The 56,302-nt window shown below is 54.3% G+C and carries 60 protein-coding genes (1 of these 60 cut by a window edge); 30 read left to right on the forward strand and 30 right to left on the reverse strand.

Translation table 11 applies throughout. The annotated features are described in order from the left end of the window. Positions 1-557: 557 nt before the first annotated feature. The 3 genes from E0L13_RS04020 to E0L13_RS04030 form a co-directional block, all read right to left on the reverse strand. Complete coding sequence (locus E0L13_RS04020; RefSeq protein WP_168060496.1) at positions 558-1,163, reverse strand: recombinase family protein; 606 nt, start codon at positions 1,161-1,163, stop codon at positions 558-560. 1,984 nt (positions 1,164-3,147) lie between these two features. Beyond that, the gene (locus E0L13_RS04025; RefSeq protein WP_087477251.1) at positions 3,148-4,515 is read right to left on the reverse strand and encodes a sodium/glutamate symporter; all 1,368 of its coding nucleotides are present in this window, start codon (positions 4,513-4,515) and stop codon (positions 3,148-3,150) included. 110 nt (positions 4,516-4,625) lie between these two features. Further along, complete coding sequence (locus E0L13_RS04030; protein WP_087477250.1) at positions 4,626-5,789, reverse strand: alanine dehydrogenase; 1,164 nt, start codon at positions 5,787-5,789, stop codon at positions 4,626-4,628. 535 nt (positions 5,790-6,324) lie between these two features. Here E0L13_RS04030 and thiS point away from each other — a divergent pair. The 5 genes from thiS (at position 6,325) to E0L13_RS04055 (ending at position 10,007) form a co-directional block, all read left to right on the forward strand. Next, on the forward strand, positions 6,325-6,519 hold the full coding sequence (gene thiS / locus E0L13_RS04035; RefSeq protein WP_087477249.1) for a sulfur carrier protein ThiS: 195 nt from the start codon (positions 6,325-6,327) through the stop codon (positions 6,517-6,519). A 65-nt stretch (positions 6,520-6,584) separates the two neighbouring features. Continuing rightward, positions 6,585-7,355, forward strand: a complete 771-nt coding sequence (locus tag E0L13_RS04040; protein WP_087477248.1) for a thiazole synthase — start codon at positions 6,585-6,587, stop codon at positions 7,353-7,355. Positions 7,356-7,367: 12 nt separating this feature from the next. After that, complete coding sequence (thiH, locus tag E0L13_RS04045; RefSeq protein ID WP_168060498.1) at positions 7,368-8,531, forward strand: 2-iminoacetate synthase ThiH; 1,164 nt, start codon at positions 7,368-7,370, stop codon at positions 8,529-8,531. 340 nt (positions 8,532-8,871) lie between these two features. Then, positions 8,872-9,468: a thiamine phosphate synthase gene (locus E0L13_RS04050; RefSeq protein ID WP_087477246.1), complete on the forward strand. Its 597-nt coding sequence runs from the start codon at positions 8,872-8,874 to the stop codon at positions 9,466-9,468. 17 nt (positions 9,469-9,485) lie between these two features. Next, positions 9,486-10,007: an isochorismatase family cysteine hydrolase gene (locus tag E0L13_RS04055; protein ID WP_087477245.1), complete on the forward strand. Its 522-nt coding sequence runs from the start codon at positions 9,486-9,488 to the stop codon at positions 10,005-10,007. A 743-nt stretch (positions 10,008-10,750) separates the two neighbouring features. On the opposite strand, the gene E0L13_RS04060 is transcribed toward E0L13_RS04055, so the two are convergent. The 3 genes from E0L13_RS04060 to E0L13_RS04070 form a co-directional block, all read right to left on the reverse strand. After that, positions 10,751-11,839, reverse strand: a complete 1,089-nt coding sequence (locus E0L13_RS04060; protein ID WP_168060500.1) for a glycerol dehydrogenase — start codon at positions 11,837-11,839, stop codon at positions 10,751-10,753. 187 nt (positions 11,840-12,026) lie between these two features. Next, a complete protein-coding gene (locus E0L13_RS04065; protein ID WP_107195329.1) occupies positions 12,027-13,478 on the reverse strand; it encodes a 4-hydroxyphenylacetate 3-hydroxylase family protein in 1,452 nt (483 codons plus the stop codon). Positions 13,479-13,822: 344 nt separating this feature from the next. Continuing rightward, the gene (locus E0L13_RS04070; protein WP_168060502.1) at positions 13,823-14,002 is read right to left on the reverse strand and encodes a hypothetical protein; all 180 of its coding nucleotides are present in this window, start codon (positions 14,000-14,002) and stop codon (positions 13,823-13,825) included. Positions 14,003-14,061: 59 nt separating this feature from the next. Here E0L13_RS04070 and E0L13_RS04075 point away from each other — a divergent pair, with 59 nt between their 5' ends. From E0L13_RS04075 to E0L13_RS04125, 11 genes are all read left to right on the forward strand, one after another. Further along, positions 14,062-14,355 (forward strand): NifU family protein, encoded by a 294-nt coding sequence (locus E0L13_RS04075; RefSeq protein ID WP_095629113.1) that lies wholly within the window; start codon positions 14,062-14,064, stop codon positions 14,353-14,355. Positions 14,356-14,364: 9 nt separating this feature from the next. Further along, positions 14,365-15,069, forward strand: a complete 705-nt coding sequence (locus E0L13_RS04080) for a MaoC family dehydratase (protein ID WP_168060504.1) — start codon at positions 14,365-14,367, stop codon at positions 15,067-15,069. Between the two features lie 23 nt (positions 15,070-15,092). Continuing rightward, on the forward strand, positions 15,093-15,329 hold the full coding sequence (locus tag E0L13_RS04085) for an acyl carrier protein (protein WP_107195332.1): 237 nt from the start codon (positions 15,093-15,095) through the stop codon (positions 15,327-15,329). Beyond that, the gene (locus E0L13_RS04090; RefSeq protein WP_168060506.1) at positions 15,313-15,993 is read left to right on the forward strand and encodes an MBL fold metallo-hydrolase; all 681 of its coding nucleotides are present in this window, start codon (positions 15,313-15,315) and stop codon (positions 15,991-15,993) included. Before E0L13_RS04085 ends, E0L13_RS04090 begins: the two co-directional genes overlap by 17 nt. Continuing rightward, the gene (locus E0L13_RS04095) at positions 15,983-17,044 is read left to right on the forward strand and encodes an acyl-protein synthetase (RefSeq protein WP_168060508.1); all 1,062 of its coding nucleotides are present in this window, start codon (positions 15,983-15,985) and stop codon (positions 17,042-17,044) included. Before E0L13_RS04090 ends, E0L13_RS04095 begins: the two co-directional genes overlap by 11 nt. Beyond that, on the forward strand, positions 17,037-18,221 hold the full coding sequence (locus E0L13_RS04100) for an acyl-CoA reductase (RefSeq protein WP_168060510.1): 1,185 nt from the start codon (positions 17,037-17,039) through the stop codon (positions 18,219-18,221). The genes E0L13_RS04095 and E0L13_RS04100 overlap by 8 nt, the downstream gene beginning before the upstream one ends. 12 nt (positions 18,222-18,233) lie before the next feature. Then, on the forward strand, positions 18,234-19,640 hold the full coding sequence (locus E0L13_RS04105; RefSeq protein WP_168060512.1) for an AMP-binding protein: 1,407 nt from the start codon (positions 18,234-18,236) through the stop codon (positions 19,638-19,640). 22 nt (positions 19,641-19,662) lie between these two features. Further along, a complete protein-coding gene (rpoN, locus tag E0L13_RS04110; protein WP_240924655.1) occupies positions 19,663-20,919 on the forward strand; it encodes an RNA polymerase factor sigma-54 in 1,257 nt (418 codons plus the stop codon). Between the two features lie 40 nt (positions 20,920-20,959). Beyond that, positions 20,960-22,411: a sigma 54-interacting transcriptional regulator gene (locus tag E0L13_RS04115; protein WP_168060516.1), complete on the forward strand. Its 1,452-nt coding sequence runs from the start codon at positions 20,960-20,962 to the stop codon at positions 22,409-22,411. Positions 22,412-22,479: 68 nt separating this feature from the next. Next, complete coding sequence (locus E0L13_RS04120; protein ID WP_095629104.1) at positions 22,480-22,848, forward strand: DUF134 domain-containing protein; 369 nt, start codon at positions 22,480-22,482, stop codon at positions 22,846-22,848. Then, a complete protein-coding gene (locus E0L13_RS04125) occupies positions 22,841-23,677 on the forward strand; it encodes an Mrp/NBP35 family ATP-binding protein (protein WP_087477232.1) in 837 nt (278 codons plus the stop codon). The genes E0L13_RS04120 and E0L13_RS04125 overlap by 8 nt, the downstream gene beginning before the upstream one ends. Positions 23,678-23,744: 67 nt before the next feature. On the opposite strand, the gene E0L13_RS04130 is transcribed toward E0L13_RS04125, so the two are convergent. Continuing rightward, on the reverse strand, positions 23,745-24,164 hold the full coding sequence (locus E0L13_RS04130; protein ID WP_168060518.1) for a SoxR reducing system RseC family protein: 420 nt from the start codon (positions 24,162-24,164) through the stop codon (positions 23,745-23,747). Positions 24,165-24,391: 227 nt separating this feature from the next. Between E0L13_RS04130 and E0L13_RS04135 the strand changes: the two genes are divergently transcribed. Then, positions 24,392-24,964 carry a biotin transporter BioY gene (locus tag E0L13_RS04135; protein WP_168060521.1) on the forward strand — a complete coding sequence of 191 codons (573 nt, stop codon included), beginning with the start codon at positions 24,392-24,394 and terminating at the stop codon, positions 24,962-24,964. A gap of 12 nt (positions 24,965-24,976) precedes the next feature. Beyond that, positions 24,977-25,645 carry a dethiobiotin synthase gene (bioD, locus tag E0L13_RS04140; protein ID WP_168060523.1) on the forward strand — a complete coding sequence of 223 codons (669 nt, stop codon included), beginning with the start codon at positions 24,977-24,979 and terminating at the stop codon, positions 25,643-25,645. Positions 25,646-25,693: 48 nt separating this feature from the next. Here the strand turns inward: bioD and E0L13_RS04145 are convergent, their stop codons facing one another. The 5 genes from E0L13_RS04145 to E0L13_RS04165 all read right to left on the reverse strand — a co-directional run bounded on the left by E0L13_RS04145 (position 25,694) and on the right by E0L13_RS04165 (position 30,354). After that, the gene (locus tag E0L13_RS04145) at positions 25,694-25,972 is read right to left on the reverse strand and encodes a glutaredoxin (RefSeq protein ID WP_168060525.1); all 279 of its coding nucleotides are present in this window, start codon (positions 25,970-25,972) and stop codon (positions 25,694-25,696) included. A 46-nt stretch (positions 25,973-26,018) separates the two neighbouring features. Further along, positions 26,019-26,438, reverse strand: coding sequence for a NifB/NifX family molybdenum-iron cluster-binding protein (locus E0L13_RS04150; protein WP_087477227.1), 420 nt, complete (start codon positions 26,436-26,438; stop codon positions 26,019-26,021). Between the two features lie 192 nt (positions 26,439-26,630). Continuing rightward, positions 26,631-27,944 (reverse strand): L,D-transpeptidase, encoded by a 1,314-nt coding sequence (locus tag E0L13_RS04155; protein WP_168060527.1) that lies wholly within the window; start codon positions 27,942-27,944, stop codon positions 26,631-26,633. Positions 27,945-27,972: 28 nt separating this feature from the next. Further along, entirely contained in the window at positions 27,973-29,313 is a 1,341-nt protein-coding gene (locus tag E0L13_RS04160) for a nucleobase:cation symporter-2 family protein (protein ID WP_168060529.1), read from the reverse strand. An 87-nt stretch (positions 29,314-29,400) separates the two neighbouring features. Beyond that, positions 29,401-30,354, reverse strand: a complete 954-nt coding sequence (locus tag E0L13_RS04165; protein ID WP_168060531.1) for an L-lactate dehydrogenase — start codon at positions 30,352-30,354, stop codon at positions 29,401-29,403. A 211-nt stretch (positions 30,355-30,565) separates the two neighbouring features. Between E0L13_RS04165 and E0L13_RS04170 the strand changes: the two genes are divergently transcribed. The 3 genes from E0L13_RS04170 to E0L13_RS04180 all read left to right on the forward strand — a co-directional run bounded on the left by E0L13_RS04170 (position 30,566) and on the right by E0L13_RS04180 (position 33,386). Further along, complete coding sequence (locus E0L13_RS04170) at positions 30,566-31,192, forward strand: DUF47 family protein (RefSeq protein ID WP_095629099.1); 627 nt, start codon at positions 30,566-30,568, stop codon at positions 31,190-31,192. Next, the gene (locus tag E0L13_RS04175; RefSeq protein ID WP_168060534.1) at positions 31,185-32,198 is read left to right on the forward strand and encodes an inorganic phosphate transporter; all 1,014 of its coding nucleotides are present in this window, start codon (positions 31,185-31,187) and stop codon (positions 32,196-32,198) included. The genes E0L13_RS04170 and E0L13_RS04175 overlap by 8 nt, the downstream gene beginning before the upstream one ends. Before the next feature lie 171 nt (positions 32,199-32,369). Beyond that, a complete protein-coding gene (locus E0L13_RS04180) occupies positions 32,370-33,386 on the forward strand; it encodes a pyridoxal-phosphate dependent enzyme (protein ID WP_168060536.1) in 1,017 nt (338 codons plus the stop codon). Positions 33,387-33,449: 63 nt separating this feature from the next. On the opposite strand, the gene folE is transcribed toward E0L13_RS04180, so the two are convergent. From folE to E0L13_RS04200, 4 genes are all read right to left on the reverse strand, one after another. Further along, positions 33,450-34,007: a GTP cyclohydrolase I gene (gene folE, locus E0L13_RS04185; protein ID WP_168060538.1), complete on the reverse strand. Its 558-nt coding sequence runs from the start codon at positions 34,005-34,007 to the stop codon at positions 33,450-33,452. Further along, a complete protein-coding gene (locus E0L13_RS04190; protein WP_168060541.1) occupies positions 34,007-34,669 on the reverse strand; it encodes a radical SAM protein in 663 nt (220 codons plus the stop codon). Before E0L13_RS04190 ends, folE begins: the two co-directional genes overlap by 1 nt. Then, complete coding sequence (gene queD / locus E0L13_RS04195; protein ID WP_168060543.1) at positions 34,659-34,988, reverse strand: 6-carboxytetrahydropterin synthase QueD; 330 nt, start codon at positions 34,986-34,988, stop codon at positions 34,659-34,661. The genes E0L13_RS04190 and queD overlap by 11 nt, the downstream gene beginning before the upstream one ends. Positions 34,989-35,237: 249 nt before the next feature. Then, complete coding sequence (locus tag E0L13_RS04200; protein ID WP_168060545.1) at positions 35,238-36,455, reverse strand: PatB family C-S lyase; 1,218 nt, start codon at positions 36,453-36,455, stop codon at positions 35,238-35,240. A gap of 212 nt (positions 36,456-36,667) precedes the next feature. On the opposite strand from E0L13_RS04200, the gene E0L13_RS04205 reads away from it, so the two are divergent. Together E0L13_RS04205 and E0L13_RS04210 are read left to right on the forward strand one after the other, a co-directional pair. Continuing rightward, positions 36,668-37,375: a helix-turn-helix transcriptional regulator gene (locus tag E0L13_RS04205; protein WP_206081514.1), complete on the forward strand. Its 708-nt coding sequence runs from the start codon at positions 36,668-36,670 to the stop codon at positions 37,373-37,375. 9 nt (positions 37,376-37,384) lie between these two features. Next, positions 37,385-37,870: a GNAT family N-acetyltransferase gene (locus E0L13_RS04210; RefSeq protein WP_168060547.1), complete on the forward strand. Its 486-nt coding sequence runs from the start codon at positions 37,385-37,387 to the stop codon at positions 37,868-37,870. 58 nt (positions 37,871-37,928) lie between these two features. Here the strand turns inward: E0L13_RS04210 and E0L13_RS04215 are convergent, their stop codons facing one another. Next, entirely contained in the window at positions 37,929-38,690 is a 762-nt protein-coding gene (locus E0L13_RS04215) for a hypothetical protein (RefSeq protein WP_168060549.1), read from the reverse strand. Positions 38,691-38,902: 212 nt separating this feature from the next. Here E0L13_RS04215 and E0L13_RS04220 point away from each other — a divergent pair, with 212 nt between their 5' ends. Continuing rightward, the gene (locus tag E0L13_RS04220) at positions 38,903-39,436 is read left to right on the forward strand and encodes a TIGR00730 family Rossman fold protein (protein ID WP_168060551.1); all 534 of its coding nucleotides are present in this window, start codon (positions 38,903-38,905) and stop codon (positions 39,434-39,436) included. Here E0L13_RS04220 and E0L13_RS04225 read toward each other — a convergent pair. From E0L13_RS04225 to E0L13_RS04245, 5 genes are all read right to left on the reverse strand, one after another. Further along, positions 39,433-40,143: a sulfite exporter TauE/SafE family protein gene (locus tag E0L13_RS04225; RefSeq protein ID WP_239386287.1), complete on the reverse strand. Its 711-nt coding sequence runs from the start codon at positions 40,141-40,143 to the stop codon at positions 39,433-39,435. The genes E0L13_RS04220 and E0L13_RS04225 overlap by 4 nt on opposite strands. Positions 40,144-40,283: 140 nt before the next feature. Then, positions 40,284-40,514 (reverse strand): 30S ribosomal protein S18, encoded by a 231-nt coding sequence (rpsR, locus tag E0L13_RS04230; protein ID WP_087477212.1) that lies wholly within the window; start codon positions 40,512-40,514, stop codon positions 40,284-40,286. Between the two features lie 43 nt (positions 40,515-40,557). Then, on the reverse strand, positions 40,558-41,001 hold the full coding sequence (locus E0L13_RS04235; RefSeq protein WP_087477211.1) for a single-stranded DNA-binding protein: 444 nt from the start codon (positions 40,999-41,001) through the stop codon (positions 40,558-40,560). A gap of 16 nt (positions 41,002-41,017) precedes the next feature. Then, the gene (rpsF, locus tag E0L13_RS04240; protein WP_087477210.1) at positions 41,018-41,302 is read right to left on the reverse strand and encodes a 30S ribosomal protein S6; all 285 of its coding nucleotides are present in this window, start codon (positions 41,300-41,302) and stop codon (positions 41,018-41,020) included. Positions 41,303-41,414: 112 nt separating this feature from the next. Next, a complete protein-coding gene (locus tag E0L13_RS04245) occupies positions 41,415-41,951 on the reverse strand; it encodes a flavodoxin family protein (protein WP_168060553.1) in 537 nt (178 codons plus the stop codon). Positions 41,952-42,156: 205 nt separating this feature from the next. Here E0L13_RS04245 and E0L13_RS04250 point away from each other — a divergent pair, with 205 nt between their 5' ends. Further along, on the forward strand, positions 42,157-43,026 hold the full coding sequence (locus tag E0L13_RS04250; protein ID WP_168060555.1) for a DMT family transporter: 870 nt from the start codon (positions 42,157-42,159) through the stop codon (positions 43,024-43,026). Positions 43,027-43,154: 128 nt separating this feature from the next. On the opposite strand, the gene E0L13_RS04255 is transcribed toward E0L13_RS04250, so the two are convergent. From E0L13_RS04255 to E0L13_RS04270, 4 genes are all read right to left on the reverse strand, one after another. Continuing rightward, positions 43,155-44,663: an RNA-binding domain-containing protein gene (locus tag E0L13_RS04255; RefSeq protein ID WP_206081520.1), complete on the reverse strand. Its 1,509-nt coding sequence runs from the start codon at positions 44,661-44,663 to the stop codon at positions 43,155-43,157. Positions 44,664-44,937: 274 nt separating this feature from the next. Beyond that, a complete protein-coding gene (locus E0L13_RS04260; protein WP_168060559.1) occupies positions 44,938-45,735 on the reverse strand; it encodes an MBL fold metallo-hydrolase in 798 nt (265 codons plus the stop codon). Next, the gene (locus tag E0L13_RS04265) at positions 45,653-47,632 is read right to left on the reverse strand and encodes a heavy metal translocating P-type ATPase (protein WP_168060562.1); all 1,980 of its coding nucleotides are present in this window, start codon (positions 47,630-47,632) and stop codon (positions 45,653-45,655) included. Before E0L13_RS04265 ends, E0L13_RS04260 begins: the two co-directional genes overlap by 83 nt. A 53-nt stretch (positions 47,633-47,685) precedes the next feature. Beyond that, the gene (locus tag E0L13_RS04270; RefSeq protein ID WP_095629083.1) at positions 47,686-47,904 is read right to left on the reverse strand and encodes a cation transporter; all 219 of its coding nucleotides are present in this window, start codon (positions 47,902-47,904) and stop codon (positions 47,686-47,688) included. Positions 47,905-48,145: 241 nt separating this feature from the next. Here E0L13_RS04270 and E0L13_RS04275 point away from each other — a divergent pair, with 241 nt between their 5' ends. Together E0L13_RS04275 and E0L13_RS04280 are read left to right on the forward strand one after the other, a co-directional pair. Beyond that, on the forward strand, positions 48,146-48,529 hold the full coding sequence (locus E0L13_RS04275; RefSeq protein WP_168060564.1) for a metalloregulator ArsR/SmtB family transcription factor: 384 nt from the start codon (positions 48,146-48,148) through the stop codon (positions 48,527-48,529). Then, complete coding sequence (locus E0L13_RS04280) at positions 48,522-49,508, forward strand: helix-turn-helix transcriptional regulator (protein WP_168060566.1); 987 nt, start codon at positions 48,522-48,524, stop codon at positions 49,506-49,508. The genes E0L13_RS04275 and E0L13_RS04280 overlap by 8 nt, the downstream gene beginning before the upstream one ends. A 90-nt stretch (positions 49,509-49,598) precedes the next feature. Here E0L13_RS04280 and nagZ read toward each other — a convergent pair whose 3' ends face one another. From nagZ to E0L13_RS04300, 4 genes are all read right to left on the reverse strand, one after another. After that, complete coding sequence (nagZ, locus tag E0L13_RS04285; protein WP_346766161.1) at positions 49,599-50,621, reverse strand: beta-N-acetylhexosaminidase; 1,023 nt, start codon at positions 50,619-50,621, stop codon at positions 49,599-49,601. Positions 50,622-50,730: 109 nt separating this feature from the next. Further along, on the reverse strand, positions 50,731-51,885 hold the full coding sequence (gene nagA / locus E0L13_RS04290) for an N-acetylglucosamine-6-phosphate deacetylase (RefSeq protein WP_168060570.1): 1,155 nt from the start codon (positions 51,883-51,885) through the stop codon (positions 50,731-50,733). Positions 51,886-52,303: 418 nt separating this feature from the next. Then, a complete protein-coding gene (locus E0L13_RS04295) occupies positions 52,304-52,591 on the reverse strand; it encodes a hypothetical protein (protein WP_168060572.1) in 288 nt (95 codons plus the stop codon). 33 nt (positions 52,592-52,624) lie between these two features. Then, a complete protein-coding gene (locus E0L13_RS04300) occupies positions 52,625-53,800 on the reverse strand; it encodes a DNA polymerase IV (protein WP_168060574.1) in 1,176 nt (391 codons plus the stop codon). A 239-nt stretch (positions 53,801-54,039) separates the two neighbouring features. Between E0L13_RS04300 and E0L13_RS04305 the strand changes: the two genes are divergently transcribed. The 3 genes from E0L13_RS04305 to E0L13_RS04315 all read left to right on the forward strand — a co-directional run. Further along, positions 54,040-54,948, forward strand: a complete 909-nt coding sequence (locus E0L13_RS04305; RefSeq protein WP_168060576.1) for a LysR substrate-binding domain-containing protein — start codon at positions 54,040-54,042, stop codon at positions 54,946-54,948. 26 nt (positions 54,949-54,974) lie between these two features. Continuing rightward, the gene (locus E0L13_RS04310; protein ID WP_168060578.1) at positions 54,975-55,760 is read left to right on the forward strand and encodes a hypothetical protein; all 786 of its coding nucleotides are present in this window, start codon (positions 54,975-54,977) and stop codon (positions 55,758-55,760) included. Positions 55,761-55,968: 208 nt separating this feature from the next. After that, on the forward strand, positions 55,969-56,302 hold the beginning of the coding sequence (locus tag E0L13_RS04315) for an MFS transporter (RefSeq protein WP_095629077.1). 1,016 nt of this gene lie beyond the right edge of the window; only the first 334 of its 1,350 coding nucleotides appear in the window; its start codon is at positions 55,969-55,971; its stop codon lies beyond the right edge, outside the window.

Genomic DNA, 56,302 nt, shown 5'->3' on the forward strand with positions numbered 1-56,302 from the left:
CTTCCCTCATATCATGTGACAAACCTTCTTTCTTCAATTAGTTCAACCTACTGGCGACACCTCCCTCATTAATTTAATTTAAAAAGAAAGAGGAAACCCCTTAATAAAAAATATGTTGTTCTCCCTTCTATTATTGCCACGGACTAAAATTTTATGGTGTAATCCCCTTTTTCGCTTAAAATCAACACAAGGAAGAAATAGGGTGTCTTTGCGTCCCTGCATTCTTCATATAGTTGCCACAACTACTTTTCTTCAATTATTTCAACCAACTCAAAGAATAGGGGTGTCCCATGCGGTGCCAGTATGTCTCCATATCATAAACTTGCTTGTGTGTCAAGGCTTTATATGCCCCTTACAGATGTGTAACAAATAAAATTATTATGCGTAAATAATGAATAATTAATATATTCAATGTGTTGAATAAGCCATTTTAGCACACAATAATATTTTATTTATACAAAACGTAAAAGGGAATACTGTCATATTGGTATGCCCGTACACGCAACAAAAGAGCCAACACGCTATATGCTGGCTCTCTTTCTGTGTGTCTGTAAAGGTTATTCGTGGTGTTCCTGCTGATACTGTTTTACCAGCTTATAGAAGGTAGAGCGTTTCAATCCCAATAGCTCCATAGCTTTTAGAGCTGTTATGTCTTTCGCCTGCCATTGGCTATAGACCTCACCCCATTGTGCAGGATATGCTGCTCTAGGCCGTCCTAGGTGCCTGCCGTGCGCCTTAGCCTGCTCTATTCCTTCCTGTTGTCTCTGCCTAATATTCCGTCGTTCCTGCTCGGCTATCATACCGTACACCTCAATAAGTATATTCGTTATGGTGTCTAGTATCAAATCATTGTCGGTGTCTATCATCGTTGTAGGCAGGTCAAGGCAACGGATGCGGACACTTTTATTCTTGAAGTAGGCAAGTTCGTTCTTGATCGCTTCTTTATTACGTCCCAGTCGGTCTAGGCTCTTGATATAGATTGTGTCGCCTGCCGTGCTCAGTTGCCGCAATGCCTGATAGTTCGGCCTGTTGAAGTCCTTACCGCTGGCCTTGTCGATGATGATACATTGCTCATTGTCTACGTATTGCCTAAGCTCTGCCGTCTGCCTGTCTGTGTTCTGCTCTCTGGTTGATACTCGTACATATGCGAATCGTCTGCCCATATTATCACGCTCCTATGTGTGTCTGTAAATGTTTGATTGTCTTTATAGACACCATATCATAAATATCCGTAAAGGTCAATACGTTTATGGATATATCCGTAAATTCGTTTTTAAAGATTTACGGATGCCAAAACAGGCCATTTTCGTATGTCCATAAAGGTATACCTTTACAGACATAAGGAAGACACATAGACAAGCAGGAGCAACACACTAGGAGAGAAGACCAAAGGGAATACATGTACGTCCATTCCCTGCCGCTTCCTGCTCCTGCTCTGGGTGTCTGCTTACCCTTCTTAGTGGTGAATCAGAAAAGAGAATCGAAAGAATTGCATTGCCTGCTGTGTTCTCTGCTGTATATCTCAGCCCGTCCGCACGGGGGAAAAGCGTTCGTGTCAATATAATATATATGGCCGCACGGATTTTTCATAAATTTAGGAGTCCCTTCTTATACTGGCCTATAGTAAAGGAGTCCCTTTTTCCTGTGTGCGCTTATATATAGCCACCCCTAAAGACATGTATGTACTATTGACATATCATCAGTAGGTCGTGTATTATTTTCCCGTAGGCATTACACATACACAACGGCAGGCGGTTATATCGCCCCTATCCATTTTTGAATGAATGGGGGTGATGCCCATGAACGAGACAAACGTAACACTATTACTTTTGATTCTCTTAGTGGTTCTCTTGCAAAAGAAATAACCGCCCGTAGCGTCCAAACTTTAGGCGGTTAAATCTCGTCAAGTATAGGGGCTATAACCGTTTGTCGGTGTAATGCCTCATTTTTATTTCACTTTCATTATATCCAGTATTGAAACAGGAGTCAAGCAGGAAAAAATCCCTTTATGCATAAAATAGCAAGCACTTCCTGTCTGGGTGCTCTTTCAAATTTCCGTTCTAAGCGATTTTTAAGAGGTAACACGATAAAAGCGTCATGCACCGCATAAAAATTCCTTACAGCGAAAATTAGAGCATTTTTAAATTTCGAGATATTTTCTATGCTGTGTCGTCGAACAAACATTTGAGCCAAAGCTTCGTAATGAGAGGGTCGTAGGTTCGAATCCTATTAGTGGCTCCAGAAAACATGCGGGTTCCCGGAATCGGGAACCCGTTTTTTTGTGCAAAATGTACTTGGAATGTACCTTGTAATAACTTTATAGGTATAATGTCGTATCATGTTTTTGTTAAATAATCGGATACTACTGCTGTTGCCGGGAACAGCCATTACTATAAATGAATTGATTATTTATTAATTGTATTCTATTTATATACCATTTACTTTATCCCTTATTTTTCAACGGTGAATTGTCAAGCTAAGTACAATGTTTTAATGGCAGACTTCATAAGGTGTTTTATATCCCCAGCATGTTTGCAGCCGAAGATTGAGCTCTGTAAAGACAGGCTGCATATAGGTTCCTGAAATAGTCGTGATATCCATCCCTTTTGTAAAATACTCCCGCACCATCCCTTTGTATTTTCATCGCTGTCATGGCTGACACGGCAGCGTAAAACTGCGAAGAGGCTGGCCTTTCCATACCCGAAGCATTGCGTCATTGATAGCTCGCGCCATTTTGTTTGCTGCTTTGCCGCCTGACAAATACCGGTTTTTCCCGGCTGTCAACGTTACCAGACATGCGTAAGCCTTGCCCTTAGCTTGTATCTTCATCCTTCGTTTTATCCGGTTATGGCTCGGTCATATCCAGCCGCGGTATGTAACATTGAGAATTTGCGTCCTTCCGTTCCTTTACATTTGCACCTGCCAAATGCAGGTTCGATGCATTCCTTTCTATAAACAGAATTAAAATATCAAGGGGCTGCCGCACGGTAACAGTGCGGCAGCCCCTCATGTTGCTACAATTTATATTGATTTCAAATACAGTTCATACGCTGTTGCGCAGGATTTAACAAGAATAGCATATCCAACGCAGTTAAATCATACCCCATGGGCAATACTCTTTTTTTGATGAAATTCCGGCTTGCAGTATCAGAACTCATTCTCCGCAGGGCGGTTCAGAGGCATCTTGAGCCACCACCACTTAAAGACGCGGTTGAGAAGGATACAAGCCGCAAAGATCACAATATAGAGGATAATAAACTGCCAGTGCTGGCCGCAGAGAAGCATACTGGGGGCCATGGACCAAGCAAACATTTCAAAGGGAGTAGTCAGCGGCCCGGCCAAGGCAGTATCGTTTAGGGTCTTGGACTTGTTTTCCGGGTCCACGATGCGCAGCAGGATAAAGCCGATGGCAAACACACCAGTGGAATAGCCCCACACGAAGAGGGAGCGCTCAAACCAGCTGCCTTTATTCATAGCAGCGCCAAAGTACATCAGGGTGAGCACCACCAGCACCATGCCGAACAGCAACAGCAACAGCAGCGGTATAGCGTACGCCACAATAACGGAGATCTTGATAGAGGCGATACCGAAAAACACCAAATAGTCAGTGGCAGTGCCGGAGATACGGCTGATGACCGTATTGTCCATGTAATGCCCTACTCCAGTTTTTTGGAAGCACAGGAACATAGCCATGCCAATGAGGAAGGCCAGCAAATAGCTGGGCAGGTCCAATCCTATGGCGTCCTTAATCCACCCGTTGGCCAAGAAGCCTGCGCCGGAAGCTATCAAAAGCAGGGCCAAATGCCAGGCCAGGGGATCCAGCACTACGGAGGCGACGGTCTCCTTACCCATAGAGCCCCGATTCTTCTCATCCTTGATCAGGCCGGTCTTCAAGTCTCCGGAGATGTACTGGAAGCTCTCAATATACTTGGTCCAGCCTCGCTTGGTTCCGATCTTGATAAAGAACAGCCCGCCGAAGATGCCGGACAGGATGCCCACCGTGGCGCAGGTCATCCCAATGTCGGTGGCGTCAGTAAAGCCCAGCTCCGCCATGGCAGATCCCACTGCAGCGGCGGTGCCGTGGCCGCCGGAGAATCCGGAAGCCAGCAGAAATCCAAAGCCGTAGTTGATCTCCGGGAACAACTCGGAAATCACCAGCACCCCAAATAAAGGCGCAAAGGCAAACTGAATGGCCTGGGCCAGCACTTTATAAGAGAAATAGGAGCCAACCCGCTCCACCTCAGACTTGAATTTGGTCTTGGAAAAGGAAAATCCCCCCATGCCCACGGCCGCAAAAATCAGGATGATCAGCACGCCGGGATAACTGCCAATGGAGTTGGAGAAGGGCAGCACGTTCAACCCCTGATTCCCCAGGACCAAAGCGATAAAACCGGCAATCATGCTGGCCGGCACAAAAAATTTCTGAACCAGAGGCACCTTGGCCCGGATTAACTGTCCAATCACAATAAACAGCGAGGCAAAGGCAAAGTCCAGTAAAAAGTCGTTGACGCTCATAAAATTCCTCCCATGAAATAAAATAAAGGGAAAGTCCCGCCGGGGTGGTTCTCCTCAGCAGGACTTTCCCAAACTCGCCAAGCTCTCCACACAGAGGGCTGCGAGTATGCTTAGAGCTGAATGAAGTTTTCCGAACGGGTATTCGTAGTGCGGGGAGCGGGATCCAGTTCCCGATCCGCTATCCCCAGAATATCTTCAGGGCGAATCCAGGGCCGGTTTTGGATAGCGCTGGTTTCCTCATGGGTGAGGTATCCCTGATAGGTAGTCAAGCTGCGCCGAAGGAATCCGTCCCGGGCGCAGGCCTCTGCTACCCCGTTGTTCAAAATGGAACGGAAGTGGGGAAGCACTGAGGCAGCATAGGCGATGGAGGTCGACTGGGCAATGGCGCCGGGGATGTTGCTGACGCAATAGTGAACCACGCCCTCCTCGATATAGCGGGGATCGTCGTGAGTGGTTTCGTGGAACGTCTCAATAGCGCCTACGTCGTTGCTGATATCTACGATGACGGAGCCCTTCTCCATGGAGCGGACCATTTCCCGGTCGATCATGTACTCCGTGGCGTTCTTGGGCCAGCGCACGCAGTTATATACTACGTCGATTTCCGGCAGAAGCTTTTTCAGGTTGTACCGGTTGGAAATCTGGGTATTGATTTCCTCGTTGAACTGCTGGGAAATATCCCGCAAAGTGCCGATATTTATGTCCATCACGGTCACCCAGGCCCCCAAGGCGTGGAGGACAGATACACAAGCCCGGCCCACGGTACCGCCGCCCAGTACCAGAGCTTTGACGCCAGGCGCGCCGCCCAGGCCATTGACAAATTTTCCCTTGCCCCCGTGGATAGACAACAGGGAATCAAGACCCATCAAGGCCCCCATTTTGCCAGCTGCCTCACAGTTAGGGGAGCCATACCGATGGCTGTCCTCAGCGCTGAAAGAGATGCACTTGCTGTCCAGAAGAGCCTGCACCTCTTGGGGATGAGCGGCAGGATGAATGCAGGTCAGGATGATCTGATTCTCCCGCAGCAGGGGAAACTCACAGGGCTCCAGTTCCTTGACCTTGGTAACAAAGTCACATGTCCCATAGATTTCCTCCATGGTGTCCACCAGTTTAGCGCCCTCTTTCTCATACTGCTCGTCCGAAAAGCCCGCGCCGATACCGGCGCCGCGCTGGACGTAGACCTCGTGGCCGTCGCCCACAATGGCGTCGACTTCCGCAGGTGTAACAATGGTGCGGTATTCGCCGGTTTTGATATCCTTTAACAGTCCGAATTTCATCTTAAAATCCCTCCGTTTTGTATGGCATGGATCAAACTCCAGCCGTTGATTTTGCAATTTTATAAATAAATTTATCTCGATTTCTTCAAAAATCGAGATGGTTTCAAGGTCTGTATGCACAAAAACGCCAATAAAAAAAGACCAATAATTGTATTATAATACAGTTTTCAGACATGTCAAGCAGAACTCTCTCGGCTAATAGTGTAAAGTAGTTGTAGGTATTTTTTGAAAGGACATTTTCAATAGTTCCTTTAACTAGTTGATATGGCTGCTATCGTTGCGTTATAAACGCCATGCAGCCATATGCCGGTACGGGTATTGCCGTTACATTATACGTCATTTACTCTTATATAATAAATTTTCCCACAATTAGTTTGCGCTGTCATATGTACTAAAATTCACGAATATCTTGACAAGAAGCATCTATTCGCTATAATAATATGTAGAGTGTGACTGACAAAGCCGCACGAAGGGGTACACCACCGCGGGTGTAATTCTCTTCGTGCGGCTTATTTTTTATGAAAGGAGAACGCCGATGGTACGAATTAATGGAAAAGAAGTCCAGGCTGCGGGCATGAATTTGCAGGCCTATTTGGACCAGGAAGAGCTGCGGCCGGAACGCATCGCCGTCGAGCTGAACGGCGCTATCGTAAAGCGCGGAACCTATCGCACCGTCACCTTATGCGACGGCGACACGATGGAAATCGTCCAGTTCGTCGGAGGAGGCTGATAGGCATTCCCCGCACAGAAGTACCATTATCTCATACAGCAGCAAATACAAAGGAGTTGTTTCTCATGGAACAAAAAGACACGTTGATTCTCGGCGGTCATGAATTTACATCCCGCTTCATTCTCGGTTCGGGCAAGTATTCCGTCAACCTGATTCAGGCTGCCGTCGAACAGGCCGGCGCGCAGATCGTCACGATGGCCCTGCGCCGCGTCGAAGCCGGGCAGAAAGATAATATCCTCGACTTCATTCCCAAGGGCGTAACCCTTCTTCCCAACACGTCGGGCGCCCGCAACGCCGACGAAGCCGTCCGCATCGCCCGTCTGTCCCGCGAAATCGGCTGCGGCGACTTTATCAAAATCGAAATCATGCGCGATTCTAAATACTTGCTTCCCGACAATGTCGAAACGGTAAAGGCGACGGAAATCCTGGCCAAGGAAGGCTTCGTCGTATTGCCCTACATGTACCCCGACCTGTACACGGCCCGCGACCTCGTATCGGCCGGCGCAGCCGCCGTCATGCCCTTAGCGTCGCCGATCGGCTCCAACAAGGGCCTGTCCACGAAGGATTTCATCCAAATCCTCATCGACGAAATCGACTTGCCCATCATCGTAGACGCCGGCATCGGCCGCCCGTCCCAGGCCTGCGAAGCCATGGAAATGGGCGCCGCCGCTATCATGGCCAACACGGGCCTGGCGACGGCAGGAGACCTGCCCCTCATGGCCAGCGCCTTCCGCAAGGCGATTGAAGCAGGCCGTCAGGCCTATCTGGCCGGCATGGGCCGCGTCAGCGAAACGGCATCGGCGTCAGACCCGCTGACAGGATTCTTGGGCGACTAAGGAGGTACGACGATGACAGAACAACGCATTGACCACATGACCTATCTTCCGGGCATGGAAGTCCTTGATTCGAACATGCTCGACGAAGTGACGAAATACCACGACGCCTTCCATGACGAAGGCTATACGTCCCAAGACGTCGAACGGGCCCTGAATAAGCAGCACCTGGAACCGCGGGACTTCATGGCCCTCTTGTCGACGGCCGCCGCTCCGTATTTGGAACAAATGGCCCAGAAGGCCCACATCGTGACGCGCCGCCATTTCGGTTCCAACATTTCCATCCTCACGCCGATTTATTTTGCCAACTACTGCGACAACTACTGCATCTACTGCGGCTTCAACTCCCACAATAAAATCAAGCGGGCCCGCCTGAACGACGAAGAGCTCCACCGCGAATGCCAGAACATCGCCAACGCCGGCATCGAAGAAGTCCTCATGCTGACCGGCGAAAGCCCGAAGATGTCGGACATTCAGTACATCGGAAACGCCGTCAAGATCGCCCGCCAGTATTTCCGGGTCATCGGCATGGAAATCTACCCGGTCAACTCCGACGATTACAAATACCTCCACGAATGCGGCGCCGACTACGTTACGGTATTCCAGGAAACGTACAACTCGACGAAATACGAAACGCTGCACCTGGCTGGAAATAAGCGCATCTTCCCCTACCGCTTCTATTCTCAGGAACGGGCAATTTTAGGCGGCATGCGCGGCGTCGGCTTCGCTGCCCTTCTCGGCCTCGACGACTATCAGAAAGACGCCGTCGCCACGGGCATGCACGCCTACCTCATGCAGCGCAAATATCCTCACGCTGAAATTTCCTTGTCCTGTCCGCGGCTGTGCCCGATTATCAACAACGATAAAATCAATCCGAAAGACGTAGACGAACGGAAGCTCACGCAGATCATCTGCGCCTACCGCCTGTTTCTCCCCTATGCGGGCATCGTCGTATCGAGCCGAGAAAGCGCCCGGTACCGCAACGCCATCATGAAAATCGCCGCTACGAAGGTATCGGCCAGCGTCTGCGTCGGCATCGGCGGCCACTTGGAAGACGACGGCTCCGAAATGGGCGACGAACAGTTTGAAATCACCGACAGCCGCTCTTTCGACGAAATGTACGCCGCCATCAAGCACATGGGCCTGCAGCCTGTGACCAGCGACTACATCTATGTATAAGCTATCTCCTTTTTATAACCTAACTATAGAAACGGCAAAAACAGCTTGCAGACTAATCCACTGCCAAGCTGTTTTTGTTATCTCCCCCTGCTGTCTTTGCTATGATTATTTATCATTATTTCTATATCTTCGCGGCATTTATTTTGTTAGATAAATCTCCAGAAAATACTTATTTTTGTAAAAATTTATACAGTGTATGCCCTTACATCATTTATTTTTAGAATGACCTATATTCCTACCGTATAAACATTGACGGAGCTATGAGATTAATATATAGTAATAGTATATATACATTATAATTTTATGTCATTATACTATACAACGATCGGGTGATATTATTGTGTTAAAAGTAGTTGCAATAACAAATCGCGAACTTGCCACGACGAATTATTGGGACCAGCTTGAACAAATCGCCGCGTCCGACGTCGATACCATTGTTCTTCGCGAAAAAACGCTGTCAGAAGATGAATACGTCGAATACGCAAAAAAAGCGCTGCGCCTGTGCAACATGCACGACAAGACGTGCATTCTCCACCACTTCGGCAAAGCGGCCATCCGCCTGCACGTTCCCCGTTTCCAGTGTTCGCTGGAGTATTTGGAAACCCATTCGTCCCTTCTCTATTATATGACGACCCTGGGCGTTTCCGTCCATACGCCGGAGGAAGCAGCGCGCGCCGAAAAGCTGGGCGCAACGTACATCATGGCCAGCCACGTATTTCCGACAGACTGCAAAAAAACGATGCCGCCAATCGGCACGCAGACCGTCCAGGCCATCTGCGACGCCGTGTCGATTCCCGTCTACGCCTTAGGGGGCATCAATCTTCAAACGGTCAAAGAGCTCGGCACTACGCCCGTTGCCGGCGTCGCCCTCATGTCAGGGCTCATGGTCTGCCATGACGTGCCGGCCTATGTCCGCGAACTCAAGCAGCAGCATTAAGGAAGAAGGGATACTGTATGAATCAGGCTTACGTCATCATCGACATGCAGAACGACTTCATCGACGGCGCCCTGGGGACCAAGGAAGCCCAGGCCGTCGTACCGCGCATCGAAGCTAAAATCGTCGCCAGCAAAAAGGACACGTCCGTCAGCACCGACTTGATCTTCACGCAGGATACGCACGGAGAAAATTACTTAGACACGCAGGAAGGGCAGAAACTTCCGGTCCCGCACTGTATCAAGGATACAAAGGGCTGGAATATATGCCGTCAGCTCCTGCCGTATACCTTATTTGCCACCATCTTGGAAAAGCCTACCTTCGGCAGCACCGATTTGATTGCTGAAACGGCGGAGTACGACCGCATCGTCCTCATGGGCGTATGTACGGATATCTGCGTCATTTCCAACGCCATGCTGCTGAAAGCCTTCTATCCGGAAAAAGAAATCTGCGTCGACGCTTCATGCTGCGCCGGCGTCACGCCGGAAAGCCACGCGCGGGCCTTGGAGGCCATGAAAATGTGCCAAATTGATATCCTTTAAAGCGATTTTCACCTTGTAAATTCTTCAGGATATGATATACTAACCATGAAGAATGAATGAAACAAGGAGCATTGTAGATGCACCGAACGAACCCCCTCACAGCGGCCACTGTGAGGGGGTTCTAACGCTATTTATACAGGCGCTTCGGCAAGGCTGGTTGCTCACATCTTCCTATTCAGATGACACCCCTTCCTCGTTGCGGTTTTGGTAAGCAAAGCGCTTAATCATACGCAAGAAACCTTTGCCTTAGGACTTCCTTGCAAATTTCGCATGGAGGATTCATCAGTCATACAGCCAGTCCCTTTCAAGAGCCTTCATCTTAAACATAGCCTAAACAACCCATAAAAAAGATGTCGCCGAAGAAACCGATCTTTCTTCAAGCGACATCTTTTTCATTATATTATGTTTTGTCAGCTGCCGGCGGTATGACAGCATATCCCGCAGCCCCTTCCACTTCAAGCCAAGAGCTTATCCAGATGGAACGGAGTGCTATGCGTATAGAAGAAAAGCCTTCCTTGATCTTGAGACGACTGTGATACCATATGGTTATTCCGTCGCATTCTTTACGCAGAAAACCGCCTTGAATTGGTTTACCTAAACCAATTTCCGGAACATAACTGCCCCAGATGCGATCACCTTTTCAAGTCCCGCCCAAGGACGGCTCAAACGTCAAGGATATGATAACGTGTCCGCCATGCTTTTGAATATACCCTTTCGCCGCCGGCGTTACGGTAAACATAGCCTTAGGCTCGGCCGGCCGCGTCGGCTGCCATAATGGCAGCGTATACTTCGTCAGCCGTAATATCGGCGCGGACGTTTTTCGTAAACTGCGTCGGAACTGTCGCTGCGGCGGCAACCTGGCGAAGTTCGTCTTCCTTGACGTCTGTAATGCCCATATCGGCTAAGCACGACGGCAAGCCAACGGACTTGATATACTGCAGGACTGTATCCCATTCTTCCTGCGGAGCCTGTTCCAGCTGCAGCTGCACCAGCAAACCGAAGGCTACCTTTTCGCCGTGCGACATGCCGTGGGCCTGCGGCACATAGGCAAATCCGTCGTTGACGGCATGCGCCGCAGCCAGGCCGCCGTCTTCAAAGCCGACGCCGCTCAAATATACGCAGGCTTCGACGACGGCTTCCAGTTCCGGCGTGACGACGTGCTGTTCTACAGCTTCCAGGGCTTTCAGAGAATTCTTGAGGAGCGTCTGATAGCACAATTCGGACAAAGCCAGGGCCGTCATGGAGCACTTGCCGCGGGACATGGTCTTTGCGCCGCTGCGGTAGCAGGCACGGGCTTCAAAATACGTCGACAAGGCGTCGCCCATACCGGAAACGAGATAATGCTTCGGAGCCTGGGCAATGATTCCCGTATCGACGAGGACGACGTCGGGGTTGCGGTGCATCATGAGGGCCTTGATGACCACGCCTTCATCGTTATAAATGACAGCTACGCTGCTGCATGGCGCGTCGTTAGACGCAATCGTCGGAATAATGACAGATGGCAATCCGCCTAAATTCGTAGCGACGGCCTTCGACGTATCGAGAGCCGTGCCGCCGCCGACGCCGACGATGACGTCGCAGCCACTTTCTTTGGCTACAGTCATTGCATCTTCAATGGCCTGCTTCGTGCACTTGCCGCCAAATTCACAGAATACGACCTTTTTATCGGTGCTTTCCAGTGAGGCCGCAATGCGGTCGCCAATGCGCTTCTTATTGTTGGGAGACAGCAACACCAAAAACGTCGTCCCTAATTTTTTTACATACTTGCCTAACTTATCCAATTCGCCTTCGCCCTGGATATAGTATCCGGGAGCTTTCAATCCAATAGCCATGTATATTCCGCCTTTCTTATCCGTTATACTCTCATGATGCAAAATCTCCCTGTCAGGTAAACGTGCCGGCGCACGCCGCCTGCAGGGAGATCTTGCCTTGCAACTGCATACCGCCGGAGGCAAGGAGTCAGGCCTCAGGGCGGATATGCCTTATACATCATTCATAAGCAGTGAAGTGATACCAAAATTAGTCTTCAATATGCGCGATAGCTTTAGCCAGCTGTTTCTTCATGCGCAGGTTGCCCTGACGGGAAATCATGATGCGCTGCGCCTGCGGCGAGCCTGCGCCGTGCATGGATTCCGTGCGGTAGCCGACGGCAGCCGTGCCAAGGCTGAGGTTTTCGATGAGGCGCAGTACTTTCAAGCGGTTTTCCGTCGATACGGAGCTTACGCCGCGGAGATATTTTTCAACATACGGCCCGATCTTCGGATCGCGAAGGTCTTTTTCAGACGGAGCCGTTACCATGAGGCCGCCGGCAATATCTTCGGCGAGGCGGACGATTTCATAGGGGAAACGGGTGACGTTCTGCTTGCAGACGTTCGCCAGCAGGAGGTCGATGAGGTAGTTGCCCGAAGCGGTCTTCGTACCCAATGCGGAGCAGGCGATGCCGCAGGCATACAGCGTTTCGTTGAGGTGCTGCATTTCGATGAGCTTATCTTTGATATGCGATGCCTTCGGGCAGCCGTTGTAATCGGCAGCCAACGCAGCGGCGCCGATGAGGACGTCGCCTACGCCGACCTTGCAGCCGCCGTAGGACTGACGGTGATAGCCGGCGAAGCGTTCGACGAGAACGCCGGCAAATTCATATTCGCCGTTGAGGTAGATGTTTTCGTTCGGAATGAATACGTTGTCGAAGATAACGAGAGCTTCCGTGCCGCCGAATTCGGGGTTGCCCGTATCCATTTCAGCGCCTTCGAGCTTACGCGTATCGCAGGACTGACGGCCGACGATCATGAAAATGCCTTCGGCGTCGGTCGGGCAGGAGAAGGAAATAGCGTAGTCCTTGTCGTCTTCGCCCATGGCGATCGTCGGCATGACGATAACTTCATGGGAGTTGATGAAGCCCGTCTGATGAGCTTTTGCGCCGCGGACGACGACACCGTCGGGGCGGCGTTCTACGACGTGGAGGTACAAATCAGGATCTTCCTGTGCGTGGGGAGCCAAGCCGCGGTCGCCCTTCGGGTCGGTCATGGCGCCGTCAACTGTAAGGTCCTGCGTCTGCACCCGTTTCATGAAGGTCATGAAGTTGTCATGATAGTGGGTGCCGTATTTCTGGTCAATATCATACGTCGTGGAAAATACGGCGTTGAAAGCGTCCATGCCTACGCAGCGCTGGAAGCAGGAAGCCGTTTTCTGGCCGAGGAGACGCTGCATTTTTACTTTGTTCATCAAGTCAGTCGTGCTCTGATGAATGTGCGTAAAGCGGTTTACCCGTTCGCCCGTGTACGGAGACATAACGGTCATCAAATCCTGATATTCCGGCATCTGAGCCAAGTCATAAGTCATGCGGACGGAATTCAGAGAGGGACGGAGAATCGGGTCGTCTACAGGACATTCTACTTTTTTGCCAAACATGTATACCTGCAAATTCAGTTTTCTCATGCTTTCAATATACTGTTCGCCAGTCATTAACGTCATAAATAAATCATCCTTTCCGGGAAAATACATCGAGAGATAGTAAAGACTGCACGGACGCACAAGGGTCTCGTTTCATCGCAGTGTCTTGCTTATATAATTAGCAATAATCGTGCCAAGCTGACACAATTAGGCTGAAATTCAGAAAAATTTTTCTGCAAACAGGAAATGAATCCATGATTGTGGGGAAAAATAAAAATCTTCATGCCTCTTTTTGCTTCATTTTTGGTTCTTGCCATAGGCAAATATTGTCTTTTGTGCTAAAATTGCAACAAGAGAAACCGCATTGTTGTTTCAATAATGGTTCAATAATTCTGAATACGTCATTTTTGGCACAATAATAGATATCAAAACCAATTTTGTTTCAAAACAGGAGATGCGACAGGAGAAATTGCCGGCAGTTTGACAAAAAACGGTGCATCACGCCGCTTCACCGTCTTGTATTTTTCATTTTCACTTGGATTTTTTGCCATTTTCAGCTGGGATAATCCTGCGCGCAGGCCGGCAGAGAGCTTCCCCCACAGCATTTGGCATAGTTATTGCTTATATATTACCATATAATAGTTAAGGAAAAGGAGTGACCCCCATGTCTACAGCTACTCGCGCCGAAATCGAAGGCGTATTGGACACCTACGTCCGCCCGTCGTTGGCTTCACATCAAGGAAACGTCGTCGTCGTCGATTATACCGACAATGTACTTCGCATCCGCCTGACGGGAAAATGCAGCGGCTGCCCCTCTGCCCAATTAACAACAGAAGAGCTAATCTCTGCAACGGTCAAAGAACACATCCCTGAAATCGAAGATGTCATCTTAGTCAGCGGTGTCAGCGACGAATTAATTGCCCAGGCCAAGGCCATCTTACAGAACGGGCACTTGTAGGAGTTCCCCATGAAGATAGGGATAAAATACTGCGGCGGCTGCAACAGCCGGTATGACCGCACCAAAGAAGTGGAAAAGCTGAAGAAACAATTTCCCCAGCATGAATTTACCTACCAGGTAGATACGGCCATCTGCGATATCTGCCTTCTCGTCTGCGGCTGCATGACGGCCTGCGTGTCGCCAGAGGGACTGGCGGCGAAACGCTTCGAGCAGCTTTGCACGCCGGCCCAGTTTACCCAGCTGGCGGCGGCGCTGAAAGCAGAGTCCGACGACCAACGGCCGGAGAAAAAACACCTTTGCGCCGGTCATACGGCGTCGGCGCAAAAGACGATAACCGAAGCCGATATACAAGGCTTTGCCGCCCTTACGGGAAATTACGGAAAACTCCACGCCGACGCGGCCTTTGCCGCCCAATGCGGATTTAAACGTCCCGTCGTCCCGCCTTCGCTCGTCGAAAGCCTGCTGTCAGCCCTCATGGAAACGCAGCTTCCCGGCGACGGCGCCATCCTCATGGAAAGCAGCGTACGCTTTCCAGAGCCGGCGTACGTCGGCGACACGGTGACGTCGACGGCAGCAGTGCTGGAAATAAGGCCGCACGATCGCGGCTACGCGGCGACATTGCGCAGCGTCTGTACGAATCAAGACGGAATCATCGTCGCCGAAGGCACGTACTGCTATCTGCTGCCGGAGGCCTTGTTTTCCTGTACTCTTTAACTAACGACAGAAAAGGTGATATTATGACAAACTTAGAAAAATACGACAAACTCTTCATGACCAACTTCAAATTAACGAAAGACCAGCTCCCCGGTTTAAAATACCGTTCCATCAAATTATGGGACTCTATGGGCCACATGACGCTCATGGAAGACATGGAGGATACCTTCGACATTTCCATCGATACGCCGGACGTATTGGCTTTCAGCTCTTATGAAAAAGGCATGGACATCCTCCGTAAATATGGAGTCGACATTTAAACTCCCTGAGCCGGCATGCCTGGTCGATCCATTGACGGAAAGCAACTGCTATATCTTCACGTCCGGCAGCAGCGCGTTGCTCATTGACCCGAACAATGCCGACCTAATCAACACGTATGCGGCGGAACACCATCTCGTCCCGGAATACGTTTTGCTCACTCACGAGCACTGCGACCACATCGCCGGCCTCAACGACCTGCGCAGCCGCTGGCACCTCTCCGTCATCGCCAGCAAAAAATGCAGCGACGGCATCCAAAATACGAAGATGAACATGACACGCATCATGGAATCGTATCTGTACTTTAAAAGCGGCGGCAAGCTGCATGTTTCTTATCCGAAATTTACCTGTCGGGCAGCGAATATCGTCTTCAACGACCCAGTATACGATTTCGCCTGGAAGGGGCACACCTTCCGCTGCATCGCCGCTCCGGGCCATACGCCGGGCAGCATCTGCATCGTCGCCGACGACGCTCTCTTGTTTTCCGGCGATTACTTCATTCCCGGCGAAGAAGTCATTACACGTCTGCCCGGCGGCGACGACGAGGCTTACCAAACCGTCGGCAAAGACGTACTGCGCTCCCTGCCGACTCCCATTTGGACCTATCCCGGCCACGGCCTTCCTTTCATGCTCACCCAGGAGGTGAAGAAACAGTATGGACTATAGCCAATGGCTGTCGTACGCGCCCTACGCCTGGACGCAGGAAGAAAAAGAAAAGCAGTATCTGCCCTATTTTCAAGAGCTGACAGAGAATCATCGCCGTCATTGCCGGCCCTACGGCCAAGCCCTCGACGTATTCGGGTACGGCAGACGGTTTTCGGCTCTGGAGCAAATTCCCATGCTGCCGATCCGCTTATTCAAATACTTGAAATTGCAGAGTATTCCTGACGAAGAAATTTTCAAGATCATCACGTCGTCGGGAACGACGGGCCAGGCCCGCTCCCGCATCGTCCTGGACGCGGCGACGGCGCAAAACCAGCAGCTCACCTTATACGCCATCGTCAAGGATTTTCTCGGCGCAGGCCGCGTGCCCATGCTCATCGTCGATTCGCCGTCCGTCTTTACCGACCGGGCGGCGTTCAACGCCCGCGGAGCCGCTATCCTGGGTTTTTCCATCTTCGCTAAGAAAAAATATTACGCCCTGACAGACGACTTGACCTTAAATAAAGAGGCCTTGCAGGCCTTCGCCTCCCGCACGGGACCAGTCCTCATTTTCGGCTTTACCTTCATGATTTGGAAATATTTGTGCCAGGCCATTGCCGCCGCGGGGCTTTCCTTCGACTTTTCCAATGCCGTCGTCATCCACGGCGGCGGCTGGAAAAAAATGGAAGCCCAGGCCGTGTCGGCCGAGGCTTATAAACGGCGGCTGTACGACCAGTTCCGCATTTCCCGTGTCCATAACTACTACGGCATGGCCGAGCAGACGGGCTGCGTATACATGGAATGCGAAGCCGGCCACCTCCACGCCAGCATTTTTTCCGACGTCATCGTCAGAGACCCGGAGGATTTCTCTCCCTGTCCCATAGGAAAATCAGGAATCCTTCAGGTTCTTTCTCCTATGGCCGTCTCTTATCCCGGCCATTCGCTTTTGACGGAGGACATGGGCGCCATCTTAGGCGTTGACGATTGTCCCTGCGGCCGCAAGGGAAAGTATTTCCGCATTGACGGCCGCATTCCGCAGGCTGAAATCAGGGGGTGCAGCGATACTCATGAATAATCAATACACGCTTTTAGCCGGCTCTATACCGGAAAAACCATTCCCGATGAAGCCCTTCGCCCCTGTCGTACTGGATTTTCTTGCCGTGCTGTCGCGCGAACTGCGTCATCATCCCATAACCCGGACCGAGCCTGCCTGGGGCGTTCTCGGCTTTTGGCTGCGTCCCAATCACCTCAAGCAGCTGAGCCTGCATCTTTCCCAGCAGGAAGCCCGCCTTGGACGGGGCCTCATCTTTCACATCGCGCCGGCAAACATGCCGACCATCTTCGCCTACAGCCTGTGCATTTCCCTGCTGGCTGGAAACGGCAACATCGTCCGCGTCTCACCGCGCCTGGCTCCGGCTGCCGCCCCTATATGTGATTTAATTCACAGGATTTTGCAGGATGACAAATTCACCGCCCTGCGCAGGCAGAACGCCATCGTCACCTACGGCCGCGACGACGAGCTGACAAGCCGTTTTTCTCAGCAGTGCGACGGCCGCATCGTCTGGGGCGGCGACAAGTCTATCGCTGAAATACGGACCTTTCCCCTGCCGCCGCAAGGCGTAGAATTGGTCTTTGCCGACAGATATTCCTTCGCCGTCTTCGACTGCTCCAGTATTCAGAACGGTACGGACGACGAGCTGCGCGCCTGGGCGCACCGCTTCTACAACGACACGTACGAAGCCGACCAGAATGCCTGCTCCAGCCCGCGCTTCGTCTTCTGGCTCGACGAAAGGGGCTCGGCCTTTGAAGCGGCGCAGCGGCGCTGGTGGGACGCCGTCGCTGCCGAAGCTAAAGCCTATGACCTGCAGCCTATCAAGGCCAGCAGCAAATACACCGACGCCTGGAAATTCGCCATGACCCAGCCGCACCTCCAGTCGGCGGCCTTCCGGACCAACCGGCTGTACGTATACACCCTGTCGTCCCTGCCGCCGGACATTACGGCCTTATCAGGCTCCTTCGGCCAGTTCTTCCAATTCCCAATCCGGACCCTCGACGAAGTCCTGCCCTTTGCCGTCAAGAAGGTCCAGACCGTCTCCACCCTGGGCATCGATCCGGCAGTGCTGAAGCAGGCCCTCGTCGAAGCCGGCGCTATGGGCGTCGACCGCATCGTACCTGTCGGACAGGCCTTGGATATGAACGTCCTGTGGGATGGATACAACATGCTTGAATCCCTCTCCCGCGTCATAGAGTAAGGAGGCTTTCCTATGTATTTCTTTGACAAACATCCCGACTTCAAAACCTGTACGCTCTTTGAAGACGATTGCGGACAGGAGGCGACATATGAAACCTGGTATGCCCATGCCGACGAGCTGGGCAGCATCGTGCCGTCCCGATCCCTGGCAGCCATCGTATGCCGCAATACCATCGGTTCGGCCTTGTCTTACTTGTGCTGCCTGCAACGCCGCGTCGTCCCCCTGCTCATAGACGAAGCCATGGACGACGAGCTGAAACAGGGCCTCCTGGCCGCGTACCGCCCGGAATTCATCTTTTGCCCCCATGGAACAGAAGGCGGCAATCCCCTCTATTCGCTGTATGACTACGACGTATACCGCCATAATAATACGTCGCCGGCCTTATACGAAGACCTGGGCCTGCTGCTGACGACGTCAGGCAGTACGGGAAGCCCGAAGCTCGTCCGCCTGAGCTACGACAACATCCAATCCAACGCCGCCTCTATCGCCCAGTATCTGGAACTAACCGCCGCCGACAGGCCCGTATCGAGCCTGCCCATGCACTATACCTTTGGGCTGTCCGTCATCAACAGCCACGTCCTCTGCGGCGCGGCAGAATGCCTGACGACGGCGACGGTTTTCGACGCGGCCTTTTGGCAGTTCTGCAAGGAAAAAAGAGTGACGTCCATCGCCGGCGTTCCCTTTACGTACGAATGCCTGCGCCGTCTGAAATTCACCAAAATGGAGCTTCCCGACTTGACGCTGATGATTCAGGCCGGCGGAAAATTGTCGAAAAAATTACAGAAGGAATTCGGCCAATACGCTGCCGGCACGGGAAAGCGCTTCGTCGTCATGTACGGCCAGACCGAGGCGACGGCCCGCATGTCCTACCTGCCGCCGGCCGACTGCCTCCGCAAGATCGGCAGCATCGGCGTCGCCATCCCCGGCGGCTCCTTCCGCATCTTGGACGACGACCACGCCGAGCTGACCGAACCCAACGCAATCGGCGAGCTGTGCTACGACGGCCCCAACGTATCCCTGGGCTACGCCCATGGCGCCGACGACCTCCAATTAGGAGACGAACGGCACGGCCGCCTGCTTACGGGCGACTTGGCCTACTGCGACGAAGCCGGCTTCTACTATATTGCCGGCCGCAAAAAACGGTTTGTCAAAATCATGGGCAAGCGGGTCAACATGGACGAAGTCGAGCAGCTGTTCAAAAACGCCTTCGCCGACAGGGATTTCGCCTGCACCGGCGGCGACGACGACCTGCTCGTCTTTACGACGGCTCCGGAAACGGACTGCTCCGACTTGGAGGATTTCCTCGTCGCCAAGGCGGGCCTTCATCCCAGCTGCTTTACCATCCGCTCTGTCGCCGCGATTCCCAAAAACTCGTCGGGCAAGACGCAGTATACGGACTTGCCCGGCCTAAAGGACTGAGGATATGCCAATGGACGCACGTATGACCCTTACGCAAGAACAAATTCAAAAGCTGTCGGCTATGCAGATCCAATCGCTGCAAATCCTGTCCATGTCCTCGGAAGACCTGCGCAGCCTGCTGCAGAAGGAGTCGGAAGAAAATCCCTTTCTCGATTACCATCCGTCGTCGTCCCGCGGCGGCACAGCAGAATTTCTCCAGTTCGTCGCCGCGCCGGACAAGGACAGGATCAAAAATTTCCTCATAGAGCAGCTCAATCCTAGCCAGTTTACCAAGCCCCAGTGGGCTCTGCTGAATTATCTGGCCCAGTGCGTCGACGACCAAGGCTATTTGACGGTGACGGAACAAGATGTATCGCGCTTTCCCCTACCGGACGGACTGTTTTCCCAGGCCGTCGCCATCCTGCAGGGCCTGCATCCGCCGGGAATCGGCGCATCGTCGCTGCAGGAGTGCCTGAAATTGCAGCTGCGGCGAAAGGGTGAGCTGACGCCCTTAGCGGAAACCCTCGTCGACTCGTTCTTAGAAGATATCGGGAAAAACCATATCGCCGCCGTCTGCCGGGCCCTGGGCCTTCCGAAACAGCAGGTCCTGCCGACTATCCGGCGCATCCGCGCCCTCGACCCGGCCCCGCTGAAGGGCCTCTTTGACAGTGCAGACGCCTACGTCGTTCCCGACGTCGTCATCCGGCCAACCGAAGGGGAATATGAAATTATCCTGAACGACACGTGGTTCGCCTCCTATTCCATGAGCGATTACTATATCGCCATGATGCATCAGGCCGACGACCCGGATATCAAAACCTATTTCCAGCAGAAGCACGCCCGCTGCTCCCTGCTGCTCCACAATATAGAACGCCGGCGCCAGACCCTCGCCGCGCTGACCGGCGCGATTTGGGAATGGCAGCGCGAATACCTGGAGACTCACCATGCCCTGCGGCCTATGACGCTCAAGGACATGGCGGAGAAAACGGGACTCCATATATCGACGATCAGCCGTGCCATCAAGGACAAATACGTGCAGACGCCGTACCGGACCCTTCCCTTCAAGGCCTTATTCCAATGCCCCCTGCGGAAAGACGGCCAGTCCCTTTCCAAAGACGCCGTCAAGAAAGCCCTTTGCCAGCTGATCCGCGAAGAAGATAAGGAACGCCCGTACAGCGACGCCCAGCTGGTAGAAATGCTGTCGGCGCAATTCCATACAGCAATTTCCCGGCGAGTTGTTCAAAAATACCGCAGCCTGCTTCATATCCCCAATTCTTACGCGCGAAAGATCCAGCCATGACCGCCCTACACTAAACAGCATGCTGGAAGAGAGGAGTCCTATGGGAACGAAAGAAATTTTTTCCACTGTCGCCGAAGCGGCAGAACACCTGAACGCGATTATCGAATACTCCTTCGACGGTATTTTCATTACCGATAAAAACTGCAACGTCCTGCGCATCAACCATTCGTACGAAGAAATTACCGGCCTGACAAAAGACGAAATCTTAGGAAAGAATATGGCCGATTTGGTGCAGCAGAAGCTCATCTCCGAGTCGGGCTCTCTCATCGTGTCCCGCACGAAGCGGCCCGTCACCTTGCAGCAGCGGTTCAAATCGGGGAAGGAAGCCCTGGTCACCAGCTCGCCTATTTTCGACAAAAACGGCGAACTCCTTATGATCGTCACCAACGTCCGCGACCTGACGGAAATCTACAACCTCAAGGAATCGATACAGGAAAAGACCGACGCCATCGAGCGCCTTCGCCTCGAGCTGGAACACATTCAGACGCCCCTTACGGAGCGGGAGCTCATCGTCCGCGATGAAACGGCCCTGGCAGCCATGGTATTGGCCAACCGCGTCGCCCCCATGGACACGACGGTCATCTTGTTCGGCGAAACGGGCGTCGGCAAGGAAGTCATGGCCCGATATATCTACCAGCACAGCAGCCGGGCCAAAAACAGCTTCATCCAGGTAAATTGCGGCGCCATCCCGCCCAGCCTCATCGAAAGCGAGCTCTTCGGCTACGAAAGCGGCGCCTTTACCGGAGCCAGCCGGGGCGGCAAAATCGGCCTGTTCGAATTAGCCGACAAGGGAACACTCTTTCTCGATGAAATCGGCGAGCTGCCGAAAGACATGCAGGTCAAGCTGCTGCGAGCCCTTCAGGAGCAGGAAATCATGCGCGTCGGCGGCACCAAGCCGATAAAAATCGACGTGCGCATCATCGCGGCGACGAACCGCAATTTGGAAGACATGGTGAAGAACGACCAATTCCGCGAGGATTTATACTATCGCCTCACAGTCTTTCCCATTTCTATCCCACCCCTGCGGTTCCGCAAAAAGGATATTACCCCCCTGGCCCTGTCGTTTTTGGGCAAGCTCAATCAAAAATACAATTTTAAGAAGAGGTTTTCCAACATTTCCATTCAGCTCCTGAACGAATACCCCTGGCCCGGCAATATCCGCGAGCTGAAAAACATCGTCGAACGGGCCGTCATCATCAGCTCCGGCGACGAAATCAAGCCGGAAGACCTCCACCTGCTCCGGCCGACGAATCCTGTCGTCCCAGCCGAACAGGCAGCCAAAGAAGCCGCGCCGGAGACGGCTGCCGAAGTACCGGACGAACTCCCTTCCGACTTAAACGAAACGCTGGAAAAGCTGGAATACCATTACCTGACGATGGCCTACGAACAGGAAGGCAACGTCCGCGCCGCCGCCAAGGCCTTGGGCATCACGCCGTCGACCTTTGTCCGCAAGCGCAAGCGCTATGAAGAAACCTATGGAAATAAGGCTTGAGGTATTGTTGACATATGTCATCTATACTTTTATAATAATACTGAATCACTGAAAAGGGAGGTAATTCCATGCCGAGACCGCCGCGGTGCCGCCGCGTCTGTTCTCTGCCCAAGGCCGGCGAGTTCGCCCCGTCCGGCTGCGCAGCCGACGCTGAGGTCATCATCATGCGCATTGATGAATACGAAGTCATCCGCCTGATCGATTTGCTCGGGCTGACGCAGGAGCAGTGCGCCGCCCAGATGGACGTGTCCCGCACGACCGTCACGGGGATTTACGACGGCGCCCGCCGAAAAATTGCCGACGCTCTCGTCCATGGAAAGCGCCTTCTCATCGAAGGCGGCCACATACAACTCTGTGAACATACCGGCTCCTGCTGCCACACGCGCTGTCAGGCCGGAAAATGTAATCCCAAAAAGGAGAATGATAGTAATGAGTGAAAATTGCAATCACGACTGCTCCAGCTGCAGCAGCGAATGCTCCAGCCGCACGCAGCCGCAGAGCCTCCAGGCTCAGCCCCATGAAGGAACGCACGTAAAACACGTCATCGCCGTCGTCAGCGGCAAAGGCGGCGTAGGTAAATCCCTCGTCACGTCCCTCATGGCCGTACAGATGCAGCGCCGCGGCTTTAAGACCGCTATCCTCGACGCCGACATCACCGGCCCGTCCATCCCGAAGGCCTTCGGCCTGACAGAACGGGCTACAGGCGACGCCAACGGCATTTTCCCTGTAGAAACAAAATCGGGCATTAAAGTCATGTCCATGAACGTACTCCTGGAAGACACGACGGCTCCCGTCGTATGGCGCGGACCGGTCATTTCCGGCGCCGTAAAACAGTTCTGGACCGACGTCGTCTGGGGCGATATCGACTACATGTTCGTCGACATGCCGCCGGGAACGGGCGACGTCCCCCTGACGGTATTCCAGTCCCTGCCGGTCGACGGCATCCTCATCGTCACGTCGCCGCAGGAGCTCGTCTCCATGATCGTCGAAAAGGCCCTGAAGATGTCGGAAATCATGCATATCCCCGTCCTCGGCCTCATCGAAAACATGAGCTATTTCGAATGTCCCGACTGTCATTCCCGTCATGAAATCTACGGCCCGAGCCATGTAGAAGAATCGGCGGCCAAATACGAAATCCCCCATACGGCTAAGCTGCCTATCGACCCGGAATTCGCCATGCACTGCGACAAGGGCGATATCGAAAGCTACGTATCGGACAGCTTGACCGATACGGCCACATACCTCGAAGGCGTATTAAACAAATAATCACCTCTCTACAATACAAAAGGCTGGCCCGAAGAACTCCTGTGTCTTCGGGCCAGCCTTTTTGCATTTACGACTCGTCGTCTTCTGTTTCGATGATCTCCGTAATCGTAGCCTTCGTATCAATTTTCTTTCCCAGGGACGAATCGTACAGCTTGACCAATACGGCGCTGACTATCAATCCGGCTGCCGCGCCGATCAAGGCCGACAAAACCGTCTCGCCGAAGGAGTAGCCGCCGATGCCGCCTAGTATAACCAGGAACAAGGGGACGATAAAACAGATAAAAGCCCCCATGACAAGGTGCTCGTCCTGCACTTCATACCGCACGTCCTGTCCTTCCTGAGCGCCGAGGCTGTTTCTCGCCGTCACGTAGACGTGCTCGGCGCCAAAGCAGGCGCTGCAGGCCACGTATAAATGATCGCGGTTGACGCGGACTTTCGCCAGGCCGCCGTCGAGGATTTCCGTAATGGTGCCTTCGCCAATTCGCATATGACTCCCTCCTCATCTATCTAAAAAATAATGATTATCTATTGAGTACCTTTAGTATAGCACACTTCGCACGCTCAATCAATACTTTTTTAGTTCACTTTTATCGCAGTATGTTAACTTTTATTCTACAAAAGAAGTTGACTTACGTCTTTGTTAGGCTATACTTTCCTTATATTTATAAACATATACACCTTAATCAAAAAGATAACAAATAAGGAGTGATGTCCATGCCGCCGTACTCTCGCCCTGGTTCTCCGCCCGGCACGATCCGCGACGTATCCTATATCGCCCTGTTCGCCGCTTTGACCGCCATCGGCGCGTTTATCCGCATCCCCATCCCAGTCTGCCCCTTTACGCTGCAGCTCCTGTTCACGACCTTGGCCGGCCTTGTCCTGGGCCCGGCGAAAGGAGCTGCCGCCGTAACGCTGTACGTCGTTCTGGGCCTAGCCGGCCTGCCCGTATTTACTGCCGGCGGCGGGCCGTCCTATGTCTTTCAGCCTACCTTCGGCTACCTGTTAGGATTTATTGCCGGAGCCTGGATAGCCGGCCTTCTCGCCGGCCCGCATTATCCCTGGACGCGCCGCCGCGTCTTTGCCGCCGTGTATGTCAATCTGGCCGTCGTATATGGCTTCGGCGTTTTCTATACCTATCTCATCAGCAGCTGCTACCTGGGAAACGACACGGCCCTGTGGTCTTTATTTTTATACGCCTTTGCCGTCGAAGTCCCCGGCGACGTCGCCGTCTGCTTTGCAGCTGCCGTCCTGTCTCGCCGCCTTCGCCGCCTGCAGGTATTCGTTTAAGGAGAGATGTTCATGTCCAAAGGATTATATGTCGTCGGCACGGGAACCGATGTCGGCAAAACCTATATTTCAGCCCTGCTGCTCAAAGCCCTCCGGCGCGGCGGATACGACGCCGGGTATTACAAAGCCGTCGTCAGCGGCGCGCCGTCCTTTGCAGAAAGCGACGCCGCCTATGTAAACGGCGCAGCTGCCGTCGGAGAGCCGCAAGAGCTCCTGCTTTCATACCGCTACGCTCAGGCCTATTCGCCCCACTTAGCGGCCCGCTTAGAAGGAAATCCTGTCGAAAAATCGGAAGTGCTGAGCGCCTGGCAGGCCGTCTGCACAGCCTATCCCTACGTGACCGTCGAAGGCTGCGGCGGCATCGTCTGCCCGATCCGAATCGACGCCGCTCATCGCTGGTACTTGACCGACCTGATCCGCTGGCTCGGCCTCCCGTCGGTCATCGTATCGCCGGCCGGCCTCGGTTCGATCAACGCCGCAGCTCTGACGGCCTTCTATATGAAAGCCCAGAACCTGCCGGTCAAGGGCTTTATCGTCAACAACTACAAGGACACGCTGATGGAACGGGACAACGTCGTACAAATCCAGGAGCTGACGAATCTCCCGGTACTGGCCTGCGTTTCCCCCAATCAATCCGATATCGGCCTATCGCCGGAGCGCGTCGCGTCCCTGTACGCATAAAAAAATACCTGCCGATTTCTGTGGGAAAAATCAGCAGGTATGGTACACCTAAGCCATCGCAGCGTCGAGGGCTGCCTTCACATGGCTCTTAATTTCATCATAGGACTGGCCCGGCTGGGCTTCATAGAGCTTTTCTGTGCCGATGAACATGGACGGCACGTAATAGTAGGAGTGTCCCTGAACTACGTCGGGAGATTCCGATTCTTCATACCAATGGACGGGCACCTCGCCGTAGGCCGGATTTTCGCTGACTAATTCTGCCAGCGCCTCCTTCGCGCCGCGGCAATAGGGGCAGCCGTTTAAATAAAATGCCGTAATTTCTTTCATCTTCAACCCTTCTTTCGCTGTCGTATATGGTCTTGCCTTGGTTTAATTAGTGATGGTGTCCGCAGCCGTGATGTTCATGCTGGCCGCAGCCGTGTTCGCCGCAGGCATGATCGCCGTGGCCGTGGGCATGGTCATGATGGTCGCAGTGCACGTCAGGATTAAAGGAGAGCGTTCCCGCCAGCAGAGCTGCTACGGCTTCGTCTGCCGAACCCTGTACGCCGCCGTACAAGGCGATGCCGGCCTGAGCCAGAGCCATTTGCGCTCCGCCGCCGATGCCGCCGCAGATCAGCGTATGGACACCCTGAGCCTGCAAAAATCCGGCCAGCGCACCGTGGCCGCTGCCCATCGTATCGACGACTTCCGCGCTGACGACTGCGCCGTTTTCTACTTCGTAAATCTTGAATTGTTCCGTATGGCCGAAATGCTGAAAAATCTGGCCCTGTTCATAAGTAACTGCAATTTTCATACTTGTCCATCCCTTTCTATGACCGGCTGCTGCCAGCCTGTGCGACGTTTTATTTTTTGACATATGTCAATTATAAATCACTATATTCTATTTGTCAACACGAGACCGCTCCATAGAAACAAAAGAAAACGGCCCGCCGTAGGAAATCGCCTTAAATACAGGCGATTCTCCTAACAGCGGAGCCGTTTTTTATCACGTCGTCTTCAGCGACGGGCCGTCCGTCGGCGATATGGTCACGCTTACAGCCGCCTTAGGCGCAGGCGGCGCTTGGGACTGCATGTCGTAGGTCAAGTCCCCGGTCAGCGTGCCAGCCAAGTGAAACAACCTGTCGGCAAAGGCGGCGTTTACGTATACGACGTTATTTCTCACGACGCCTGGAGCCGAGCCGTAGGGACTGGTCAGCAGCCCGCGGCTGTTGTCCCAGTGCAGGTCCAGGCGCAGCGCCGTGGCGACGGCGACAGCCGGAAGATAGGTGACGCCGTTGGCTTTCAAGGCCCGCAGGGGCAGCTTTTTCTCATTCACATACAGGTCGTACGCTTTGGCGATATACGTCGGCTGCCCGTCTGAGGCGGCGATTTTGGCGGCAATGGATTCGGCCGTCACAAAGTTTTCCACGCCGTAGCCGGCTAAGGCCCGCCGCACGTCCTGAACGGTCAGCGGCTGCCAGCCGTAGCCATCGGGATAGATGTAGTACGATACGGTATGATCCGCCGCGCTGTCGATGACGATGCGGTCGTAATAGACCATGACCGGCGTGCCGATAGATACGAGAGGATACAGCTCTTCCACGTCTTTCTCATGCATGCGGACGCAGCCGTTGGACACGTAATAGCCTACGGAGGAAGGATTATTGGTCCCATGAATTCCGTAGGTGCCGTGAAAGCCGATCCAGCGATAGCCCAGGGGATTGTCTGGCCCTGCCGGAATCTGTACGGTCGTATCGCTGGGGTCGATCCACGTCGGGTTGACCTCCTTCGTCTGCACGCTGTAAAAGCCGGGCGGCGTCGGCGTAGACGGCGTGCCGACGCCTACGTGATACATGCGGACTTTTTTGCCGTTTTCATACAAAATGAGCATACGGCTGGCCGCGTTGATGCCGATTTTCCGGCCTTGCTCCGTCTGCTTCCGGGGCGTCGGCGCCTTTGCCGCCGGGGCCTTCTTGATTTCGACGGTTACGTCGGGCGGCGTTTTCGATTGTACCGTCACTACCGGATCCGGAGCCGCTTGTCCGGCCTTAGCTTCGCCGGTTTTCGTTCCGGCGTTGCGATCCTGCCGTCTGTCTTTGGAAGAACGGGCAGGCGCAGATGTATCGTCAGAAGCAGGCTCACCCGCTTCCGCGCGGCTGCGAGGCGGCGCACTGTCCGCGTCAGACCGGCGGCTCTCGTCCTCTGCCGTCTGAATCTGCGCTACCTGCACCGACAGGTTCGGCGCAGGCGGTTCTACAGCCAAGGCAATTCCGGCTGCTGCGGCCCATGTACAGGCCAGGGTCAGTAATTGTCTCTTCATGTACGCTCCCTCTGCAAATACTACGATATTATGCCTGGTCAGCCTGGGTCTTATCTTCTTCCGGCTTAAACCCGTTGAACAAGATGTTCAGCACGACGGCTGTCAGGCTGCCCAGGGTAATGCCGCTCTGGCAGATAACCTTCACGACGTCGGGGAAATGCTGGAAGAAATTCGGGACCGTCAGGGGAATCATGCTCATGCCGATGCTGACGGCGACGAGCATGAGGTTGTAGTTTCCATCAAATTTGACCTTGGCCAAAGCCCGGACGCCGCTGGCAATGACCATGCCGAACATGGCGATGCCTGCGCCGCCGAGGACGGCGTTGGGAATGCAGGCTACGACGGCAGCCATCTTCGGGAACAGCCCCAGCAGGATGAGGATGACGCCCGAAGCGGCGACGACGAAGCGGCTCTTGACGCGCGTGACGGCGATGAGGCCGACGTTCTGGGCGAAGGCCGTATAGGGGAAGCTGTTGAAGATGCCGCCGATGAGCGTCGACAAGCCGTCGGCGCGGAGACAGCGGGCCAGCCGGCCTCTGCCGACGGGGCGCTTGACGATTTCGCCGATAGCGATGCAGTCGCCCGTCGTTTCTACCATGACGACGAGCATGACGATGATCATGGAAATGATCGAGCCGACGTTAAAGGTCGGAAGGCCGAAGGAAAAGGGCGTGATGATGCCGATCCAATCGGCCCGCCCTACTTCGTCAAAGTTAGCCACGCCCAATACCATGGACAAGATGGTGCCGCAGATGAGCCCGATGAGGACGGACACGTTGCTGACAAAGCCCTTGCCGCAGCGGTAAATGGCCACGACGATAGCCAAGGTAAAGGCTGCCAGGAACAGGTTCATGGGGCTGGCAAAATCGGGCGAAGACGGGTTGCCGCCGCCGACCCAGCGCACGGCCACGGGCAGGAGGGTAATCCCAATCATCATGATAATCGTACCCGTGACGACGGGCGGAAACAGCTTGATCAGGCGGCTGAAATAGGGCGCGATGAGGAAAGTAAACAACCCGGCGGCGATAATCGCCCCGTATATGGCCGTAATCCCGTGCTCCTGTCCGATCATGATCATCGGCGTGACCGACGCGAAGGTGACGCCTTGTATCATGGGGATGCGGGAGCCGACCTTCCAAAAGCCGACGGTCTGGAGAATCGTCGCGATGCCGCAGGTAAACAAGTCGGCGTTAATCAAATGAATGAGCTGCTCCGGCGTCAGATGCAGGGTCTGGGCCACGATGATCGGCACGGCGACGGCTCCGGAATACATGGCCAGGACATGCTGCAGCCCATAGGCAAACAATTTCGGCAACGGCAGCATCCGGTCTACAGGATGAGACGCCTGTCTGGTCAATAAGAAATTCATGTCTTCGTTTCACCTCAACACAGTAGTTAAACACAAAAGCAGACTGCGGCGAAAGCCTTCGTCACAGCCTGCCATAACGCATGAAAATTATAATCCTTCGGCCCGGTCGAGGAAGCTGCGGAGAATATCGCACGAGTCGTGGAACTTCTTCTGTTCCTCTTCCGTCAAGGCGACTTCGACGACGCCTTCCATGCCGTCCTTGCCAATGACGCAGGGCACGCCGGCCGCTACGTTTTCTTCGCCGTATTCGCCGAACAAGGCCGTCGAGCAGGGCCATACGAGCTTCTGGTCATGGAAAATAGCCGAAATGATCATGCACGCCGCGTTGGCAATGCCGAATTCGGTGCAGCCCTTGCCGTCGATTTCGATGTCGCCGGCCCGCTTGACCTCCGTCTGCAAGTCGTCTAGGCTGAGCGCCGCCAGCTCCGGCTTTTCTGCCATGAGGGCCGCGAAGGGCTTGCCGCCGATATAGACCTGGGACCAGACGATGAAGCTGGAGTTGCCGTGTTCGCCCATGCACATGCCCTGAATGGAGCGGCGGGCATATCCCGTCCGATGGGACAGGACGCGAAGCAGGCGGTACGTTTCGAGGCTCGTGCCGGTGCAGAAGCAGCGGTTGCGTTCCCAGCCCATTTGACGGCGGATGTATTCGCAGATGATGTCGGCAGGGTTGGATATGCTGAGCATGATGCCCTTGAAGTCTACCTGCTTCAGATGGGAAATGACTTCCTGAGCCATGCGGATCGAATCGTCGAACATGTCGAGGCGCGTTTCGCCGGGCTTGCGGCTGCGGCCAAAGGCCATGACCAGGATGTCGGCGTCATTGAGTTCTTCATAGCCGCCGGCGCGGATCTGGGCATCGTTGCCGCACAAGGCGCCGCTGACGCCGTCGTCCAGGTCCATCGCCTGTCCCTGGGCCTTTTCCTTCAAAATATCAATCAAGACGATGTCGTCGGCTTCGCCGGACTGAATCAGGGCCAATGCGACGTGAGAGCCTACGTGGCCGGCTCCGACGATGACCACCTTGCGTGTGTTTACCATAAAACATATCCTCCTTCAGGCATGCGTATGTAAAATTTGCTTTACTCGTATGTATAGATTATAGCATATACAAGGGTAAAAAAAACGTTTATCGTCCCGATTTTTTCCCATTTTCCCCAATAATTTTACAAATTCTTTACATTTCTTTTACATAATGACAAACGATATATTATATACTGGAACCAATCATTACTTAGGAGGAGTCACATAGATGTTCAGTATCAGCAACAAGCATGAAGAGTTTTTTGATTATTTGATTGAAAACGCCGAAAACTTCCACCGCGGCACCCTCATCGCCAAGGACGTCATGACCAACACGGCCAATATTTCCATGTACATGAAGGATATCGCCCAGCTGGAGCACACGTCGGATAAAATCAATGAAGACGTCATCATGAAGTTATGCCGCGTATTTATTACGCCCATCGACCGCGAAGACTTTTACAAGCTCACATGCCAGCTCGAAGACTGCATCGACCAGCTTCACGGCTCCCTTATGCGCATCAGCCTGTACCACATCAAAACGATGACGCCGGCCGCCGTCGACATCGTCGACCAGCTGGAGCTCATGGGCAAAGAGCTGAAAGACATTTTCTCGCTCTTGAAAAATATCGACAAAAACGAAGCGGAGCTCATGGAACGAGCCAACCGCCTGAGCAAAATCGAAACGGAAGTCGACAACATTTACCGCCGCGAAATTTCCCGCATCTTCAACGGTGAAATGGACCTGCTCGACATCATCCGCTGGAAAGACGTGCTGGGCACGCTGGAAGACACGTCGGACGAAGTGGAAGAGCTCGGCAATATCATAAAAGAGGTGACGATGAAGTATGCTTGATACCCCGTTAATTATCCTGGTCGTCGTCCTGGCCCTGGCCTTCGACTTTATCAACGGCTTCCACGATACGGCCAACGCCATCGCCACCTGCGTCTCGACGCGGGCCATCCGGCCGGGCATCGCCATCATGGGGTCGGCCTTCTTAAACTTCGTCGGCGCTATGATTTCTACGGGCGTCGCCAAGACCATCGGCGGCGACATCGTCACGTCGCCGGCCATGATCAACGAGCTGGTCATCGTCGCCGGCCTCGTCGGCGCTATCGTCTGGAACCTGCTGACCTGGTGGTTCGGCATGCCCTCCAGCTCGTCCCACGCCCTCATCGGCGGCATGATCGGCGCCGTCGCCTTTTCCGTCGGCACGGCGGCCCTCAACGACTGGGGCATCATCAAGATTTTCCTGTCCCTCATCCTGTCGCCCGTAACGGCCATCGTCGTCGGCTATATCATCATGAATATCCTGTTCGTCGTCTGCCGCAACTTCAAGCCGGCTAAGATCAACATGACGGCCAACAGGCTGCAGGTCGTCTCGGCGGCCCTCATGGCCTTCTCCCACGGCTCCAACGACGCCCAGAAGTCCATGGGCATCATCACCCTGGCCCTCTTGTCGGGCGGCGTCATCGATACGCTGGAAGTCCCGACGATGGTCAAGTTTCTCTGCGCCCTGGCTATGGCCCTCGGCACCAGCGTCGGCGGCTGGAAAATCATCCGCACCGTCGGCGGCAAGATCTTCAAGATGCACCCCATCCACGGCTTTGCAGCCGACTTGAACTCGGCCGTCGTCATCTTCTCGGCGACGATGCTTCACCTGCCCGTCTCGACGACGCACGTCGTCTCCGGCTCCATCATGGGCGTCGGCGCGGCCCAGCGGGCCAAAGCCGTCCACTGGAACGTGGCCCGTCAAATGGTCACGGCCTGGGTCATGACCATTCCCTGCACGGCCATCATGGGGGCCATTTCCTACTACATCATTTCGCACATCATGGTAGTCGTAGTACCCGGCTTATAACCGACCGCCGGCGGCAGCGCCTGTCAATCTGACGCCAGCCGCCGCGACTCATATCGCTTCCCCAACCACGGGCCCCGCCGCATATTCTGCAGGCGGGGCCCGTGGTTTCCTCTTTTCTCCCCATTTTATCTATGATACTATTAAGCGTAGAAGATAAAAGGAGGCCTGATTATGAACACATTACGACCGAAACTGACCCTTCTGGACGAACACCCGACGCCGCTGCAGTACCTTTCGGGCTTGTCTCAGGAGCTCTTCCGGGAACTCTACATAAAGCGCGACGACGTGACGCCCTTCGGCGGAGGCGGCGGCATGCTGCGTAAATTGGAATACCTGCTGTTCGACGCCGTCAATTCCCAGTCCGACACCGTCGTCACCGTCGGCGACATCCGCTCCGACCACTGCCGTCTCACGGCGGCCGCCGCGGCCAAATACGGCCTGCGCAGCATCGTCATTTCCGTCGGCCATTACGACGGCGAGCTGAGCGGCAACCTGCTCCTCAGCAGCCTGTTCGGCGCCCGGACCGTCATCAAGAAGGACGACGGCCGCCCCGAAGCGGTACAGTTGGAAGAAACGGCAAAGGCCGTCATGGAACAGGAAATCGCCCAGGGCCATCGCCTGTACTTCATTCCCATGGGCGGCAGCGACGCGACGGGCATGCTGGGCTATTACGACTGCGCCGCCGAGCTGGACAAGCAGGCCCAGGAACAGTACCTGCAGGGAGCGACGGTCTACGTCCCCGTGACGACCCTTGGCACGTACGTCGGCTTATACTGCGGCCTGAAAGCCATCGGCTCGTCCTTAAAGCCCGTCGGCATCGCCGTCAAGCCCCTCGACGAAGACCGCCTGGGCGACTACTTCCGACAGGTAAAGGAAGCGTACGGCTTTGATTTCGACGACAGCGACATGCACATCGAAACGGCCTATATCCGCAAGGGATACGGCGAGCCGGACCGCCATGTCCGCGACGCCGTCCGCCTCATGGCCAGCCACGAGGGGATTCTCCTCGACCCGACGAGCTCCGGCAAGGCCTTCGCCGCCGTCCTCGACATGATCAAGGAAAAGAAAATCAAATTAGGGCGGCAGGTCATCTTCCTCCACGACGGGAGCATGGCCGGCTTATATGAAAAAGCCCACTGCCTGAAATTAGAAAAAGAACTGCAAGACACGATCCAAATCCTTCCATAAGGCCAAAATGACGTCAGGCTCCCCATCAGACAGCGTATCCGTCTGATGGGGAGCCTGTATGCATTACCCTATGAGGTTAAAAAATTCATTTCTCCGCAGGGGATCGTCAAAGACGCCGCCGGCATACAAGGTCCGCGTCTGGGAGCCCGGCTTCTTGATGCCCCGGGCCGTCATGCAGGAATGCTCGCCCTGAATGCAGACGATGATGTCGTCGGTCTTGACGATACGCCGCAGCACGTCGTATATATCGGCGCCGATGCGCTCCTGGAGCTGAAGGCGCCGGCAGACGGCGTCGGCGATGCGGGCCAGCTTCGACAAGCCGATGACGCAGCCCTTCGGGATGTAGCCGATAGCGATTTTCATATCGTACATGAGGGCGATGTGATGCTCGCAAAAGCTGAACACGTCGATGTCCTTGACGACGACCATATTGCCGTCATCACAGGGAAACACCTTGTCGAATTCCCTGGCGATTTCTTCGTTGGAAACGCCGGCGTAGGCCAGCCGTTCCTCCATCATCTTGGCAAACCGCTCCGGCGTTTCCCTCGTCCCGTCGCGGCCGTCCTGCCCGACGGCTTCCAGGATCAGCGCCGCTGCCTGCTTTAATTTTTCTCTGTCCATTATACGCCTCTGGCCTCCGGATCGTAGATGATTTTATGGAGCTGCACCTGCACACACACGTCGTCCAGGCCCTTCTCCTTGACGAAATCGACGAGGGCCGCCGGTTCGATTTCGCCCCACACGGGCGACACGTACAGCAAGGGCCGCGATGCCGGCAGCAGGTGGGAAATCGTATAAGCCATATCGTCTAAATCGTCCTTTGTCGCGACGACAAACTTGACGACGTCGGCAGGCGTCAGCCGTTCCTGCAGGTTTTCCGGCTTCATGGCCTCGCGCATGCCCGACGAGGGGGATTTCCAGTCCATCGTATAAAACAAGCCCTCAGGCCGGCGGGAAGGCAGCAGTACGGCGCCGTTCGTCTCGATATTGACCTCGCAGCCGCCGCGGCAAAGCCGTTCCGTCAGCTCCTGCAAGGGCTGCAGCATAGGCTCGCCTCCAGTCAGGGTCACGCGGCTCCACGGCTTAGACTGTACGATCTGCGCCAATTCGTCCGCCGTGTATTCCGCCGCCGCGTCGTCTGCCGACAAGGCATAGGCCGTATCGCAGTACGAGCAGCGGAGGTTACAGCCGGCGAAGCGGATAAAGGTGCTCAGGTAGCCTGTTCGCTTTCCTTCTCCCTCGATGCTGTCAAAGATTTCTACGACGGGAAACTTATACTTCATACGTCGCCACGTTCCCTTCCGATTCCTGCACGCTCACTTTGACGCAAAAGGGAATGGAATCGCAGATCCACTTGGCGATGTTTTCCGCCGTCGGATTGCCGGGAATCACGTCGTTCAGATAGGCGTGATCCAGCTTCCCCTTCACGATATTGGATATGTCCTTGAAATCGACGACCATGCCGTTTTCATCCAGCTCTTCCCGCCGGCACGTCACGTAGATAATCCAGTTGTGGCCGTGCAGGTTTTCGCACTGGCTTTCGTAGTTCAGGCTCAGGCGGTGAGCCGCCGCAATTTCCAGCCGTTTCGTTACTGTATACATAGAGACTCCTCACAATTTCGCATCAAACACGTCATCAAAACTGCAAAAAAATAACCGGTATCATCCCGGTACGCCGAGCCGGTTCCATACAAGCACTGCCCCTGCCTCAGCATGCCTCCATTATACTGAATTTGCGAAAACACGTCAAATATCTGCCCAACCGCATCGGCAGCAAAAACCTCTCCGGCAAAGGCAAGGCGCATCTTCGCCGGAGAGGCATGTCAATTTATTGCTATAAAATAAGCCTTCTTATTTCGTCGCCAAATGCTTTTGAATCGCTTCGTCCATTCGCCTCAGGCCTTCGGCTATGATCGAACGGGGCATGGCCAGGTTCAGGCGGATAAAGCCCTTGGCGTTGCCGACGAACAGGCTGTCGCCGCCTTCGAGGAGAACGCCCGCTTCGTTAGCAAAGAAATCGGGGATATTTTCTACGTCGCCGAGGTAAGGGCTCATGTCCATCCAGGCCAGGTACGTCGCGTCGGGAATTTCAAAGGAAATCTTCGGCAGGTGCTCCGCTACGTAGTCCTTGACGAACTGGAAGTTGCCGTCCAGATATGCCCGGAGCTGGTCGAGCCAGTCGCTGCAAGAGAGGTAGGCCGCCTTGTGGGCTTCGAGGGACAAGGGATTGATGAATCCCACTGTCTTGTCGCGGGCCGCAAAATGGCGCCGCAGCTCGGCGTCGCGGATGATGATGTCCGAGAACATGAGGCCGGCCATGTTGAAGGTCTTGCTGGCCGACATGCAGGTCACGAGCTTGGGATAGTCCGCCATGATTTTGCCCATCGGCGTGTGGGTCTTGCCGCAGCGCAGGAGATCGCAGTGAATTTCGTCGCTGATAATCCAGAGGTTATACTTTTCTACGATGGCCGCGACGCGCCGGAGCTCCTCTTCCGTCCAGATGCGGCCCGTCGGGTTGTGGGGATTGCACCAGATGACCAGCTTCATGTGCGGGTCGGCGGCCTTCGCCTCGAAGTCGTCGAAGTCGATGGAAAATTTGCCCGCATCGTATACTAAGGGCGAGCATACGTAGGTCCGATCGGCGTATTCGGCGGCGTGCTGGAAAAAGCCGTACGCCGGCGATACCATGAGGATTTTTTCCGTGTCCTTGACGAGGTCTTCGACGAGCTCGTACAGGGCCGGAATGATGCCCGGCGAAAAGACGAGCTCTTCCTTGGGGAAGGTCCAGCCGTACATCTTTTGGCACCAGCCGGCGAAGACGTCGTAGTAGGAATCGTCGCACAGCAGGGTATAGCCGAAAATGCGGCGGTCGATGCGGTCCTTCATAGCCTGGCAGATTTCCGGCGGCGTGGCAAATTCCATGTCGGCCACCCACATGCGGACGAATTCGTCGTCGGCGAAGGGGAATTTCTTTTCCGGCCCGGCGTGGAAAATATAGCCGCGGAAGCCGTCCGTATTGAGGGCGTTCGTATGGCGGCGGTCGATGATTTCATCAAAATCGTAAGTCATGGCAGTCATCTCCTTCATCAGTATGCGTTTCGTTATGTACACAGCATACCAAAGAAGACGTCCCTCGTCAAAGCAGGACCTTTCTCGCGAAACGAAACAATATTTCTAAATTTGTTTCCTTATAGTAGAAAATCTCCGATTTTTTCCTTATACTATGTATATAACCTCGTATTTCCGATTCCAGAAAGATTTATAAGAAACAGGTGAGCATCATGCATATAAGCGAGGAAATAGGCAAAAAAATTAATATTTTCAGAAAAAAGAAGGGTTGGACCGTACAGGAACTCGGCGACGCTATCTGCAAGAGCAAGGCCACCGTTTCAAAATATGAAAAGGGGCAGATTTCCTTAGACGTCGACACCTTATACGACATCGCCGCGGCCTTAGGCGTTTCGCCGGAGCAGCTTCTGTATTATGCGCCCGAGCCGGAGCCCGTCCGCCAGGAAGACGCCGTCCCCACCTTTTTCCAGGGAATACGCCGCCTGTACATGTACACCTTCGACGGCCGCAACAACAGCCTGTCGCGGAGCCTCATCGAAATCGGCGGAAAGCAGACCGACAACACGTACAAGGTCATGATGTACATGACCTATGACGACGTCGCCCAGTACCAGCACTGCGAAAACACCTACACAGGCCGCATGGTTCACTACGATGCCTTGACGCGCCTCGTCTTTCAGAACAGGGACACGCCCATGGAACAGTACACTATCAACATGCTGGCCTCGTATTTAGACGCCCCGTACAAATGGGTCTTAAACTACGGCTTGTCGTCGCGGCCCTTCATGCCCATTGCCGCCAAGGCCCTGATTACGAAAAAGCCGGCTGCCGAAACAGCCGATTTCATCAAAGCCCTGCATATTTCAAAGGAAGACATCCGCATTTTAAAGCTCTACAACATGCTGGCCGTCACGGGATAAGGAGAGGATATGAAACCAGCAGCAGCGCAGCTCTGCCTGCGCCCATATGAAGAAGGAGATTTGCAGGCCGTCGTATCCCTGTTTTACGATACGATCCACAGCGTAAACCTCGAGGATTACACGCCGGAGCAGGCCGACGCCTGGGCCCCGAAAAAGCCGGACCTCTCCCGATGGCAGGGCCTCTTAAAAGGGGAAGACACGTGGGTCGCCGTGCAGGACGGCCGTATCGTCGGATTCGCCAACCGGGACGGCGAGTACTTCGACTGCCTCTACGTCCACAAGGACTACCAGCGCCGCGGCGTCGCCAAAGCCCTGGCGGAACGCATCGAAGGGCGCGCCGCCGCCGAAGGCCATGCGAAGATCCGCACCAACGCCTCCCTGACGGCCCGGCCGTTTTTTGAGCAGCGAGGCTACGCCGTCGTCCGCCGGCAGTGCGTTCATCGGGCAGGACAAGTCCTGGTCAATTTCGCCATGGAGCGTTCTATACAAAAATAACGCAAGCCCTTTGCCCCGCAAAACAGGGGAAAGAACCTGCGTTATGAATATATTTTCGTCAGTCCACGGACAGCTGGACGTAACGCTGGCTGACGTGGAATTTTTCGCCCTGAGGCAAGTCGTAGGCCGGCGACAGGATGCCGTCGTCCGCCGGAATGACCGGCACTGCGGCGAGCTTATACGCTTCGGCGTAGGCCGCCATCGCCGCGTCGGCTCCCAGGCCGGACTTATCAAATTTGATATCGCTGCCTTTATACAGGCGGACGGCCATGACGATGCCGCCCTGGAAGAATACGTCCATGCGGTGAAGGCCGTACGACCAGTGCTCCATGCCCTGATCGGCCGTGATTTCATTGGGATAGCCGTACTTTGCCGTCACGTCGTCCCTTGTCATGCCCAAGTATATACCGCCGACCGATTCGCTGTATTCGGGATGAATAGAGCGGCGCAGGGCCGTCTTGCCGTCGACGATGAGATACTGGTGGGATTTATGGCCCAGCAAATCCAGCGTCAGGGTTCTCGTCCCCTGGCTTTCGGAAATCGTGAAATGGCCCGTGCGGGGATATCCGTACGTACAGTTTCCTGATGCCGCGACAGGGCAGCCGTTGATCGTGCTGCCGCTGATCGTCATAGCCAATTCACCCTTCAGGTCGTACCATTCGCCGGCAGCCGGTTCGAGCCACGACGCAGCCGACGCATCCTGCGCCGGCTGAACCGATACGACGGCGACAGCCGCTGCCGGCAGCGGTTCCTCAGCCAGACACGGCGCCGTCAGGCCTAAGGCGCAGACTGCGCAGGCGATACATGTAGTTGCTTTCAATTCAGGTCAACTCCTTTTGTTACCTCTTGCAACATCACATTATACGCCTGCCCTTCCCGGAATACAACGAAAATCGCAGAAAAACGGCGGCCCTTTCCAATGACCCGACAAAAATATTACATATATTTCGCCAAGGGATTACAAGAACGGCAAGCCGCCGAAGGCATATTGCTGTATAATAAAAAGAAAGACAAAGACAGGAGGTCATATTCGTGAATATTACCGTCTACTGCGGCGCCAGCGCCGGCAGCGAACCGATTTATGAACAAAAGGCGTCGGAATTGGGCCAATGGCTGGCCGCCCATGGCATTACGCTGGTCTACGGCGGCGGCCGGACCGGCCTGATGGGAAAGCTGGCGAACGCCGTCTTAGCCAACGGCGGCAAGGCTATCGGCGTCATCCCGGAGTTTCTCAAGACAGCCGAAGAGGTCCACACGGGCCTGACCCGGCTCATTACGGTAGACACGATGAGCCAGCGCAAGGACACCATGCTCCAGATGGGGGATGCCTTCATCGCCCTGCCTGGCGGGGCCGGCACGCTGGAGGAAATCGCCGAAGCCATCTCGGCAGCCCGCCTGGGACGCCACGCCAAGCCCTGTATACTGTACAACATCCATGGCTGCTACGACCACTTAGAGAAATTATTCGACCACATGGTAAGAGCCGGCTTTCTCAATCAAGCCGGCCGTGAAAAGGCGAATTTCGTTACGTCTATTGAAGGCATCGAAAAAATCCTCCGCCGCTAAAGGACGAGCATGGCTCCCGACAGGATCAGCAGGGCGTAGGACAGCTTCATGAACAAGGCCTGGTTGATGCGGCGGTGAATCGCCGTGCCGACGTAAATCGCCGCCGCCAGGGGGACGACGCTGACCGCCGTAAGAAAGACGACGTCGCCGTCATACACGCCGCTGAAAAAATCCTTTCCCATGAGCAGTCCGTTGAGAATGACCCACACGGCGGCCAGGGTGCTGCGGAACACCTCTTTGTCCCGGAACGTCGCCGCCGCATACACGACGAGGAGGGCCCCGCCGGACACGAACATGCCGTGGACGACGCCGGCTCCCAGGAGAACGGCCCAAGCCCCTTTCCGCGAGAAGGAAGGGGCTTTTTTCGCATACAGATTCCGCGCCCCGACGGCCATGACGAAGGCTCCGTACACGGGTATCAGATAGGACAGGGGACAGGCAGCGTATGCATACATGCCGGCGGCCATGCCAAACAGCATCGCCGCGATGATTTTCAGCAGCTCCCGGACGTCGACGTACCGCAGGGACTGCACGGCGATAATGCTGCACGACAGCACGGCCATGATATTTAAGATAGCCTTGGCCTTATCCGGCCCGATGAGCAGAATCGACGCCGGCATCGCCAGGAGCGTCCCGGCAAAGCCCGTAATCCCCTGAATGACGTTGGCTCCAAACAGGACGAGCAAAAACAGCATTTCTTCCAGCATCGACACGAGCGGCGCCTCCTTCTCTCTTTCGCAGGTATGATTCCAATTATACCACATTTCGCCCTTGCATCTGCCGCAAAACAGGCGCAAAAAAACTGTCCTGCAAGACGATCTTACAGGACAGTTCATGTCATGGTGTATTATTCTGCCGTGTACGGAAGCAGAGCGATAGCTCTTGCCCGTTTGATTGCAACAGTCAGTTTGCGCTGATGTTTTGCGCAAACGCCGGAAATGCGGCGCGGCAGGATTTTGCCACGTTCTGTTGTGAAACGGCGAAGTTTTGCAATATCTTTGTAGTCGATCTGTTCAGCATGATCTACGCAGAAGCTGCAAACTTTTCTTCTCGGTTTTCTCGAGCGTTCTCTTCTCATCTATGTATCCTCCTTCAAAAATTAAGAAGGGCTTTGTTTGACTTTAGAATGGGATTTCTTCGTCAACAGCATCGGAACCCATGCTGCCGAAACCTGCGCCAGGAGCGGCCGGTCTGGACTGTACAGGAGCGGCCTGATGAACAGGCATCTGCTGCTGGTGATCGCTTCCCAAGGCCTGGGCAACGAGATCGCAAACGACTTCGGTGCGGTACCGTTTCTGACCGTCCGGCGTTTCATAGGAACGCACGGAAATACGGCCCTGAACGAACACGCGGCTGCCTTTTGCTAAGTTGTTGCCGCAGCTTTCCGCCAAATTACCCCAAGCAACACAAGGAATAAAATCAGTTAATTCTCTCTGTTCCGTGCTGCCCATCGGCACGTACGTGCGAGTGCAGGCGACGGTAAACATGGCTACGGCTCTGCCCGTCTTCGTAAAACGGATTTCCGGGTCACGGGCCAAATTGCCTAATAACTGTACTGAATTCATACCTTCGCGCCTCCGGTTATTCGTCGATCTTGACGATCAAGTGTTTCAGGACTTCGTCGCGGATTTTCAAAACGCGGTCGATTTCTTTGATCGTAGCAGGATCTGCTTCAAAGTTGATCAACACATAGTAGCCGTCGGCCTGTTTCTTGACCGGGTAAGCTAAATGGCGTTTGCCCCAGCGATCTACCTTTTCGATATTGCAGCTGTTTTTCGTAAGCAAATTGGACACGAATTCAACGATCGGATCTACTTCTGCTTCTTCAAGCGGCTTTGCAATAAATATGACTTCGTACTTGTTCACGAAATCACCTCCTCTTTTGGACATATGACCCTTCCCGCAGAAGGGTTAGGAGCTTGACACGATTCAAGCTTTTTAATTATATCACCAAAAAACGGCGATTTCAACTCTTTTTTTAGATTTCTTTTCCCATTTCGTAGGCCTGCTGCAGCGACGGATGGCCTTCGATATCGCCGCCGTCGTTGACGCCGCCGGCAAAGACCGTACCGGCCAGCCGTGCCTTTTCAAAGCAGTCGATCCAGCCCTGTATGCCGCGGATAGGCCCGTCCATCGTCGTCGCCTCGTTTTCGGCCGCCGAAGCCAGCAGATAAATGTCCCGGAACCGGTAGTCCGACGGGAACAGGCAGTTGGCCCGATCCAGCAGGGTCTTGAGCTGTCCTGCCAAGCCGTAATAGTATACAGGCGTAGCAAAGGCGATAACGTCGGCCTCTTTCATCGCTTCGGCAATGGGCGCGGCGTCGTCGGCAATGACGCAGTCCTGCCGTTCCTGACAGGCCAGGCAGCCCCGGCAGAAGGCGATGTTCTTTCCTTTCAGGCTGACGCAGGTCACGTCGCAGCCGCCGTCCTTCGCCCCGCGGGCAAAGGACTCGGCCAGGGCGTCGGAATTGCTGTGAGCCCGCAGGCTCGAAGTAATTATCAGTACGCGTTTCATCGTATATTCTCCCTTTCTATAGTGCGCCTGCTGCGGCGCTCTCGGTTTCATGTCTTCCATTATAAAAAGAAAAGCCCCGACAGGCAAATACTTTGGACACATGTCTCGCCCTGCCTTTTAAGCATGGCAAAAACTTGTTATAATACAGTAATTAGTCAAGACGCCATCGCCGCGTCTTCAGCCACATTAATACAGAGGTGTTTTCATGAACCTGTCCCGTACGCCGCGGCTTAAAATGCTCGCCGCAGACCTTGCCCTTCTCCTCGTCGCCGTCATCTGGGGCGGCGGCTTTATCGCATCGAAAGAAGCCTTGTCCTCCCTGTCGGCCTTCGGCGTCATGAGCTCCCGCTTCCTCCTGTCCGCCGCCGTCATGTTCCTGCTCTTCCATAAGCAGATACTCCGCGGCACGGGGCGCGAAATACGATACGGCGTCATTATCGGCGCCATTCAGTTCATCGCCTTCATCTTCCAGCTCAACGGCCTGGCCCTGACGACAGTAGAGCGCCATTCCTTCCTCGTCACGTCCTACGCCATTTTCGTCCCCTTTCTGTCCGTCGCCCTGGCTCACAATCCCCTGCGCCGCCGCGACGTCGGCTGCGCCCTGCTGGCCGTAACCGGCCTGGCCCTGCTGTGCCTGAAGCCGGGAAATCTGACGCCTACCTTGGGCGACGTCCTGTCCCTCATGGCGGCCATCTGCTTTTCCATTCAAATCGTATATGTCGGCAACTTCGTCAAGGGAGCCGACATGTTTTCCATGACCTTCTTTCAGCTATTGACGCCGGGGCTGCTGGCCCTGCCCTTTTCCGGCCTGCCCGACGCCCTGGTCTACGCCGGTGAAAACGCCCTGATCGGCATCGCTTACCTCGTCCTGCTCAATACGGTCTTCGCCTTCTCGGCCCAAAACATCGCCCAGCAGCACACGAGCGATGCCCACACCTCCCTCATCATTTCCATGGAAGCCGTCTTCGGCTTTCTCCTGGCCGTCTGGTTCTACAACCACGGCGTCAGCCTCCAGGAATGCCTGGGCAGCGTCCTCATGGTCGCCGCCATCGTACTGTCCAATACGAAGAAATGACAAAACGCCCTGTATCAGTCATACTGCTGACACGGGGCGTTTTCTCGTTATAAAGCCGGAGCGTTGTGCGTATAGTCTAAAATGTAAACGGCATCGCCGGCTTCTTCATTTCGAATCGGGAATATTCATCATTTTTCTGGCTGAACGAGCTGCCAATATCCCTTCCTATGGGACCCAACTCGTATGATTCGGCCTTTTGCCTGCAAATTGCGGATATGGTATTTAATTTTTCCCGGCTTCCATCGCAGGATCCCGGCCATTTCCTTCTGCGTACAACTTGGTTTTTGCAGCAATATTTGCCAAATAGCCGCTTCATTGTCTGTTAGTATAGGGTTGCTTTCAGTCTTTTGGTCAGTCTTTTGGTCAGTCTTTTGGTCAGTCTTTTGGTCAGTCTTTTGGTCAGTCTTTTGGTCAGTCTTTTGGTCAGTCTTTTGGTCAGTCTTTTGGTCAGTCTTTTGGTCAGTCTTCGCCTTGGTACACCTATATAAATTAACTCGCATATCTCCGTCTAAGTCTATAATTTCCAATTCTGGAAGCCCATACTTTTGGCACTCATGCATAATTCTAGGAATACCACTTCCCCATTGCTCAATGATATTCATGTAAGCAAAAGCGCTTGCTAAAGCTCTATTTCTAATCTTCGAAAAGCCTTCTTTCATTTTTGCCACGGTCACGCCGCGCATCAAACCACCAGGAGATGTAATCTCCAGTCGATTGGCAAATAAGGCAATTTGTATGGGAGCTGGTTCTAAATAACTTCGATGTACTACTGCATTTGCAATTAATTCTCTTAGACTATCTGGCGGCAATTCATACACATCTTCTCGATAGATGCCGTGAAATCGGGCACCCATATTTATTTTTTCCAGCACATATTGCAGCGCCTTTTCTATTTGCTCCTGTACTGTCCCGGTTATTTCCCTGCGATCTACAAATATAGCTCTGTTTTCCGTTTTAAAGACGGCGCATTGGATAAGCGGCGGCAAACCGTTCGTATTCGTCAGCATGGAATATGCATTCGTCGGCAGCACCATATGCTGCCGTTCCGCTAACACGCCCCAAGACAACAACGTATTCTTCGTAACTCTTTTTACAGCCTGTCTTTGTTCTGCCGTTTTAGCATTTTTTAACGCAATCTCATACAACTGACGGCATAATACATCAATTTCATAGTCGGCAACCATTCCATGCCAAACAGGTTCCTGATCAAAAAATTTATTACGGCCTTCTAAAATTAGCTCTTGCAGTATAACTTGATCGGCAGGACGAGTCGTTCCAGCAGTCCTGATATAGGTACCGTTAATCATTCCTTTGCTTTTAATAAAATATGGCCGTTCCATTCCCGGCATTATCTCCATGATAATAATTTGCTTTTCATCTATTTCTCTAACCATTATATTAGGTATAATCATGGGTTCACAACTATCCGTTACGGCATTCGTCAACGCATCCATCGTTTGAAATAAGGTCTCGGCAGGTACACCAATAACCTTTCCGGTATTATCCTCAACGCCAAAGATAATTTGTCCGCCGTCACCATTAGCAAACGCTACAACAGATTTCATGTATTTTAAACTATCTTTCGGAACTTCCCGCTTATATTCTATGTACCGGGACTCGCCAAAAAACATAGCCATTTCACTCAAAACAATCGCCTCCTCTCATTCTTTTGCTATGGCAAACAAAATTCTATTCATTTATATTATACCATCAAAACATGGCAGGCATAACAACTATCTGCTTATCGCCAATCGTATCGCCAGCTTATACTCTCGCCAGAAGTTCCGACATGTCTTTTTCACTGCAAATGCACAATATCCGACAGCGCATAGCAAAGGCGGGGCAGATTCCCACTGCATCGTGGAATCTGCCCCGCCGTGTTTATATATTAAAGAGGGGATGTAGGATATATCAATCGAAGACGTACGTCTCGCCGTCGCCGGGGATATATACGTTGTCTAAGCCTTTGGCCTCCAAGACCAGGCGCAGGGAATACCTCGTCAAAGCCGCATGGGCTACCGTATCCATATGGCTGGCGATGATCCAGGCGTCGGGGCAAGCCCGGCGAATCTGCTCGATGTCGTCGGCGTTCATGATGAGGCGGCCGTTCTTTTTGAGATGTGCCGCGCAGGCGTTGACGACAATGACGTCGGGCTTATGCGTCTGAAGAGCCTGCTCTATGGCGTCGAACCAGACCGTGTCGCCGACGAGGTATACTGTCGGCTCGCCTTCGGTCTCCAATATGACGCCGCACGACGGGCCGCAGGGCTCGATGGTGCCGTGCCGGCCGTCGATCTTCGTCACCTTGACGCCCTGTACCGTCGTCCCTTGTTCCGACAACAGGCGCACGTCGGCAAACCCGGATGCCTTCATGACGGCGGCGTCGCCTTCGTTCTGCACCCATATGGGCGTATCATGGCAGAGCGGTCCGCCGCAGGTTCCGTCGGAGCCCATGTCGATATGGTCCGGGTGCACGTGCGTCACGATATAAGCATCGACGCCTTTTAATACTTCGTCGGCCGCCATGGGCAATCCGCACATAGGCATGGGAATATCGAGCTGTTCGTCTAACACGAGAGCAAAGTCAGGATTATTGAGCTGGCGGAACGATCCCATCGCGCCTGTATCAGCCAGCCACGGATCGACGAGAAACGTCGTTCCTCCGTATTCCAGTTTGGTCGTCGCGTTGCGGATCTGCTGAAATTTCATAGTCTGTACCTCCTAGGTTGTGCACGAATAACGCCCGGATGGCGTTGAGGACGGCAAGGATCATGACGCCGACGTCGGCGAAGATAGCCAGCCACATGTTGGCCAGGCCGACAGCTCCCAAAGCCAGGCAGAGGAGCTTGACGCCGATGGCAAAGACGATGTTTTGATACACGATGCCCAGGCATTTGCGGGAAATGCGGATAGCCTTGGCGATTTTCAGCGGGTCGTCGTCCATGAGGACTACGTCGGCCGCTTCGATGGCCGCGTCGGAGCCCATGGCCCCCATAGCGATGCCGATGTCGGCCCGGCGCAGGACCGGCGCGTCGTTGATGCCGTCGCCGACGAAGGCCAGCTTTTCCTTCTTCCCTTTCCGGCTCAGCAGCTCTTCTACCTTTGTCACCTTATCGGCCGGCAGGAGCTGGCTGAATACTTCGTCGATGCCTAAGAACGAGGCAACCTGTGCGGCTACGGCCTTGGCGTCGCCCGTCAGCATGACGGTCTTGCGAACGCCGGCTTCCTTCAGGGCTGCAATAGCCCGGCGGGACGTAGGCTTTACGACGTCGGAAATGACGATATGTCCGGCATAGGCCCCGTCGACGGCCATATGGATAATCGTGCCGGCCTGATGGCAGGGAATGGCTTTGACGCCGAGCTTGGCCATGAGCTTGTCGTTGCCGGCGGCGACCTGCCGGCCGTCTACCATGGCTATGACGCCGTGGCCGCTGATCTCCTGAATATCTGTCACACGGCTTCTGTCGACAGCTTGTCCATACGCTTTTTGAAGGCTCTTGCTGATAGGGTGAGACGAAGCGCTTTCGGCCAGCGCTGCCAGCTCGATGAGCTGTGCTTCCTCCATGCCGCTGTGGTGAATGCCGTTGACTTCAAAGACGCCCTGCGTCAGGGTACCCGTCTTATCAAAGACGACGATGTTCGTCTGGGACAGGGTTTCCAAATAGTTGGAGCCCTTGACGAGAACGCCTTCCTTGCTGGCCCCGCCGATGCCGGCGAAGAAGCTCAGGGGAATGCTGATGACCAGCGCGCAGGGGCAGCTGATGACCAGGAAGGTCAGGGCCCGGTAAATCCACGTGCCCCATTCAGGCGCAAGGCCCATGGCGGCCATGCGGACGACAGGCGGCGCAATAGCCAGGACGAGGGCGCTGATGCAGACCGCCGGCGTATAGACGCGGGCGAACTTGGAAATGAAGTCTTCCGACTTGGACTTGCGGGAGCTGGCGTTTTCGACCAAATCCAAAATCTTCGATACTGTCGATTCGCCGAAGTCCTTCGTCGTCCGAATGCGCAGGACGCCGGTCATGTTGATGCAGCCGCTGATGATTTCGTCTCCTGGCGCGACGTCTCTCGGCAGGCTTTCGCCGGTCAGGGCGCTCGTATTCAGATTCGACATCCCTTCTGTGACAACGCCGTCGATGGGTACCTTTTCGCCGGGCTGGACGACGATGATGCTGCCGATTTCCACTTCGTCAGGATCGACCTGTTCCAGCTGGCCGTCTCTTTCTATATTGGCGTAATCGGGGCGGATATCCATAAGCTCGCTGATGTTGCGGCGGCTCTTGCCGACGGCGTAGCTCTGGAAGAGTTCGCCGATCTGATAAAAGAGCATGACGGCGACGGCTTCCGTATAGTCGCCGCTGCCGCTATATACAGCCAGCACGATGGCTCCGACCGTCGCTACGGCCATGAGGAAGTTTTCGTCGAAGACCTGACGGTTCTTGATGCCCTTCAGAGCCTTCCATAAAATATCATAGCCGACGAGCAGGTACGGCACGGTATACGCCACGAACCGGGCCGCTCCGTCGACAGGCGCAAAGGCCAAGGCCACCATGAGTATGGCCGCGGCGACGATGCGCAGGAGCATTTTTTTCTGTTTCTTATTCATAGTATGTCACCTCGTAAAGCAAACGCCGCCTTATCCCAGGCGGCTTCTGTGCATCAGATGAAAACTTCGCAGTCGTCTTCGACCTTTTTGCAGTTCTTGCGGACTTCCTCCATGACGGCCTTTACGTCGGCCCCTTCTTCGAATTCGACGATCATCTTCAAGGTCATGAAGTTTACCGTCGCCGCCGCGACACCTGCCGTATGGCGGGCCGCATCTTCCATCTTATTGGCGCAGTTCGCGCAGTCTACGTCGATTTTATAGGTCTTTTTCATGTGTAAGCTCTCCTCTCGTTGTATAGGTATTTACGATTAAATAATTGTTTAATCGTTTTCTTGACTACATCATACCATAGAGGCGGCGAAAGTCAACGCAGCCTAGCCAGTCCGTTCCGTTTGGGCAAAAACCATTTCCAATCGGGCAAAATCGTCCAGTGTCGCCGCTTCCGCAGCCTATCTTCCCGTTTTCTTCGGCAGCCCCCTATGATACAATAAAGGCGAAAGGAGACCCGATCCTATGGAACCGATTACGTTGCCGCACCATCACGGCCAGTCTATCGAGCATCTGGAGCACATGCCGGCCGTACAGGATTTTGAAACCGTATCGAATATATTCAAATTATTGGGCGACGCCAGCCGCCTGCGCATTTTCTGGCTGCTGTGCCACTGCGAAGAATGCGTCATCAATATTTCCGCCCTCGTCGGCATGAGCAGCCCCGCCGTATCCCATCACTTAAAGCTGCTGAAAGCCGGCGGCCTCATTACCAGCCGCCGCGACGGCAAAGAAGTATATTATCAGGCCGTACGAACCCGGCAGGCCGAAGCGCTGCACGCCATGACGGAGCAGCTCGTCGACATCGCCTGCCCGACGCCGGACAAGGAAGGCGATTCCTATGAATGACCGCCGGGCTCAGTTAGAAGACGCGCTGCGCTCTATTCCGGACGGCGTCTGCTCCATTCAGATACTGGAAACGGGCCTGCCGCCTATCCGCAGCGTGACCGTCCGCACAGAGGGCAAGGGACGCATGACGGCAGCGACGATATTTCCCGGCATCGAGCTGTCCTATTGGCAAATCCTCGCGCCGACCGTATCGTTTCGCCATGAAGCGCTGCACGACGCCATCGAAGTCACCTTCTGCCGCAGCGGCCGGGCCGGCTGGAACCTGACGAAGGGCTTCGTCTCCTACGTCGGCGCGGGAGCGACGGCAGCTCACATGATGGACTGCTGCGCCGATTCGGCCATGTCCCTGCCTTTAGGCTATTTTGAAGGGGCGGGACTGGCCGTCGATTTCCGCGCACTGAATGGCACGCCGGCCGATATCATCGCCAGCGCCGGCACGACGGCGGAGAAACTCATCGAAAAATACGGCGCGGCGCCCGTCGTTTTCCCGCCGAATCAGGAACTGGAACGGCTCTTTTTCTCCCTGTACGACACGCCGGAGCCCTTCCGCCCGGCGGCCTGCAAGATCGCCGCCCTGGAGCTGCTCCTGTATCTCGTCCGCGCCGACATCGACGCTCCCGCGGCCCAGCAAAGCTGCGACGCCCAGCTGGCGTCGGTCATACAGGACATCCACGCCGTCATGACGGCGAATTTGGACAAGCGGTACACCATCGACGAATTAGCCAAGACGTATTTCATCAACACGTCTTCCCTGAAAACGACCTTCAAAGCCGTCTACGGCCAGCCCATCGCCGCCTACATGCGGTCCTACCGAATCCGCCGGGCCATGGAGCTCCTGCAGCAGACGAACGACTCCATCGCCGCGATTGCCGCCGCCGTAGGCTACGAAACGCAGGGAAAATTCACCAAGGCCTTCAAGGAAGCGACGCATCTTCTTCCCCGCGACTACAGAAAAACATACCGAAAGGCTCCTCGCTGAAGCCGTTTCGGAAACAAAGAAGACCATGCCTCGTTCGGCCGCTACGAACCGACGCTGCATGGTCTTTTACTATATTCTACAGAACACCGTTTACAAATAATTCATTTTCAATTTTGTTTCTACAATATGCATTACTTTTTCATCAACCATTTGGTGAAATTCCGGATTTGCCTTATATTCCCTTACTATGCCGTCATGTGTCTCTTGTTCATGACCGTAATCATGACAAACCAGCACCATATCGGCACCAGCTTTCAAGGCCATGACACCCATATCGGAAAAGGCATAATGCTTGGCCATGGCGCCCATTTCCATATCGTCCGATACGATAAGGCCCTTGTAGCCATATGTCTCCCGCAACAAATCCGTCATAACCGTCTGCGATACGCATGCCGGATATTCCGCATCCAAAGAGGGAAAGGTAACATTCGACACCATAACGAACATGGCATCAGCAGGTATTTGCCGTATAATCGCTGCAAAGGGCTTCAGATCCTGCTGCATCAGCTCGTCTTTAGAAGCCGCAACGCTGTCTCCGTCCATATGCGGATCTGTCTGAACCTTGCCGATTCCGGGAAAGTGTTTAAGAGCACACCAAATACCCGCCTCTGCATAGCCTTGACAAGCCTGTACTGCATATGCCGATACCATTTCCGGATCGCTGCCGTATGAGCGCTCTGCCGAAGAACCTAAATCGACAACGGGCGCAAAATTGACGTTAATCCCCATAGACTTCAATTCACGTCCTGTATCGGCAGCCCATTGTCTGGCTTTCCCAGGGCTGCCGCTGCGGCCGATTTCTTCCTGACTGGGAACAGGAAGAAACTGTTCCCGCATGCGCAGTACCTGTCCGCCTTCTTGGTCAACAGCAATAAATGGCGCTATGCCGCATTGCCTTTCAATCGTTTGTTTCACTTCGCCGGACAAAGCCCGGACTTGCGCCGGCGACTGCATATTGCGGTCAAACAAAATGACGTTGCCGGCCCGGCAGATTGCCAGCTGCCGCAGGTCTTCAGGCTGCAGCTCCTCATTCATTAAACCGACCATCATCACCTGTCCGGCCTTATCTTCCGGCGACATGGCCGCAACGATGCGCGCAGCTCGTTCTTCCACTGTTTCGCTGCCAGATACATGTGCTTTTGTTTCCGGGGCCGGCTGGCAGGCCGCAAGCAGCGCTGCTGCTACGAGAAAACCGACCCCGATTGTGATCCATCGCTTCAACCTATTTTGCCAATTCATCATACACAAGCTCGCCGGCGATGACCGTCTGCTTCACGTGGAAATCGTTGCTGTCCAATACGACGACGTCGGCCTGCTTGCCTTCTTCCAGCGAGCCCAGGCGGTCGTACAGGCCCAAGTCCTTTGCCGGATTAGCTGAAGCCATGGCCACGACGTCGGGCAGGGACGCGCCGCTGTTGATGAGGAAGTTGAGCACGACCTGATTCATGACGGCTGTGCTTCCGGCCAGCGTACCGTCGGCCAAACGGGCCTGTCCGTCCTTGACGTATACGGCCTGGCCGCCCAATTCCGATTCGCCGTCGCCCTGCAGGCAGGCCCGCATCGAATCGGTTACGAGAATAATGCCGTCGCGGCCTTTCAGCTGATAGGCCAGCTTCTGCGCCGCCGGATGGACATGCAGGTTGTCGCAGATCAACTCGCAGTGTACCTTCGGCGACAGCAGGGCCGCGCCGACGAGGCCGGGCTGCCGATGATGGAAGGGAGCCATGGCGTTGTACAGGTGCGTCGCATGGCACAGTCCGCCGGCATCGACGATTTCCATGACCTCTTCATACGTCGCCGCGCTGTGTCCCAGCGACACGAGAATCTGATGATCCCGGCACTCCTTCAAAAAGCTTTTGTTCTTCAATACTTCCGGCGCTACGGTAATGATTTTCACGACGTCGGCATAGGGCGCAATCCAGGAAAAATCGGGAGCGGCGAGGTATCCCGCCGCCTGGGCCCCCTTATAGTCTTCGCTCACGAAGGGTCCTTCCAGATGGGCGCCGAGAACCTGGGCGCCGCCCTGCTTGCCCATGGCCTGGCGGACGCGCTCCAGCGCCCCGGCCATCGCTTCCTTCGACTGGGTCATAGTCGTCGCCACGAAGGACGTGACGCCTGTAGCCGGCAGGGCCTTCCGCATCGTTTCCAAGGCCTGCCCGTCTTCGTCCATCACGTCGGCGCCGGCGCAGCCGTGGATGTGCTCGTTAATAAAGCCCGGCACGACGAAGCCGCCGTTGGCGTCAATCAATTCCGTGCACATGCCGGCGCGGAACTGGTGCCGCGGCACGATTTTCCATATGTCCTTTTCATACATCAGAATATGTCCCGTTACGATTTCATTAGACAATACGAGTAATCCGTCAATAATCGCTTTCATTTGTCTACTCCACTCCTACATATCAAATTCACTGCACACATTGTGGATAACTGGAAAATTTCACAGCCAGAAAATTCCCGCACAGCCTGTATTTACCTGATATTTTCCCTTTTCTTCAGATATCCACAGGCTGTGCGTAAAAATTATCCACAATTCATCGTCAGTTATGCACATTGTAAACAAGTCTTTACAAATTTCTGAAAACGGCGCAGCTATGCGGTTTTTATGTTAACGCAAACGCTTGTTTTCATAACCCGGCGTCCAGTTATACACATTTTGCCCGCTTCATCCGCCAAGTTATGCACCGCCGCGGACGGCGTATTTTCGCCGTTTGCAAAAAACATCCACATTCTAGCCACACCGCAGGGCACAGAATGTGGATATCTTGTGGACATGTCGTTTTCCCTCTCGTTTCGCCTCACCCTTCGACAGGGCGGCTCCAGTCGACGTGGACACCCAGAGCCAGCCAGATATAGCACAAGGCTAATTTCAGCGACTCTACGTCGTCCGTCGGCACGACGCTGACCGTTTCGTAGTACGATAAATCCGTAAAACGGTGCAGGGGCCGTTCCGTCGTCAAATACTCCCGGACCTTGGCGTCGATTTCTTCGTCGTTCAGGTGGACGCCCAGCTCCTTCGTTTCCGTATCGTATTCGATGTATCCGTTGTTGTCTCCCGTATGGGCTGCTACTTTAAAAATCGCCATGATATACACTCCTCGTTTATAGTATATGGTGCTTTAGTCTTTTTCATGAGACATTTCCCATAAAAATCCTTTCATGATAGCCTGGCGGCCAAAGCGCTTCTGCAGCTTGTCGATGGCCTCGGCTACCTTGGCCTTCGTTTCCGTATCGTCGGAAAATAAATCGCACTGTACCTGCAGGGGCTGCAGCTGGCTGACGGACAGGCCCAGCAGCCGGATAGGCTCTGCGCCGCCGCATTTATGATACAGCCGCTTGGCCGAGAAATACAGCTGCTCTTCCGAGCAGGTCCCCATGCCGTCGATCGTCAGGGACCGCGTAATGGTGCGGAACGAGGCGAAGCGCACTTTGATCGTAATCGTCCGCCCCATCAGATGATTCTGCCGCAGCCGCCACGACACCTCGTTGGCCAGCAGGCGGAACTGCTCGTCCACTTCGTCGTCGCTGACCAAATCGTGGGCGTAGGTATGCTCGTTGCCGACAGATTGGGGACGGCGACTGACCTCCAGGGGCCGGTTGTCCTTGCCTAACGCCAGGTCGTGCAGCCGATGAGCCTGATTGCCGACAATGGGCATCAGCGCCTCCGGGCCGGCATCGGCAACGTCGCCGATGGTATGAAATCCAGCCCGCCGCAGGGCCTGCTCCGTCACCTTGCCGACGCCCCACAGGCGGCTCACCGGCAGGGGCGCCAGGATGGCCCGTTCCTCGCCGTAGGGAATCCACATCAGTCCATCGGGCTTTTTCAAATCCGACGCCAGCTTGGCCAAAAACTTATTCGGCCCGATGCCGGCCGAGGCGACGAGGCCCGTCGTCCGCCGGATATCCTGCTTGACCGCCTTGGCGATGTCGACGATGTTCGGATATTTCAGTCCCATACCCGACACATCCAGAAAAGCTTCATCCAGCGCCAGGGGCTCTACAAAGGGCGAGTAATGGGACAGGATGAGCCGAATCTGGTGGGAAATACGCCGGTAATGGGACATGCGCACCGGCAGGAACACGCCGTTCGGGCACAGCCTGCGGGCCAGCTTCATGCTCATAGCCGAATGCACGCCGAACTGCCGCGCCTCATACGACGCCGTCGCGACGACGCCGCGCCCCGTCAGTCCGCCGACGATGACCGGCATCCCCCGCAGGGCCGGATTGTCCCGCTGCTCGATAGACGCGTAAAACGCGTCCATATCGACGTGCATGATCCAACGTGCCGTCGTCATAGGCTCCTCCTTTTCGTCTTCTCTCTGTAAGTATTATACATCCTTTTGTCTCTGTAAAACAGAATCGTATCCATATTAAATTTTCCCACAAAAACCTGCGCCTGTCCACAGCCTGCGCTTAAAATCTCAGCATATCCCGCCGAAGTGACGAAATTCGGAAGGAATCGAAGGCAATCGTATTCTATTCTCTTTTGAAATATGGTACTATTAAGGATATTAATGCGAGGTGAAATATAACTATGGATTTATTCCAGCTGACCTACTTCGTCGAAGTAGCCCATAAAAAAAGCTTTACAAAAGCGTCCAAAGCGCTTCATATCAGTCAGCCTTCCATCAGCAAAGGCATCAAGGCGCTGGAAGAACATTGGAACATACGCCTCTTTGACCGCAAGGGAAAAAACGTCGAGCTGACGGAAATGGGTGCGTATCTCCTTCCCCGTATTGAAGGCATTTTAAACGACTTCACAGCGCTGAACGAAGAAATGGAATCGCCGCAGCTGCTGAATGCCGGAAAGCTGACCGTCGGCGTCCCGCCGATGATCGCGTCGTCTCTCATTTCGCCGTTTATCGGCCATTTCATCACGTCCTATCCGCAAATCGAGCTGGAGCTGACAGAGGTCGGCTCGCTGGACATCGTCTCGGCCATCGACGACGGCCTCGTGCAGGTCGGCTTCGTCGCCTTGCCGATTACGACGGAAATGCCCTACGATTTCTTCATCTTCCACCGGGAACCCCTGGAAATCGTCATGCCTCCCGACCACCGGCTGGCGAAGGCCCGCGAGCTGACCCTCGACGACATCAAAGACGAGCCCCTCGTATACTACGCGCCGTCCTTTGCCCTCAATCCGTACATACACTCGTTCTACCAGAACATCATGGCCCATCCCAAGATCATCTGCCAGAGCAACAACTGGGATTTGCAGATAGAAATGGTCATCGCCCGCATGGGCATCGCCCTGCTGCCGCGGAGCATCTGTCAGCGCATCCCCGCCGACAAGGCCGTCCACGTGCCCCTCGTCGACCCGTCTATCTACTGGACCCTGGCCCTGATATGGAAGAGCAAGGGCTTCCTGTCCCATCCGGCCCGCACGTGGGTCCAATCCTTTAAAGACTATTTTAAAGACGTAAAAATTACCATCGACGACTAATCTCGCCATAAGGAGCATGATATCTAATGGCCCAGTCCTTATCGAAAGACGATATATCGGAAATATTTTCACGCCAGCAGGCTAACGGCCTGTTCAGCGCCTTAGCCGTGGAAACGGCCTGCCTGAACCGCATGGAACGGCTGAACCGGAGGCGCCTCGACCCATCCCTGCCGCCGGCGGAACGAAGCGCGGCCCGCCGGCGCCTCATCGACCTGGAAGGCAAGCTCGTCCGCTACATACGGGAAGAAACGCCGCTGAGCTACTTTGACGCCGACTTCCGCGACGAAGCGGAACGATACGTCATGATGCGCGAGATCTTCCTCAAGGCCGTGTCCTTCACCTTCAAGCGCCACCGCCTGGCCTTCCTGCTGGACCTGCTCCGGCTGTACGGCGAAGACCCGTGCGGCCTCTTTCCCGAACGGGAATTTCTTAAGGACAAATGGGAACATGTCCTTCTCTATGACTACCTGCTCCTCGATATGGGCCTGAAAAACACGGAAGACATCGGCCGCGAAGCCGTGTCCAACGGCTACCACGAATGCGACTATACCCTGGAAATCGAAGACGTATGGAAGCAGCCCATGAAATCGGTGCCGCGGACCAATTTCCGCTACGTCGTCCAAAGCCTGCCCTGCAGCGCCGCGGCCCGCAGCACAGCCCGATACATCCAAGCCCACGGCGAAGATATGAAGAAAACCCGCTGGACCGTCGATGCCAAGGCCATAGAACAGGCAATGGGAACAGAGCTTCCTAGCCTTACCCAAGAAGACGTGAAGTCCATCGAAACGACCTGTTATCGTTTCCATCAATAAATTTAATACGGTAGTAACGAAACGCAATCCGCGGCGATAAAGGGATACGCTTATTCCGTTTATCGCCGCGGCCTTTTCTTTGTCAGAAAAATTCCTACAACAAAATCAGACTTTTTCCGATACCGCATGGTTACTATGTTTTATTATAATAAATTCAACAAATAAGAACGACCAAACACAGGCAGTATGAAGAAAGGAGTTTTTCTGTATGTTGAATTTATTGTGGCAGTTCTTCAAAACCGGTCCGGATATCGCGCAGATCGCCGATTCGGAAGTTGTAAAGCGGAAATTTAACAGCGTCCGCTGGCGCGTATTCGCCTCCATCACCATTGGCTACGCCTTTTACTACATCATTCGCCAGAGTTATTCGGTCATCAAAAAGCCGCTCCTGGCGTCGGGCATCGTCACGCCGACGGAAATCGGTATTATCGGTTCTATCTTCTTCGTTACGTACGGTTTAGGGAAATTTACCAACAGCTTCCTCGCCGACCGAATGAACAATAAGCGGTTCTTTTCCTTCGGTCTTTTCATTTCATCTCTTA

The sequence above is a fragment of the Megasphaera sp. SW808 genome (assembly GCF_012027795.1).
In the GTDB taxonomy this organism is placed as follows: Bacteria; Bacillota; Negativicutes; order Veillonellales; family Megasphaeraceae; genus Megasphaera; species Megasphaera stantonii.

Excerpts from the sequence above, each read along its gene's own strand:
- E0L13_RS04020 (WP_168060496.1), bottom strand. The coding sequence starts at position 1,163 with ATGGGCAGACGATTCGCATATGTACGAGTATCAACCAGAGAGCAGAAC.
- E0L13_RS04025 (WP_087477251.1), bottom strand. The coding sequence starts at position 4,515 with ATGAGCGTCAACGACTTTTTACTGGACTTTGCCTTTGCCTCGCTGTTT.
- E0L13_RS04030 (WP_087477250.1), bottom strand. The coding sequence starts at position 5,789 with ATGAAATTCGGACTGTTAAAGGATATCAAAACCGGCGAATACCGCACC.
- thiS (WP_087477249.1), top strand. The coding sequence starts at position 6,325 with ATGGTACGAATTAATGGAAAAGAAGTCCAGGCTGCGGGCATGAATTTG.
- E0L13_RS04040 (WP_087477248.1), top strand. The coding sequence starts at position 6,585 with ATGGAACAAAAAGACACGTTGATTCTCGGCGGTCATGAATTTACATCC.
- thiH (WP_168060498.1), top strand. The coding sequence starts at position 7,368 with ATGACAGAACAACGCATTGACCACATGACCTATCTTCCGGGCATGGAA.
- E0L13_RS04055 (WP_087477245.1), top strand. The coding sequence starts at position 9,486 with ATGAATCAGGCTTACGTCATCATCGACATGCAGAACGACTTCATCGAC.
- E0L13_RS04060 (WP_168060500.1), bottom strand. The coding sequence starts at position 11,839 with ATGGCTATTGGATTGAAAGCTCCCGGATACTATATCCAGGGCGAAGGC.
- E0L13_RS04065 (WP_107195329.1), bottom strand. The coding sequence starts at position 13,478 with ATGACGTTAATGACTGGCGAACAGTATATTGAAAGCATGAGAAAACTG.
- E0L13_RS04070 (WP_168060502.1), bottom strand. The coding sequence starts at position 14,002 with ATGCTGTGGGGGAAGCTCTCTGCCGGCCTGCGCGCAGGATTATCCCAG.
- E0L13_RS04075 (WP_095629113.1), top strand. The coding sequence starts at position 14,062 with ATGTCTACAGCTACTCGCGCCGAAATCGAAGGCGTATTGGACACCTAC.
- E0L13_RS04080 (WP_168060504.1), top strand. The coding sequence starts at position 14,365 with ATGAAGATAGGGATAAAATACTGCGGCGGCTGCAACAGCCGGTATGAC.
- E0L13_RS04085 (WP_107195332.1), top strand. The coding sequence starts at position 15,093 with ATGACAAACTTAGAAAAATACGACAAACTCTTCATGACCAACTTCAAA.
- E0L13_RS04090 (WP_168060506.1), top strand. The coding sequence starts at position 15,313 with ATGGAGTCGACATTTAAACTCCCTGAGCCGGCATGCCTGGTCGATCCA.
- E0L13_RS04095 (WP_168060508.1), top strand. The coding sequence starts at position 15,983 with ATGGACTATAGCCAATGGCTGTCGTACGCGCCCTACGCCTGGACGCAG.
- E0L13_RS04100 (WP_168060510.1), top strand. The coding sequence starts at position 17,037 with ATGAATAATCAATACACGCTTTTAGCCGGCTCTATACCGGAAAAACCA.
- E0L13_RS04105 (WP_168060512.1), top strand. The coding sequence starts at position 18,234 with ATGTATTTCTTTGACAAACATCCCGACTTCAAAACCTGTACGCTCTTT.
- rpoN (WP_240924655.1), top strand. The coding sequence starts at position 19,663 with ATGACCCTTACGCAAGAACAAATTCAAAAGCTGTCGGCTATGCAGATC.
- E0L13_RS04115 (WP_168060516.1), top strand. The coding sequence starts at position 20,960 with ATGGGAACGAAAGAAATTTTTTCCACTGTCGCCGAAGCGGCAGAACAC.
- E0L13_RS04120 (WP_095629104.1), top strand. The coding sequence starts at position 22,480 with ATGCCGAGACCGCCGCGGTGCCGCCGCGTCTGTTCTCTGCCCAAGGCC.
- E0L13_RS04125 (WP_087477232.1), top strand. The coding sequence starts at position 22,841 with ATGAGTGAAAATTGCAATCACGACTGCTCCAGCTGCAGCAGCGAATGC.
- E0L13_RS04130 (WP_168060518.1), bottom strand. The coding sequence starts at position 24,164 with ATGCGAATTGGCGAAGGCACCATTACGGAAATCCTCGACGGCGGCCTG.
- E0L13_RS04135 (WP_168060521.1), top strand. The coding sequence starts at position 24,392 with ATGCCGCCGTACTCTCGCCCTGGTTCTCCGCCCGGCACGATCCGCGAC.
- bioD (WP_168060523.1), top strand. The coding sequence starts at position 24,977 with ATGTCCAAAGGATTATATGTCGTCGGCACGGGAACCGATGTCGGCAAA.
- E0L13_RS04145 (WP_168060525.1), bottom strand. The coding sequence starts at position 25,972 with ATGAAAGAAATTACGGCATTTTATTTAAACGGCTGCCCCTATTGCCGC.
- E0L13_RS04150 (WP_087477227.1), bottom strand. The coding sequence starts at position 26,438 with ATGAAAATTGCAGTTACTTATGAACAGGGCCAGATTTTTCAGCATTTC.
- E0L13_RS04155 (WP_168060527.1), bottom strand. The coding sequence starts at position 27,944 with ATGAAGAGACAATTACTGACCCTGGCCTGTACATGGGCCGCAGCAGCC.
- E0L13_RS04160 (WP_168060529.1), bottom strand. The coding sequence starts at position 29,313 with ATGAATTTCTTATTGACCAGACAGGCGTCTCATCCTGTAGACCGGATG.
- E0L13_RS04165 (WP_168060531.1), bottom strand. The coding sequence starts at position 30,354 with ATGGTAAACACACGCAAGGTGGTCATCGTCGGAGCCGGCCACGTAGGC.
- E0L13_RS04170 (WP_095629099.1), top strand. The coding sequence starts at position 30,566 with ATGTTCAGTATCAGCAACAAGCATGAAGAGTTTTTTGATTATTTGATT.
- E0L13_RS04175 (WP_168060534.1), top strand. The coding sequence starts at position 31,185 with ATGCTTGATACCCCGTTAATTATCCTGGTCGTCGTCCTGGCCCTGGCC.
- E0L13_RS04180 (WP_168060536.1), top strand. The coding sequence starts at position 32,370 with ATGAACACATTACGACCGAAACTGACCCTTCTGGACGAACACCCGACG.
- folE (WP_168060538.1), bottom strand. The coding sequence starts at position 34,007 with ATGGACAGAGAAAAATTAAAGCAGGCAGCGGCGCTGATCCTGGAAGCC.
- E0L13_RS04190 (WP_168060541.1), bottom strand. The coding sequence starts at position 34,669 with ATGAAGTATAAGTTTCCCGTCGTAGAAATCTTTGACAGCATCGAGGGA.
- queD (WP_168060543.1), bottom strand. The coding sequence starts at position 34,988 with ATGTATACAGTAACGAAACGGCTGGAAATTGCGGCGGCTCACCGCCTG.
- E0L13_RS04200 (WP_168060545.1), bottom strand. The coding sequence starts at position 36,455 with ATGACTTACGATTTTGATGAAATCATCGACCGCCGCCATACGAACGCC.
- E0L13_RS04205 (WP_206081514.1), top strand. The coding sequence starts at position 36,668 with ATGCATATAAGCGAGGAAATAGGCAAAAAAATTAATATTTTCAGAAAA.
- E0L13_RS04210 (WP_168060547.1), top strand. The coding sequence starts at position 37,385 with ATGAAACCAGCAGCAGCGCAGCTCTGCCTGCGCCCATATGAAGAAGGA.
- E0L13_RS04225 (WP_239386287.1), bottom strand. The coding sequence starts at position 40,143 with ATGCTGGAAGAAATGCTGTTTTTGCTCGTCCTGTTTGGAGCCAACGTC.
- rpsR (WP_087477212.1), bottom strand. The coding sequence starts at position 40,514 with ATGAGAAGAGAACGCTCGAGAAAACCGAGAAGAAAAGTTTGCAGCTTC.
- E0L13_RS04235 (WP_087477211.1), bottom strand. The coding sequence starts at position 41,001 with ATGAATTCAGTACAGTTATTAGGCAATTTGGCCCGTGACCCGGAAATC.
- E0L13_RS04245 (WP_168060553.1), bottom strand. The coding sequence starts at position 41,951 with ATGAAACGCGTACTGATAATTACTTCGAGCCTGCGGGCTCACAGCAAT.
- E0L13_RS04250 (WP_168060555.1), top strand. The coding sequence starts at position 42,157 with ATGAACCTGTCCCGTACGCCGCGGCTTAAAATGCTCGCCGCAGACCTT.
- E0L13_RS04255 (WP_206081520.1), bottom strand. The coding sequence starts at position 44,663 with ATGGCTATGTTTTTTGGCGAGTCCCGGTACATAGAATATAAGCGGGAA.
- E0L13_RS04260 (WP_168060559.1), bottom strand. The coding sequence starts at position 45,735 with ATGAAATTTCAGCAGATCCGCAACGCGACGACCAAACTGGAATACGGA.
- E0L13_RS04265 (WP_168060562.1), bottom strand. The coding sequence starts at position 47,632 with ATGAATAAGAAACAGAAAAAAATGCTCCTGCGCATCGTCGCCGCGGCC.
- E0L13_RS04270 (WP_095629083.1), bottom strand. The coding sequence starts at position 47,904 with ATGAAAAAGACCTATAAAATCGACGTAGACTGCGCGAACTGCGCCAAT.
- E0L13_RS04275 (WP_168060564.1), top strand. The coding sequence starts at position 48,146 with ATGGAACCGATTACGTTGCCGCACCATCACGGCCAGTCTATCGAGCAT.
- E0L13_RS04280 (WP_168060566.1), top strand. The coding sequence starts at position 48,522 with ATGAATGACCGCCGGGCTCAGTTAGAAGACGCGCTGCGCTCTATTCCG.
- nagA (WP_168060570.1), bottom strand. The coding sequence starts at position 51,885 with ATGAAAGCGATTATTGACGGATTACTCGTATTGTCTAATGAAATCGTA.
- E0L13_RS04295 (WP_168060572.1), bottom strand. The coding sequence starts at position 52,591 with ATGGCGATTTTTAAAGTAGCAGCCCATACGGGAGACAACAACGGATAC.
- E0L13_RS04300 (WP_168060574.1), bottom strand. The coding sequence starts at position 53,800 with ATGACGACGGCACGTTGGATCATGCACGTCGATATGGACGCGTTTTAC.
- E0L13_RS04305 (WP_168060576.1), top strand. The coding sequence starts at position 54,040 with ATGGATTTATTCCAGCTGACCTACTTCGTCGAAGTAGCCCATAAAAAA.
- E0L13_RS04310 (WP_168060578.1), top strand. The coding sequence starts at position 54,975 with ATGGCCCAGTCCTTATCGAAAGACGATATATCGGAAATATTTTCACGC.